51 protein-coding genes and 1 pseudogene are annotated in these 52,405 nt (G+C 73.1%); 38 read left to right on the top strand and 14 right to left on the bottom strand.

Features of this window, described 5'->3' with window-relative positions; translation table 11 throughout:
- Window positions 1–159: 159 nt before the first annotated feature.
- Window positions 160–684 carry a hypothetical protein gene (locus ACFVXK_RS12515; protein ID WP_389611482.1) on the bottom strand — a complete coding sequence of 175 codons (525 nt, stop codon included), beginning with the start codon at window positions 682–684 and terminating at the stop codon, window positions 160–162.
- 248 nt (window positions 685–932) lie between these two features.
- Between ACFVXK_RS12515 and fmt the strand changes: the two genes are divergently transcribed.
- Both fmt and ACFVXK_RS12505 read left to right on the top strand, forming a co-directional pair.
- Complete coding sequence (fmt, locus tag ACFVXK_RS12510; RefSeq protein ID WP_389611481.1) at window positions 933–1,877, top strand: methionyl-tRNA formyltransferase; 945 nt, start codon at window positions 933–935, stop codon at window positions 1,875–1,877.
- A 94-nt stretch (window positions 1,878–1,971) separates the two neighbouring features.
- Complete coding sequence (locus ACFVXK_RS12505) at window positions 1,972–3,438, top strand: RsmB/NOP family class I SAM-dependent RNA methyltransferase (RefSeq protein ID WP_389611480.1); 1,467 nt, start codon at window positions 1,972–1,974, stop codon at window positions 3,436–3,438.
- A gap of 6 nt (window positions 3,439–3,444) precedes the next feature.
- Here ACFVXK_RS12505 and ACFVXK_RS12500 read toward each other — a convergent pair whose 3' ends face one another.
- The gene (locus ACFVXK_RS12500; RefSeq protein ID WP_389611479.1) at window positions 3,445–4,542 is read right to left on the bottom strand and encodes an amidohydrolase family protein; all 1,098 of its coding nucleotides are present in this window, start codon (window positions 4,540–4,542) and stop codon (window positions 3,445–3,447) included.
- A gap of 182 nt (window positions 4,543–4,724) precedes the next feature.
- On the opposite strand from ACFVXK_RS12500, the gene rpe reads away from it, so the two are divergent.
- The 5 genes from rpe to ACFVXK_RS12475 all read left to right on the top strand — a co-directional run bounded on the left by rpe (window position 4,725) and on the right by ACFVXK_RS12475 (window position 7,714).
- Window positions 4,725–5,411, top strand: coding sequence for a ribulose-phosphate 3-epimerase (rpe, locus tag ACFVXK_RS12495; protein ID WP_389611478.1), 687 nt, complete (start codon window positions 4,725–4,727; stop codon window positions 5,409–5,411).
- 138 nt (window positions 5,412–5,549) lie between these two features.
- Window positions 5,550–6,563 carry a sugar-binding domain-containing protein gene (locus tag ACFVXK_RS12490; protein ID WP_344159804.1) on the top strand — a complete coding sequence of 338 codons (1,014 nt, stop codon included), beginning with the start codon at window positions 5,550–5,552 and terminating at the stop codon, window positions 6,561–6,563.
- 83 nt (window positions 6,564–6,646) lie between these two features.
- Complete coding sequence (locus ACFVXK_RS12485) at window positions 6,647–6,865, top strand: hypothetical protein (protein WP_389611477.1); 219 nt, start codon at window positions 6,647–6,649, stop codon at window positions 6,863–6,865.
- A 49-nt stretch (window positions 6,866–6,914) separates the two neighbouring features.
- Entirely contained in the window at window positions 6,915–7,355 is a 441-nt protein-coding gene (locus tag ACFVXK_RS12480) for a ribonuclease domain-containing protein (RefSeq protein ID WP_389611476.1), read from the top strand.
- Window positions 7,352–7,714: a barstar family protein gene (locus ACFVXK_RS12475; RefSeq protein ID WP_389611475.1), complete on the top strand. Its 363-nt coding sequence runs from the start codon at window positions 7,352–7,354 to the stop codon at window positions 7,712–7,714. The genes ACFVXK_RS12480 and ACFVXK_RS12475 overlap by 4 nt, the downstream gene beginning before the upstream one ends.
- 60 nt (window positions 7,715–7,774) lie before the next feature.
- Here ACFVXK_RS12475 and ACFVXK_RS12470 read toward each other — a convergent pair whose 3' ends face one another.
- The 5 genes from ACFVXK_RS12470 to ACFVXK_RS12450 form a co-directional block, all read right to left on the bottom strand.
- A complete protein-coding gene (locus ACFVXK_RS12470; RefSeq protein WP_389611474.1) occupies window positions 7,775–8,251 on the bottom strand; it encodes a group II truncated hemoglobin in 477 nt (158 codons plus the stop codon).
- Window positions 8,248–8,577: a putative quinol monooxygenase gene (locus ACFVXK_RS12465; RefSeq protein ID WP_385526576.1), complete on the bottom strand. Its 330-nt coding sequence runs from the start codon at window positions 8,575–8,577 to the stop codon at window positions 8,248–8,250. Before ACFVXK_RS12465 ends, ACFVXK_RS12470 begins: the two co-directional genes overlap by 4 nt.
- Before the next feature lie 76 nt (window positions 8,578–8,653).
- On the bottom strand, window positions 8,654–9,145 hold the full coding sequence (locus ACFVXK_RS12460) for a hypothetical protein (protein ID WP_389611473.1): 492 nt from the start codon (window positions 9,143–9,145) through the stop codon (window positions 8,654–8,656).
- Between the two features lie 61 nt (window positions 9,146–9,206).
- Entirely contained in the window at window positions 9,207–10,856 is a 1,650-nt protein-coding gene (locus tag ACFVXK_RS12455; RefSeq protein ID WP_389611483.1) for an FAD-dependent oxidoreductase, read from the bottom strand.
- An 86-nt stretch (window positions 10,857–10,942) separates the two neighbouring features.
- Entirely contained in the window at window positions 10,943–11,215 is a 273-nt protein-coding gene (locus ACFVXK_RS12450; protein ID WP_389611472.1) for a UBP-type zinc finger domain-containing protein, read from the bottom strand.
- A gap of 275 nt (window positions 11,216–11,490) precedes the next feature.
- Between ACFVXK_RS12450 and ACFVXK_RS12445 the strand changes: the two genes are divergently transcribed.
- The 28 genes from ACFVXK_RS12445 to ACFVXK_RS12310 all read left to right on the top strand — a co-directional run bounded on the left by ACFVXK_RS12445 (window position 11,491) and on the right by ACFVXK_RS12310 (window position 39,813).
- The gene (locus ACFVXK_RS12445) at window positions 11,491–12,315 is read left to right on the top strand and encodes a type 1 glutamine amidotransferase domain-containing protein (RefSeq protein ID WP_389611471.1); all 825 of its coding nucleotides are present in this window, start codon (window positions 11,491–11,493) and stop codon (window positions 12,313–12,315) included.
- Between the two features lie 19 nt (window positions 12,316–12,334).
- Window positions 12,335–13,981: a thiamine pyrophosphate-binding protein gene (locus ACFVXK_RS12440; RefSeq protein ID WP_389611469.1), complete on the top strand. Its 1,647-nt coding sequence runs from the start codon at window positions 12,335–12,337 to the stop codon at window positions 13,979–13,981.
- Between the two features lie 34 nt (window positions 13,982–14,015).
- The gene (locus ACFVXK_RS12435) at window positions 14,016–14,447 is read left to right on the top strand and encodes a nuclear transport factor 2 family protein (protein ID WP_389611468.1); all 432 of its coding nucleotides are present in this window, start codon (window positions 14,016–14,018) and stop codon (window positions 14,445–14,447) included.
- Window positions 14,448–14,460: 13 nt separating this feature from the next.
- Window positions 14,461–14,916: a nuclear transport factor 2 family protein gene (locus tag ACFVXK_RS12430; protein ID WP_389611467.1), complete on the top strand. Its 456-nt coding sequence runs from the start codon at window positions 14,461–14,463 to the stop codon at window positions 14,914–14,916.
- 16 nt (window positions 14,917–14,932) lie between these two features.
- On the top strand, window positions 14,933–15,304 hold the full coding sequence (locus ACFVXK_RS12425; RefSeq protein WP_389611466.1) for a nuclear transport factor 2 family protein: 372 nt from the start codon (window positions 14,933–14,935) through the stop codon (window positions 15,302–15,304).
- Between the two features lie 14 nt (window positions 15,305–15,318).
- Window positions 15,319–16,923 (top strand): GMC family oxidoreductase, encoded by a 1,605-nt coding sequence (locus ACFVXK_RS12420; RefSeq protein ID WP_389611465.1) that lies wholly within the window; start codon window positions 15,319–15,321, stop codon window positions 16,921–16,923.
- Window positions 16,916–17,527 carry a DJ-1/PfpI family protein gene (locus ACFVXK_RS12415; protein ID WP_389611464.1) on the top strand — a complete coding sequence of 204 codons (612 nt, stop codon included), beginning with the start codon at window positions 16,916–16,918 and terminating at the stop codon, window positions 17,525–17,527. The genes ACFVXK_RS12420 and ACFVXK_RS12415 overlap by 8 nt, the downstream gene beginning before the upstream one ends.
- Complete coding sequence (locus ACFVXK_RS12410; RefSeq protein ID WP_389611463.1) at window positions 17,527–17,973, top strand: VOC family protein; 447 nt, start codon at window positions 17,527–17,529, stop codon at window positions 17,971–17,973. Before ACFVXK_RS12415 ends, ACFVXK_RS12410 begins: the two co-directional genes overlap by 1 nt.
- 1 nt (window position 17,974) lies before the next feature.
- Window positions 17,975–19,798 carry an AGE family epimerase/isomerase gene (locus ACFVXK_RS12405; RefSeq protein WP_389611462.1) on the top strand — a complete coding sequence of 608 codons (1,824 nt, stop codon included), beginning with the start codon at window positions 17,975–17,977 and terminating at the stop codon, window positions 19,796–19,798.
- Between the two features lie 40 nt (window positions 19,799–19,838).
- Complete coding sequence (locus ACFVXK_RS12400) at window positions 19,839–20,183, top strand: STAS domain-containing protein (protein ID WP_344159520.1); 345 nt, start codon at window positions 19,839–19,841, stop codon at window positions 20,181–20,183.
- Entirely contained in the window at window positions 20,180–22,312 is a 2,133-nt protein-coding gene (gene glgX, locus ACFVXK_RS12395; protein WP_389611461.1) for a glycogen debranching protein GlgX, read from the top strand. The genes ACFVXK_RS12400 and glgX overlap by 4 nt, the downstream gene beginning before the upstream one ends.
- Window positions 22,313–22,328: 16 nt before the next feature.
- Complete coding sequence (locus ACFVXK_RS12390; protein WP_389611460.1) at window positions 22,329–22,640, top strand: STAS domain-containing protein; 312 nt, start codon at window positions 22,329–22,331, stop codon at window positions 22,638–22,640.
- Window positions 22,641–22,657: 17 nt separating this feature from the next.
- Window positions 22,658–23,122, top strand: coding sequence for an ATP-binding protein (locus tag ACFVXK_RS12385; RefSeq protein ID WP_389611459.1), 465 nt, complete (start codon window positions 22,658–22,660; stop codon window positions 23,120–23,122).
- On the top strand, window positions 23,104–24,363 hold the full coding sequence (locus ACFVXK_RS12380) for a PP2C family protein-serine/threonine phosphatase (RefSeq protein WP_389611458.1): 1,260 nt from the start codon (window positions 23,104–23,106) through the stop codon (window positions 24,361–24,363). Before ACFVXK_RS12385 ends, ACFVXK_RS12380 begins: the two co-directional genes overlap by 19 nt.
- A complete protein-coding gene (locus ACFVXK_RS12375; protein ID WP_389611457.1) occupies window positions 24,363–25,109 on the top strand; it encodes an AAA family ATPase in 747 nt (248 codons plus the stop codon). Before ACFVXK_RS12380 ends, ACFVXK_RS12375 begins: the two co-directional genes overlap by 1 nt.
- A gap of 69 nt (window positions 25,110–25,178) precedes the next feature.
- A complete protein-coding gene (locus ACFVXK_RS12370) occupies window positions 25,179–25,919 on the top strand; it encodes a type 1 glutamine amidotransferase domain-containing protein (RefSeq protein WP_389611456.1) in 741 nt (246 codons plus the stop codon).
- 26 nt (window positions 25,920–25,945) lie between these two features.
- Window positions 25,946–27,430: an aldehyde dehydrogenase family protein gene (locus ACFVXK_RS12365; RefSeq protein WP_389611455.1), complete on the top strand. Its 1,485-nt coding sequence runs from the start codon at window positions 25,946–25,948 to the stop codon at window positions 27,428–27,430.
- A 48-nt stretch (window positions 27,431–27,478) separates the two neighbouring features.
- Complete coding sequence (locus ACFVXK_RS12360; protein WP_389611454.1) at window positions 27,479–28,087, top strand: NADPH-dependent F420 reductase; 609 nt, start codon at window positions 27,479–27,481, stop codon at window positions 28,085–28,087.
- Window positions 28,078–28,614: a (2Fe-2S)-binding protein gene (locus ACFVXK_RS12355; protein WP_389611453.1), complete on the top strand. Its 537-nt coding sequence runs from the start codon at window positions 28,078–28,080 to the stop codon at window positions 28,612–28,614. The genes ACFVXK_RS12360 and ACFVXK_RS12355 overlap by 10 nt, the downstream gene beginning before the upstream one ends.
- A 5-nt stretch (window positions 28,615–28,619) precedes the next feature.
- Window positions 28,620–31,022: a xanthine dehydrogenase family protein molybdopterin-binding subunit gene (locus ACFVXK_RS12350; RefSeq protein WP_389611452.1), complete on the top strand. Its 2,403-nt coding sequence runs from the start codon at window positions 28,620–28,622 to the stop codon at window positions 31,020–31,022.
- Entirely contained in the window at window positions 31,019–31,846 is an 828-nt protein-coding gene (locus ACFVXK_RS12345; RefSeq protein WP_389611451.1) for an FAD binding domain-containing protein, read from the top strand. Before ACFVXK_RS12350 ends, ACFVXK_RS12345 begins: the two co-directional genes overlap by 4 nt.
- 42 nt (window positions 31,847–31,888) lie before the next feature.
- On the top strand, window positions 31,889–33,148 hold the full coding sequence (locus ACFVXK_RS12340; protein WP_389611450.1) for an MFS transporter: 1,260 nt from the start codon (window positions 31,889–31,891) through the stop codon (window positions 33,146–33,148).
- 5 nt (window positions 33,149–33,153) lie between these two features.
- Window positions 33,154–34,596, top strand: a complete 1,443-nt coding sequence (locus ACFVXK_RS12335) for an ATP-binding protein (RefSeq protein ID WP_389611449.1) — start codon at window positions 33,154–33,156, stop codon at window positions 34,594–34,596.
- Window positions 34,597–34,656: 60 nt separating this feature from the next.
- Window positions 34,657–34,998 (top strand): nuclear transport factor 2 family protein, encoded by a 342-nt coding sequence (locus ACFVXK_RS12330; protein WP_045946207.1) that lies wholly within the window; start codon window positions 34,657–34,659, stop codon window positions 34,996–34,998.
- A gap of 81 nt (window positions 34,999–35,079) precedes the next feature.
- Window positions 35,080–35,724 (top strand): TMEM175 family protein, encoded by a 645-nt coding sequence (locus ACFVXK_RS12325; RefSeq protein WP_389611448.1) that lies wholly within the window; start codon window positions 35,080–35,082, stop codon window positions 35,722–35,724.
- A gap of 73 nt (window positions 35,725–35,797) precedes the next feature.
- Window positions 35,798–37,090 carry an IS701 family transposase gene (locus ACFVXK_RS12320; RefSeq protein ID WP_389611447.1) on the top strand — a complete coding sequence of 431 codons (1,293 nt, stop codon included), beginning with the start codon at window positions 35,798–35,800 and terminating at the stop codon, window positions 37,088–37,090.
- Window positions 37,090–38,232 carry an XdhC family protein gene (locus tag ACFVXK_RS12315; RefSeq protein WP_389611446.1) on the top strand — a complete coding sequence of 381 codons (1,143 nt, stop codon included), beginning with the start codon at window positions 37,090–37,092 and terminating at the stop codon, window positions 38,230–38,232. The genes ACFVXK_RS12320 and ACFVXK_RS12315 overlap by 1 nt, the downstream gene beginning before the upstream one ends.
- 138 nt (window positions 38,233–38,370) lie before the next feature.
- The gene (locus tag ACFVXK_RS12310; RefSeq protein ID WP_389611445.1) at window positions 38,371–39,813 is read left to right on the top strand and encodes a GuaB1 family IMP dehydrogenase-related protein; all 1,443 of its coding nucleotides are present in this window, start codon (window positions 38,371–38,373) and stop codon (window positions 39,811–39,813) included.
- On the opposite strand, the gene ACFVXK_RS12305 is transcribed toward ACFVXK_RS12310, so the two are convergent.
- From ACFVXK_RS12305 to ACFVXK_RS12280, 6 genes are all read right to left on the bottom strand, one after another.
- Window positions 39,810–41,078, bottom strand: a complete 1,269-nt coding sequence (locus ACFVXK_RS12305) for a sensor histidine kinase (RefSeq protein ID WP_389611444.1) — start codon at window positions 41,076–41,078, stop codon at window positions 39,810–39,812. The genes ACFVXK_RS12310 and ACFVXK_RS12305 overlap by 4 nt on opposite strands.
- Window positions 41,075–42,811, bottom strand: coding sequence for a cation acetate symporter (locus tag ACFVXK_RS12300; RefSeq protein ID WP_389611443.1), 1,737 nt, complete (start codon window positions 42,809–42,811; stop codon window positions 41,075–41,077). The genes ACFVXK_RS12305 and ACFVXK_RS12300 overlap by 4 nt, the downstream gene beginning before the upstream one ends.
- Window positions 42,812–42,926: 115 nt before the next feature.
- Window positions 42,927–43,202, bottom strand: coding sequence for a hypothetical protein (locus ACFVXK_RS12295; protein ID WP_389611442.1), 276 nt, complete (start codon window positions 43,200–43,202; stop codon window positions 42,927–42,929).
- A 242-nt stretch (window positions 43,203–43,444) separates the two neighbouring features.
- Window positions 43,445–44,251 carry a LytR/AlgR family response regulator transcription factor gene (locus tag ACFVXK_RS12290; protein WP_389611441.1) on the bottom strand — a complete coding sequence of 269 codons (807 nt, stop codon included), beginning with the start codon at window positions 44,249–44,251 and terminating at the stop codon, window positions 43,445–43,447.
- Window positions 44,252–44,332: 81 nt separating this feature from the next.
- Window positions 44,333–45,268 (bottom strand): SCO0930 family lipoprotein, encoded by a 936-nt coding sequence (locus ACFVXK_RS12285; protein ID WP_389611440.1) that lies wholly within the window; start codon window positions 45,266–45,268, stop codon window positions 44,333–44,335.
- 126 nt (window positions 45,269–45,394) lie between these two features.
- Window positions 45,395–46,408 (bottom strand): GDSL-type esterase/lipase family protein, encoded by a 1,014-nt coding sequence (locus ACFVXK_RS12280; protein ID WP_389611439.1) that lies wholly within the window; start codon window positions 46,406–46,408, stop codon window positions 45,395–45,397.
- Window positions 46,409–46,728: 320 nt separating this feature from the next.
- Between ACFVXK_RS12280 and ACFVXK_RS12275 the strand changes: the two genes are divergently transcribed.
- The gene (locus tag ACFVXK_RS12275; RefSeq protein WP_389611438.1) at window positions 46,729–48,198 is read left to right on the top strand and encodes an amino acid permease; all 1,470 of its coding nucleotides are present in this window, start codon (window positions 46,729–46,731) and stop codon (window positions 48,196–48,198) included.
- Window positions 48,199–48,208: 10 nt separating this feature from the next.
- Window positions 48,209–48,664, top strand: a complete 456-nt coding sequence (locus tag ACFVXK_RS12270; protein WP_007262967.1) for an Lrp/AsnC family transcriptional regulator — start codon at window positions 48,209–48,211, stop codon at window positions 48,662–48,664.
- A gap of 69 nt (window positions 48,665–48,733) precedes the next feature.
- Here ACFVXK_RS12270 and ACFVXK_RS12265 read toward each other — a convergent pair whose 3' ends face one another.
- Window positions 48,734–49,408, bottom strand: a complete 675-nt coding sequence (locus ACFVXK_RS12265; protein WP_389611437.1) for a hypothetical protein — start codon at window positions 49,406–49,408, stop codon at window positions 48,734–48,736.
- Between the two features lie 376 nt (window positions 49,409–49,784).
- Here ACFVXK_RS12265 and ACFVXK_RS12260 point away from each other — a divergent pair.
- Window positions 49,785–52,405: pseudogene (locus ACFVXK_RS12260) on the top strand (hypothetical protein); the annotation flags it as partial.

Here is a 52,405-nt window from a genome sequence, read left to right as displayed (position 1 = left end):
ATGGATAGCCCCGCCGGCGTTTGAGGCGCGGGGGTCTGGGGCGGGGCCCCAGGGAACGGGCGAAGGGCGGGTGGGGGACAGCCCCGCAGGGCCCCGCCACCCGGAGGGGGCGGCGGGGCCGGTGCCGTCGGGGGTCGGCGTCCCGGCGGCGGGGGCCGGTCAGCCGTTGCGGGGCCCCGGGAAGGCCGACTGGCGGGGCCCCTGAGCGGCCGCGGCCTGGGCGTCCTCGCGGACCGGCTGCGGCGGCACCGAGCGGGCCGCCGGGATGGTGGGCAGGGGCCCCAGCGTCCGGGTCGCGCCGGCCTCGGCCACCGGCTCCGCCGCCTCCGCGGCCTGCGCCCGCCGCGCCCCGTACCGACGGTGCACGGCCTGCTTGGTGACGCCGAGCGCCGACCCGACCGCGTCCCAGGAGAAGCCCAGGGAACGGTCGAAGTCCACCGCCGCGGTGACGAGCGTCTCGACGCTGTCCCGCAGCTCCTGCGCGAGGCGGACGGTGGGCGCGGGGGCCCTGCCGTAGACGACGAAGCCCGTGGAGGGCCCGGAGCGGCGCGGGCGGTACACGTTGCCGAGCTGGGCGGTGAGCGTACGCAGTGCGTCCACCTGCCGGCGAACCCGCTCGATGTCCCGCACCAGGAGGTGCAGGCTGGCCCGTGCTTGGGCGTCGTGGGTGGCGTGGTCGGCCATGGAGAAGCCTCTCGAACCGGTGCTAAGAGCGGATCGGGCCGCAGACACCGTTCAGAATCGCGGCCCGTTTCGGTCAATCTCTCTTGACCAACGCGCCAACGTGCGCCCAGGTCACGCCCTGGGGGCGTGTCGGCATATGCGAGAGGCGCGCGTGTGTGCGTACGCCCCCGATCCCGCAGGTGGGCCCGGGGGACCACGCCCCCTAGACTGGACCGCTGCTGACGCCGAGATAGCGAGGTAGGACCCCAGTGAAGCTCGTCTTCGCAGGCACCCCCGAGGTCGCCGTGCCCGCCCTGGACGCCCTGATCGCCTCCGGGCGGCACGAGGTCGCGGCCGTCGTCACCCGGCCCGACGCACCGGCCGGCCGCGGCCGGCGGCTGGTCGCCAGCCCCGTGGCCGAGCGCGCCGAGGAAGCGGGCATCGAGGTCCTCAAGCCGGTCCGCCCGCGCGACCCGGAGTTCCAGGAGCGGCTGCGCGAGATCGCCCCGGACTGCTGCCCCGTCGTCGCCTACGGCGCCCTGATCCCCAAGAGCGCCCTCGACATCCCCGTCCACGGCTGGGTCAACCTGCACTTCTCACTGCTGCCCGCCTGGCGCGGCGCCGCCCCCGTCCAGCAGTCGATCATGGCCGGTGACCAGGTCACCGGGGCCTCCACCTTCCGCATCGAGGAAGGGCTCGACACCGGCCCGGTCTTCGGGGTGCTCACCGAGGACGTCCGCCCCACCGACACCAGCGGCGACCTGCTGACCCGGCTCGCCTTCGCCGGCGCCGGGCTGCTGACCGCGACCATGGACGGCATCGAGGACGGCACCCTGCGCGCCGTCGAGCAGCCCGCCGACGGGGTCTCCCTCGCGCCGAAGATCACCGTCGAGGACGCCCGCGTCGACTGGAACGCCCCCGCGCTGCGCGCCGACCGCGTCGTGCGCGGCTGCACCCCGGCGCCGGGCGCCTGGACCGTCTTCCGCGGCGAGCGCCTCAAGTTGATCTCCGTCGGGCTGGTCCCCGACCGCACCGACCTCGCCCCGGGCGTCCTCGCCCCGGCCAAGAACAACGTGTACGTCGGCACCGGCTCGCACGCCGTCGAGCTGCTCTGGGTGCAGCCGCAGGGCAAGAAGCCGATGAAGGGCGCCGACTGGGCCCGCGGGGTGCGCATCGCTCCCGGCGAGCGCCTGGGCGGGACCGACGTAGGCTGATTCCATCCGCGCCCCCGCCAGGCCGGGGGCGTCCGCAGTACCCGTGAACACCGCGGAACCCCGAAGCACCTCGTACCTCCGGAGCACCTTCCACGTGAGCGAAAAGTCCCCCCAGCCCCGCCGCAGCCCCGCCTCCGGCGGCCGGCCGGCCAAGCCCTACCGCCGGCCCCAGAAGGACCCCGTCCGGATGCTGGCCTTCGAGGCGCTGCGGGCGGTGGACGAGCGCGACGCGTACGCCAACCTCGTCCTGCCCCCGCTGCTCAAGAAGGCCCGCCAGAACGAGTCCTTCCAGGCCCGCGACGCGGCCCTGGCCACCGAGCTGGTCTACGGGACCCTGCGCCGCCAGGGCACGTACGACGCGATCATCTCCGCCTGCGTCGACCGGCCGCTGCGCGAGGTGGACCCGCCGGTCCTGGACGTCCTGTCGCTCGGCGCGCACCAGCTGCTGGGCACCCGCATCCCCACGCACGCCGCCGTCTCGGCGAGCGTGGAGCTGGCCCGGGTGGTGCTCGGCGACGGGCGGGCGAAGTTCGTGAACGCCGTCCTGCGCAAGATCGCCGCGCACGACCTGGACGGCTGGCTGGAGCGGGTCGCGCCGCCGTACGACGAGGACGCCGAGGAGCACCTCGCGGTCTACCACTCCCACCCCCGCTGGGTGGTCAGCGCCCTGTGGGACGCCCTGGGCGGCGGGCGGGCCGGGATCGAGGACCTGCTGGAGGCCGACAACGAGCGGCCCGAGGTCACCCTCGTGGCCCGGCCGGGCCGGTCCACGACCGAGGAACTGGTGGAGGCGCTCGGCGAGGAGTCGGCGCTGCCGGGCCGCTGGTCCCCGTACGCGGTGCGGATGGCCGAGGGCGGCGAGCCGGGCGCGCTGGAGGCGGTCCGCGAGGGCCGCGCCGGCGTGCAGGACGAGGGCAGCCAGCTGGTGGCCATGGCCCTGGCGGCGGCTCCGGTCGAGGGCGCCGACGCGCGCTGGCTGGACGGCTGCGCGGGCCCGGGCGGCAAGGCGTCGCTGCTGGGCGCGCTGGCCGCGCAGCGGGGCGCGTTCCTGCTGGCCTCCGAGAAGCAGCCGCACCGGGCGCGCCTGGTGGAGCGGGCGCTGGCCGGCAACCCGGGCCCGTACCAGGTCATCGCCGCCGACGGCACCCGCCCGCCGTGGCGCCCGGGCTCCTTCGACCGGGTCCTGATGGACGTGCCCTGCTCCGGTCTGGGCGCGCTCCGGCGCCGCCCCGAGGCCCGCTGGCGGCGCCGCCCGCAGGACCTGGAGGGCTTCGCGCCGCTCCAGCGCGCCCTGCTGCGCGAGGCCCTGTCCGCGGTGCGGGTCGGGGGCGTCGTGGGCTACGCCACCTGCTCCCCGCACCTGGCGGAGACCCGGGTCGTGGTGGAGGACGTCCTCAAGGGCCGCGGCGCCGGCAACCTCCCGGTGGCGGCCGAACTGATCGACGCCCGCCCGTACATGGAGGGCGTACCGGCCCTCGGCGACGGCCCGGACGTCCAACTGTGGCCGCACCTGCACGGCACGGACGCGATGTACCTGGCCCTCCTGCGCCGCACCGCGTAGCGGGGCTCAGCCGGCGGCGACGTGCTCCACGCCCGCGCACCAGACGCGTAGGACGCGGCGGGTGGCGCGGATGTCGGTGAGGGGGTCGCCGTCGATCAGGACGAGGTCGGCGCGGCGGCCGGGGCGGATCGCGCCGCGGTCGGTGAGGCCGAAGTGGCGGGCGGGCAGGACCGTGGCGGCGCGCACGGCGTCCAGGGGCGTCAGCCCGGCGTCCACGAGCAGTTCCAGCTCGTGGTGGAGGCTGCTGCCGTGGGGCGGGGTGAAGGGCACCCCCGGGGTGGCGTTGGCGTCCGTACCGGCGAGGACCGGTACCCCGGCCCGATGCAGGGCGGCGACGCTCGCCCGGGCCGGCGCGTACTCCACGCCCGGCAGCCCGGCCGCCGCGAGGCCCTCCATCATCGTCAGGGTCGGTACGGCGGCCCGCCCGGCGGCGCGCATCCGGGCCGCCGAGGCCGCGTCGAGGGGGCGGTCGCCGGGGACGTGGGTGAGCACGTCGGCGCCGGCCTCCTGGGCCATGGCGCAGGCCTCGAAGGCGGCGGCGTGCGCGACGACGAGCCGGCCGTGCGCGTGCGCGGCGGCGACCAGGGCGTCGAGCGTGGGCTGGTCCAGGGCGCCGGGGCCGGGCCGCTCGGCGACGACCTTGACGTAGTCCGCGCCCTCGGCCACCCGGGCCGCCACGAAGCGCTCCGCGTCCTCGGGGCCGGTGACGAAGCTGTCCGCCGGCATCCCGGGCATCCGGGAGTGCAGGCCGCCCGCCGCGATGGCGAGGGCGCCGGGGCTGCGGATGTCCGTGAGCCCGGGGACGGCGCGCAGGGAGTCGACCAGGGCCGGGGGCCAGGTGGCCATGTCGAGGGCGGTGGTGACGCCGTGGTCGCGCAGCTGCCGCAGGTTCTCGGGGCCGTGCAGGTGGACGTGGGAGTCGATCAGCCCGGGGAGGAGCACGGCGCCCCCGGCGTCGACCACCCGGGCCCCGCCGGGGTCGGTGGCGATCAGCCCGCCGTCGACGACGACGGTGGCGGGTTCGAGGAGCCGCCGGCCGTCGAAGACCCGGGCGTTGGTCAGGGCCGTCTTCACACAGTCCTCCAGGGGCGGTGGGGCGGTCATTGTCCCGCGGACCGCCCGCCGCGCACGGGGGACACCGGCGCGGGGCGGGCACGTGTCCCCGGTCCCGCCCGACCGCGAAGGACGGGCACGCGCCGACGCGGTGGTCACTTAAGCAGCGCTACGGAAACCGCGAGTTCCGGGGCCGTGGCCGGAAGTGCCCGAGGGCATGGCAGGCTTGGGGCATGGCCGTTCAGATCAATCCCAGCATCCTGTCCGCCGACTTCGCCCGTCTCGCCGAGGAGGCCAGGGCCGTCGAGGGGGCCGACTGGCTGCACGTCGACGTCATGGACAACCACTTCGTCCCGAACCTCACCCTCGGCGTGCCGGTCGTGGAGTCCCTGAGCCGTGCCACGGAGACCCCGCTCGACCTGCACCTGATGATCGAGGACCCCGACCGCTGGGCGCCGCAGTACGTGGAGGCGGGCGCCGGCTCGGTGACCTTCCACGCCGAGGCCGCGGCGGCCCCGGTGCGCCTGGCGCGCGAGATCCGCGCCCTGGGCGCCCGGGCGGCGATGGCGCTCAAGCCCGGCACCCCGATCGAGCAGTACGAGGACATCCTCCCCGAGCTCGACATGGTGCTGATCATGACCGTCGAGCCCGGCTTCGGCGGCCAGTCCTTCCTCGACATCATGCTGCCCAAGGTCCGCCGGACCCGTGAGCTGATCGCCAAGCACGGACTGGACCTGTGGCTCCAGGTCGACGGCGGGGTGTCCGCCACCACCATCGAGCGGGTCGCGGAGGCCGGCGCCGACGTGTTCGTGGCCGGAAGCGCGGTCTACGGGGCGGTGGATCCGGCCGCCGCGGTGCGGACTCTGCGTGACCAGGCGGGTGCGGCGATCGCCGCGGCGCCCTGGGCTTGTGACCACTGAGCGGATCGTTGGTGAACGGCTCGGTGAACGGATGTCGTCCAGGCTGATCAATGGCCGCTGGATCTGACAGGATGAACGGCGAGTCGAGAGTGTGAACACGACAGTGTGAACAGCAGTGAGGAGAGCGCGGTGTCTGCAATGTCGGCGGGACGGTCAGCCCTGCGGATGGGACCCGCGGAGCTGGTGCAGGCGGCGGCCATGGCGCGCCGCTTCTACCTGGAGGGCAAGTCCAAGATCCAGATCGCCGAGGAATTCGGCGTGAGCCGCTTCAAGGTGGCCCGGGTCCTGGAGACCGCCCTCGAACGCGACCTCGTCCGCATCGAGATCCGGGTACCGGCGGAACTGGACGCGGAGCGCTCCGACGCGCTCCGCGCCCGGTACGGGCTGCGGCACGCCGTCGTGGTCGAGTCCCCGGCTGACGCGAGCGAGGACGCGCCCGATCCGGAGAACCTCGGGGCGGTCGCGGCCGACCTGCTGGGCGAACTGGTCAACGAGGGCGACGTCCTCGGTCTGGCCTGGGGGCGGTCCACGATCCACATGGCCGCCTCGCTGCACCGGCTGCCTCCGTGCACGGTCGTCCAGCTGACCGGCGTGTACGACGCGGGGACGGCCGAGCGCGGCTCCGTGGAGGCCGTGCGGCGCGCCGCCCAGGTCTCCGGCGGGGACGCGCACCCCATCTACGCCCCGATGCTGCTGCCCGACCCGGCGACGGCGGCGGCGCTGCGCAACCAGACGGGCATCGCGCGGGCCTTCGAGTACTTCGACAAGGTCACCGTGGCGGCCGTGTCCATCGGCTCCTGGGAGCCGGGGATCTCGACCGTGCACGACATGCTCACGGACGAGGAGCGGGCGCACTACGCCTCCCTGGGCGTGGCGGCCGAGATGTCGGCCCACCTGTTCGACGCGGAGGGCCGCCGGGTCGGCCGCGACCTCGGCGAGCGGTGCATCACGGTCGAGGCCGACCGGCTGCGCCGGATCCCGGAGGTCGTGGCGATCGCGGGCGGTCTGCGCAAGGCCGCCGCGATCGGCGCGGTGCTCCGCTCCGGGCTCGTGACCAGCCTGGTGACGGACACGGCGGTGGCGGACTACCTGCTGACCGAGTCCGCCCCGGGGCTGCGGCCGGCGCTGGAGCGGGCGGACCCGGACGACTGACCGTCCCGGCCCCGCGAATGGTGCTGCAATCGAGACCGTCGGAGGCGGCCCCCGGGAGGCCCCGTGGGCGCATACTGACGTCAATGACCAAATCAGCAGTACCTCGCCGCCATTTGCCGTCCAGCCCGTTCAGGGCGCCCGTGGAACCGCCGGTGAGGCGGTTCGGCGTGGGTGACCGCGTCAGTCACGACCAGCACGGCCTCGGCCGGGTCATCGGAGTCGAGGAAGAGGCCGTCCTCGTCGACTTCGGGTCCGTGCAGAAGCGCGTCCTGAGCCCCTACGGCAAGATGTCCCTCCTCTGACCCCGCCGGGCGATTCGCCACCGAATCGGATGTTTGGCACGATCAGGGCATGATCCTCAGGAGCGTGCCCCGGTCGTTGTCGCGCGTGCTCGGGGCCCTGTTCCTGTGCGCCGCGCTGACCGCCGCCCTGGGGGGCTGCGGCGGCGGGGCCGCCCCGGCGCGGCCGTCGTCCGCCGCGGGCACCGCCGCCCCCGCCCCCGCCTGGGCCAAGGGGATGGCCACCGTACGGGCCGACGCGCTGCCCCCGCAGGCCCGCGAGGTGCTCGCGCTGATCGACAAGGGCGGCCCGTACCCGTACCGGCAGGACGGGACCGTCTTCGGGAACTTCGAGAAGGTCCTGCCGAAGCAGAAGCGCGGCTACTACCACGAGTACACGGTCAGGACCCCGGGGTCGCGTGACCGCGGCGCCCGCCGGATCATCACCGGCGGGGGCGGGGAGTTCTACTACACGGACGACCACTACGAGACCTTCAAGGCGGTCCTCCGATGACCCTCGCCCCGCAGCCGCTCGCCCCCGCCCTGGCCGCCGCCGAGGAGGCCGGCTGGACGACCCTGCGGCTGGACCTGGACGGGGTGCGCGGCAAGGCGGCCCTGATGCGGCGCTGCGCGTCGGCGCTGCGGGTGCCGGAGTGGTTCGGCGGCAACTGGGACGCGCTGGCCGACGCCCTGGTCGACCTGTCCTGGCTGCCGGATGCCCCCGGGCGGCTGCTGGCGGTGACCTCCTGGCGCGGGTACGCCGCCGAGCGGACCGAGGACTGGGAGACGCTCGGGGAGGTCCTGGAGGAGGCCGTGGACTTCTGGCGGGGGCAGGAGGGGGCGCCGCCGCTCACGGTGGTCCTGGCGCGCTGACCGGGGGCCGCGGGACGTGCGGCAGGCCCCGCGCCCGTCCGGGCCGCGGGGCCTGCTCGTTCACTCGTCCTTCGCCTTCGGGATCCACGGCGGGGTCTGGCCCCAGGACCAGACCGGGATCTTGGCCGCGTCCACCGGAGGCGGGTTGGGGCCGGAGTAGATCAGGGCCATCCGGGTGCCCCACTCGATGTAGTAGACGAACACCGCCCGGAACTCGGGGTCCGTCGGGAGGCCGACCTCGTCGGCGGTGTCCAGCAGCAGGTCCACCCAGCGGCGGCGCTGCCGCTCGGTGATGCCGCGTCCCAGGTGCTTGGTGGCCATGTGCATGTGGCCGCCGTGGTGTGCCGAGTAGTCGGCCGGGCCGCCGAAGACCTCCGACAGCCAGACCGCGACGTGCTGCGGGTGCTCCGCGTCCATGCCCGCGAAGACCGGGGCCAGGACCTCGTCCTGCAGGGCGTGGCCGTAGAACACGTCGGTGAGGCGGCGCATGGCCTCCGCGCCGCCCATCCACTCGTAGATCGTGGGCGTGGTGCTCATGACTGTCCGGCGGCCTTCCCCGGGCCGACCACGTCGGTGACGGCGTAGTGCTGCATCTCCTCGATGTTCGTCACGTACGGGCGGATCGCCTGGAAGAACGCCGGGAAGTGCTCGCCCTTGCGGAAGCCGTTGAGGTGGGCGTCGACCGAGGTCCAGCGGATCCGCAGGATGTACCGCTCGGTGTCCTCGGTGTTGTGCGCCAGCTCGTAGTCGATGCACTCGGGCGAGGCGGCCAGGGCCTCGGCCGCGCGGGCGTACGACTCCTCGAAGGCCTGCTGGTCCTGCGAGGCGATCCGGTAGCGGATGTACTCGACGGTGGTGGTCATGGTGTGCGTGCCTCTCCCTGGGATCAGGTCGTCCCGGATACTTTCCGGGATCATCAGTGCCCGGTGGGGATTTCCGTCACTCCGGCTGAGACTTCTGGATGTCGGGGCCCTGCGCGCGCACCTGGCGGACCTTGTCGAGGGACTCGCGCAGCTCCCGCAGCCACTCGTCGGTGTTCTCCCCGACCAGGCGCACGCACCAGGCCAGGGCGTCCGCCCGGCTGCGCGCCACCCCGCCGGCGACCAGGGTGTCGAGGACCTGGCGCTCGGACTGGCGCAGCCGGGTCATGACGGGGACCGCGAGGTGGGTGAAGAGGACGGTCTCCTCACCCGACTTCACCCCCCAGGCGACCTTGCGGCGGTAGAGCTCCTCGGCCTCGCGGGCCACCTCCATGCGCTGCTCGCGGGTGCGCTCGCGGAACTCCTTGACCGACTCGGAGGCCGGGACGGCCCCGACGACGGTGATCTCCTCCCGGTCGACGGTGACCGAGACGAGGGACTCGTAGACGTCCACCGGCAGGCGCTCGGCGAACCACGCGCGGAGCTTCTCGCTCCGTTCGGCTGTAATCATGTAATCAACGTTGCATCCGGTCTCCCCGTGATCGCAAGGGCCGGGGCGTTCGCTCTCGGCGTCAGCCCATCGAGCGGTAGCGGTGGATCAGCGAGACCGCCATCGCCCCCTCGCCCACGCCGGAGGCGACCCGCTTGACCGAGTGGGCCCGCACGTCGCCCGCCGCGAACACCCCGGGGACGCTGGTCTCCAGCGGATAGGGGGCGCGCTCCAGGCTCCACTCCGCCGGCAGCTCCCCGCCGTTGGCGATCAGGTCGGAGCCGGTGAGGACGAAGCCGTACTCGTCGCGCTCCACCACCCCCGACAGCCAGTCGGTGTGCGGGCGGGCCCCGATGAACGTGAACATGAACCGGGCCGGGACCTCCCGGTCCTCGCCGGTGTCCGCGTCGTGCAGGGTGATCCGCTCCAGGTGCTCCCCGCCGTCCAGGGCGGTGACGGTCGTGCGGACCTTCACCTCGATGTTCGGGGTGCGCTCGATCTCGTCGATCAGGTAGCGGGACATGCTCGCGTCCAGGGAGGCCGCGCGGACCAGGATGGTCACCCGGGCCGCGTACTTGGCGAAGTGCACCGCCGCCTGCCCGGCCGAGTTGGCCCCGCCCACGATGAACACGTGCTGGGAGATGCAGGCCGAGCTCTCCGTGGTCGCCGCCCCGTAGTACAGGCCCGCGCCCTCGAAGCGGTCCGCGCCGGGGGCCTCCAGGCGGTTGTAGGAGACCCCGGTCGCCAGCAGCACCGTCTCCGCGCTGATCTCCGTCCCGTCCGCCAGGGTCAGGATCTTCGCCGGGTCGTCCCGGGTGAGGGAGACCACCTCCACCGGGTGCAGGATCTCCGCGCCGAAGCGGGAGGCCTGGATGGTGGCCCGGCGGGTCAGGTCCCCGCCGGAGAGGCCCGAGGGGAAGCCGAGGTAGTTCTCGATCAGGCTGGAGGTGCCGGCCTGGCCGCCCGGGGCGCGGGAGTCCAGCATCAGCGTGGACAGCCCCTCGGAGGCCGCGTACACCCCGGCTGCCAGGCCCGCCGGGCCGGCGCCGACGATCACGCACTCGTAGTGCGGGCGGGAGGCGGTGGTGGACAGGCCGAGGCGCCGGGCGAGTTCCGTGTCGGTCGGGGCGGAGAGCACCGAGCCGTCCGGGAAGCGCACCAGCGGCAGCGCCGCCCCCGCCTGCGCGTCGGCGATCACCGTCAGCGCCTCGGGGTCCCGCTCCACGTTCAGGAAGCGGAACGGCTGCCCGTTGCGGGTGAAGAAGTCCCGCACGGCGTGGGTGCCGGGGGAGACCAGGTGGCCCGCGACGATGATCCCGTCGTAGGCCGGCCGGTAGGTGGCCAGCCAGTCCGAGAGCAGGTCGTCCAGGACCGGGAACAGCCGCTCGTGCGGCGGGTCCCAGGGCTTGAGCAGGTAGTAGTCCAGCCGGACCCGGTTGATGGCGGTGATGGCCGCGTCCGTCTCCGCGTACGCCGTCAGCAGCACCCGCCGGGCGTCCGGGAACCGGCTGACCGCCTCCAGCAGGAACTCCACCCCGGTGACGTCGGGCATCCGCTGGTCGACGAGGAACAGCGCGGGGTCGTGGCCGCGCTCGTCGAGGGAGTCGAGGATCTTCAGGGCGTCGGCGGCGGAGGAGGCGCCGAGCACCCGGTAGCGGTCGCCGTACGCGCTGCGCAGGTCCCGGCGGACCGCCCGCAGCACCTGCGGGTCGTCGTCCACCGCCAGGATCACGGGCTTGCGGCTCTCGGCCCGCTCGGGGGCGGCCGCAGCGCTCGTGGCCGGGGTTGCGGGGGAGGCGGGGCTCCCCTGGGCGGCGCTCACGCCGGCTCCAGCATCAGCTGGTCGGCGTAGCACCAGGCCCAGTCCTCACCGGGCTCGTGCGAGGCCGCGATCGGGTGGGCCGTCGCCCGGTAGTGCCGGGTGGCGTGCTTGTTCTTCGAGGAGTCGCAGCATCCGACGTGCCCGCAGCTCAGGCACATGCGCAGGTGCACCCAGACGTCCCCCAGACGCAGGCACTCCTCGCAGCCGTCCGCCGATGGCTTCACCGGACGTATCTGGTCGACGTGTGTGCACAACAGGTCCTTCGTCATCGTCCCCGTCCCTCTCCTCACGCACTCCTGACCCGGCGCGCCCGACCGTCACGGCGCGTCCAGACCATAAAACGGGGATCTTGAAATGGTTCAGCGATCCGGCCGAGGTCAGGAAGTCCGGCGCGTACTTCCTGACCTCGCCGGACTACTAGGTGAGGTGCCGCCACGACCTTGCCCGCTACCTCACGAAGTCGCATTCCGGCCCTTTGACGGGGGCTCCGGGCGCACGCAGTGTGGTGGACGCAAACGACAACAGGCCGCGCCTGGAGGAATCCGTGAGCAGAAAGATTCTGGTCATTGTCTCCGAACACGGTTACTGGTCCGAGGAACTGATCGGTCCCGTTTCGAAGTTCGACGAGCAGGGCTACGAGATCACATTCGCCACGCCGACCGGAAAGCGTGCGCACGCGCTTCCGCCGAGCCTCGACCCGAACTTCGTCGACCCTCCGCTCGGCCGCTCGGTCACCTCGGAGGAGAACGCCCGGCTGGGCCGGGAGTTCGAGCAGTCGAGCCGCCTCGACTCGCCCCTCGACATCGAGGCGTGGGTGCCGGAGCGCCCGTACACGAGCGACGGCGAGTACCTGCGCAAGCTGGAGCAGTACCACCGGGACCTGGAGAAGCTCGAGGCCGACATCGCCGGCTACGACGCGATCCTGATCGTAGGCGGCAGTGGTCCCATCGTCGACCTCGCCAACAACGAGCGGGTCCACGCCCTGATCCTGGCCTTCAAGAACGCCGGCAAGGTCGTGGCCGCCGAGTGCTACGGCGTCGCCTGCCTGGCCTTCGCCCGCGACTGGGGCGACCGCAAGAGCATCATCTGGGGCAAGCACGTCACCGGCCACTGCAAGGAGTACGACTACAAGGACGGCACCGGATTCCTCGGCACCGACTTCAACATGGGCCCGCCGCCGTACCCGCTGGAGTACATCCTGCGCGACGCGACCGGCCCGCGCGGCGCCTATCACGGGAATTTCGGCCACCCGCTGTCGGTGATAGTCGACTACCCCTTCGTCACCGGCCGCTCCACCCCCGACTCGTACCTCACGGGGCAGAAGATCGTGGAAGTCCTGGAGAACGGTCTCACCCGTTACGGGTGGTAGGGGAATGAGGGGGAGTCCGATGAATTCCGAAGCCACTCCCGGACGGGAAAGGCTGATCGAGCAGTTCAAGGCCGACGGCCTGACGGTGATGTTCGGAAATCCGGGAACGGTGGAACAGGGATTCCTCGACGCGGTCGACGCGGCGGCGGACTTCCAGTACGTCCTGGCCCTCCAGGAGACCGTGGCCGCCGGCATCGCCGACGGCTACGCCCGGGCCACCGGGGGCGCGGCCCTGCTCCAGCTGCACTCCGGGGTGGGGCTGGGCAACGGCATCGGCATGCTCTACCAGTCGCTGCGCGGCCACACCCCGCTGGTCGTGGTCGCCGGCGACGCCGGGGTGCGCTACGACGCCATGGACGCCCAGATGGCTTCCGACCTGGTGGCCATGGCCAAACCCGTCACCAAGTACGCGACCCGGGTCACCGACCCCCGGTCCGTGCTGCGCACGATCCGGCGGGCCGTGAAGATCGCCCTCACCCCGCCGCGCGGCCCGGTGTTCGTGGCCCTGCCCATGGACGTGCTGGACGAGCTCAACTCCGAGCCCGTCCTGCCCGCCACTGTGCCGCTCACCGACGTGGCGCCCTCCCCGGCCTCGGTGGGCCGGGCGGCCGAGCTGCTCGCCTCCGCCGAACGCCCGGTGGTCCTCGTCGGGGACGGGGTCGCGCTCTCCGGGGCGCAGGCCGAACTCGTCGCCGTCGCCGAGCTGCTGGGCGCCGACGTGTACGAGGTCGACTCCTCCGAGGTGAACATCGCGGCCTCGCACCCGCTGCGCCGCGGCCAGACCGGCCACATGTTCGGCCCGCACAGCAAGGAGCTGGTCGGGGAGGCCGACGGGGTGCTGATCGTCGGCACGTACGTCTTCCCCGAGGTGTTCCCCGAACTGGAGAACCCCTTCCGGCCCGGCGCCAAGGTCGTCCACATCGACCTGAACGCCTACGAGATCGCCAAGAACCACCCCGTCGACCTCGGGCTGGCCGCCGACCCGCGCCAGGCGCTGCGCGCGCTGGCCGGCGTACTGGAACAGCGGCTGACCCCGCAGCGGCGGGCGGCGGCGGCCGCACGGCTGGACGCACGCACCCGGGAACGGGCCCGGGCCGCCCGGCAGGCCGCGCCGGACGACGACACGCCGATGGCCGTCTTCCTGCGGACCCTGGCCGAACGCACCCGCGGGGACCTGATCGTCTTCGACGAGGCGCTCACCACCTCCCCGCTGGTCACCCGGTACCTGCCGCCCGAACGCCCGGGCGACTACCACCTCACCCGGGGCGGCTCGCTGGGCGTGGGCTTCCCCGGAGCGGTCGGCGCCAAGCTGGCCCGCCCGGACCGGCTCGTCGTCGGCTTCGCGGGCGACGGCGGGTCCATGTACACCTACCAGGCGCTGTGGACGGCGGTCCGGCACGGGATCGACGCCAAGTTCGTGGTCTGCAACAACCGCAAGTACCGGCTGCTCGACGACAACATCGCCCAGTACTGGCGCGAACGGGACATCGCCGAACACCCCTTCCCGGGCTCCTTCGACCTCTCCCGCCCCGAGATCGACTTCGCGGGGCTGGCCCGGGCGCTGGGCGCCGACGGGACCCGGGTGGAGAAGCCGGACGAGGCGGCGGCCGCCGTGGACCGGATGCTGGCCCACCCCGGCCCGTTCCTCGTCGACGTCCAGATCTGAACCGACCGGACCACACCGAACAGGAGGAGACCGCATGCCCGCCGAGCGGCTGACCGAGGACGCGATCCGCACCTTCGCCGAGAACTGGTACGTGGCCCTGGACCGCCACCTCCCGCTGGAGCAGGTCCTCGCCCTCGTCACCGAGGACCTGGAGTTCAAGGTCCCCGAGGACACCTTCCTCGGCCACCAGGGCTTCGGCCGCTGGTACGAGGCCGTCACGAACCGCTTCTTCGACGAGGTGCACACGGTCACCAAGGTGGAGCCGGTCGTCGAGGGGGACCGGGCGATCGTCCGCGTCCTCGTCAACTGGCAGGCCAAGATCTGGGACGCGCCGGCCGCCCGCAGCCAGTGGCTCGGCTTCGACGCCGACCAGACCTGGACCGTCGTGGCGGGCGAGGACGGCCCGCTGATCAAGCAGTACACCGTCAACGAACTGGCGCCGATGCCCGGTTCGGGCTCGCTCTGAGAGGGCCGGGCCGATGACCGAAGTGACCCGCGAGCGGGTCGAGGCCGCCTACCGCGCCCTCGGCTCCGGAGACCGCGCCCGCATCCTGGAGTACTACTCCGAGGACCTGCGCTGGCTGGTGCCCGGCAACCACCCGCTGGCCGGCTGGTACGAGAGCCTGGACGCCTTCCTGGAGCTGATGGGCCAGACCCACAAGCTCACCGGCGGCACCTTCCGCATGGAGCTGGAGGCGGTCCTGACCGGGCCGGACTGCAGCGCCGACGTCTGCCGCAACACCGCCCTGCGGGACGGCGCGGACCCGGCGAGCGGCTCCCCGTACGAGCGGATGGACTACCCGGTCTTCCACTTCATGAAGTGGCGCGACGGGCGGGTCGTCGAGGGCCGCGACGGCCTCTTCGGGGACACGGCCAGTGCCTTCAGCCAGTTCTGGGCGCCCTTCGCGCCCGACGGCACCCGCAGGGACCGATAGGGGGGATGAGAGACCGATGGACGCGCGAGACGTACTGACCAAGTACTACGAGTACGCCAACGCCGGCGACTGGGACCGCTGGTGCGACCTGTTCACCGAGGACCAGGTCATGGACGAGCAGCTCGCCGGACACATCGAGGGCCTGGAGACCCTGCGCTCGATGATGAAGGGCATGGGGGCCATGTACCGGGTCTTCCGCAACGAGCCCGTGCACTTCCTGGTCGACGGGGAGAAGGCCGCGGCCGTCTCCCACATCACGGCGGTCAGCCCCTCCGGGCAGGCCATCGAGGCCGAGGTGATGAACTTCTTCCGGATCGTGGACGGCCGGATCGCCTACATGGCGAACTTCCACGACACCGTTCCCTTCCAGGTGCTGAGCCAGGACTGAGGGGAACCGGACCCGTGGCCACAGAGCAGTACGACTACGTGATCGTCGGCTCCGGCACCGCCGGCAGCGTCCTCGCGAACCGCCTCTCCGCCGACCCGGACGTCTCCGTCCTGGTCCTGGAGGCCGGCGGCAACCGCATCCCGCCCGAGGTGGACGACCCGTCCTCCTGGTACAAGCTGCTCGGCGGGCCCGTCGACTGGGGCTACACCAGCGTCCCGCAGCCGGGCCTGGGCGGCCGGCGGACCTACGAGCCGCGCGGCAAGGCCCCCGGCGGCAGCAGCAACCTCTACATCATGATGCACATCCGGGGCCACGCCTCGGACTTCGACAACTGGGCCTACCAGGGCGCGGCCGGCTGGGCGTACGAGGACGTGCTCCCGTACTTCGCGCTCCTGGAGGACCAGGAGGACGCCACCGCCCCCACCACCGGCACCGGCGGCCCCCAGCGGGTCACCAACGCCGGCCGGCACGGCCCCAACCCGGTCTCCCGCGCCTTCATCGACGCCGCCGTCGAGCTCGGCCACCAGGAGATCGCCGACTTCAACACCGACGGCCCCCGGCGCGGCCTCTTCGGCACCGGCTGGCACCACGTCGACGTGGCCGACGGCCGCCGCCAGGGCACCCTGGCCGCCTACCTGGAGCCGGCCCTGGCCCGCCCCAACCTGACCCTGCGCACCAACGCGCAGACCACCCGGCTGCTCCTGGACGGGGACACCTGCACGGGCGTCGAGTACGTCCAGCTGCGGCCCCCGGCCGAGATCCCCGGCCGGACGGTACGGGACGGCCACAGTGCGGCGGCGGCCCCGGGGGCGCACACCGTACGGGCCCGCCGCGAGGTGATCGTGGCCGCCGGGGCGATCGAGTCCCCGAAGCTGCTGCTGCTCTCCGGCATCGGCCACCCCGAGCAGCTGCGCGAGCACGGCATCGAGGTCACCGAGGCCCTGCCCGGGGTCGGCGAGAACTTCCACAACCACGTCCTGACCGGGCTGATGGCCGAGGTCACCCAGGAACTCCCGGCGCCGGCGCAGAACCTGTCGGAGAGCGCGCTGTTCCTGTCCTCCCGGCCCGGACTGCCCGCCCCGGACCTGCAGATCGCCTTCGTCCACGTCCCCTTCGACGTGATCGTCGGACAGAACCACCCGAACACGGTGTCCATCCTCCCCGGCGTCGTCCGCCCGGTCTCGCGCGGCTCGATCAGGCTGGCGAGCGCCGACCCGCTCGCCCACCCGCTGATCGACCCGAACTACCTGGGCGACCGCTGGGACCTGGAGCGGATGGTGCAGGGCGTCAAGACCGCCCGGGAGATCTTCGCCACCTCCGCCTTCTCGCCCTGGTACAAGCAGGAGCTCCAGCCCGGGCCCGGCACCGTCTCCGACGAGGAGCTGCGGACCTTCGTCCGGCAGAAGGCGGAGAGCTACCACCACCAGGCCGGCTCCTGCCGCATGGGCGCCGACGACCTCGCCGTCGTCGACCCCGAGCTGCGGGTGCACGGCGTACGGAACCTGCGCGTCGTCGACGCCAGCGTCATGCCCGCCGTCCCGTCGGGCAACTGCCACACCGCCATCGCGATGATCGCCGAGCGCGCGGCGGACTTCCTGAGGGGGGTGTCCCGTGCCTGACGCCGTACTGCGCGAGGGCGCGCTGAGCGGGACCCGGATCGCGGTCCTGGTCGAGAGCGACTTCTACGAGCCCGAGATCTTCTACTACCAGCGCCGGTTCGCCGAGGAGGGGGCCGAGGTCGACTTCCTGACCCGGCTGTGGGGCAACGACTCCATCACCTTCTCCGGGCACGAGTACCGGGCGCCGTTCACCGCCGACAAGTCCCTGGAGGGGCTGGGCGACGAGGAACTGCGCCGCTACGCCGCCGTCATCGTGCCCTCCGGCATGGTGGCCGACCGGCTGCGCTACACCGAGGACGTGGACGTGCTGGCGCCCGCGACCGAGTTCCTGCGCCGGGCCTTCGAGGAGCCGACCGTCCTCAAGGGGATCATCTGCCACGGCATGTGGCTGGCCTCGTCCATCCCGGACAAGGTCCGCGGTCGCAAGGTGGTCTGCCACAACAACCTCGTCGGCGACGTCCGCAACATGGGCGCCGAGTACGTCGACGAGGACGTGGTGGTCGACGGCGACCTGGTCACCGGGCGCACCGGCGCCCACCACCACCTCTTCGCCCGCCGGATCATCGAGCTGCTCGCGGCGCGCCGGGGCCGGGGGAGCGCCTGATGGCCGGCGCCGGGCAGCGCGCGATGACCTGGTCGCACGTGGGGCTCAACTGCGCCGACCAGAAGAGCACCGAGGAGTTCTACACCCGGTACTTCGGCTTCACCCGGGCCCGGGTGGTCGACCTCGGGGAGGCCCGGATCGTGTTCCTGCGCAAGGGGGACGCGTACCTGGAACTCTTCGAGTCGCCGGTGGGCCCGGCCCGCCCGGCGCACGACGACGGACCGCCGGCCCCCGGCCGGATCCGTCACCTGGCCTTCCAGACGGACGACGTCGACGCGTTCCTCGCCGAACTGGGCGAGGCGGCCGACGTGACCCTGGGGCCGCTGGACTTCGACGACTTCATCTGCGGCTGGCGGACCGTGTGGGTCCGCGATCCCGACGGGGTGATCGTCGAGGTCAGTCAGGGATTCGAGGACGACCGCTCACACGACAAGGACGGTGCATGACATGGCGGGCACGCCCGGTTTCTCCTTCTCCGACACGATCGCGGGCTACGTCGTCCGCTTCGACTCCGCGTCGCGGACCCTGCGCCTGCGGACCGCCGACGACCGGGAGTTCGACGTCTCGCTCGCCTCGGGTCCCAGCGCCGAACTGGTGCGCAACCTGGACGAGCCCTACGTGGACGCCTCCGGGCACGTCGACGAGATGCTCTCGGCCGGCCGGTTCCTCTTCGCCTACGGGGTCCACTACCCCGAACAGGGCGGCCGCTTCGACGCCAAGCGGCTGGTGTTCCTGGGCCGCAGCGCCGAGGACTTCCGCTTCGAGGAGGCGGGCTGGTGGGTCAAGCAGATCGAGTCCCTCGCCGACTTCTACAAGCGGGCCCAGTTCGGTGACGGGCCGGTGGACTTCGACCGGTACCGCACCGAGATCCGGCTCGGCGGCGACAAGACCGCCAGCCACGTCCAGGAGACCGACACCATCTCCCGCCTGGTCTACGGCATGGCCTCGGCCTACCTGCTGACCGGCAAGGACGAGTACCTGGAGGTCGCCGAACGCGGCACCGAGTACCTGCGCAAGCACATGCGGGTCGTCGACAGCGAGGAAGACGTCGTCTACTGGTACCACGGCATCAGCGTCGACGGGGACAGCGAACGCAAGCTGTTCACCTCCGAGTTCTCCGACGACTACGACGCGATCCCGATGTACGAGCAGATCTACGCCCTGGCCGGCCCGATCCAGACCTACCGGGTCACCGGCGACGTCCGGATCAAGAACGACGCCGACGCCACCATCCGGCTGTTCGACAAGTTCTTCCTCGACCCGGAGCAGGGCGGGTACTTCTCGCACATCGACCCGATCCTCTTCAGCCCCGACCACGAGTCCCTCGGCGAGAACGCCGAACGCAAGAACTGGAACTCGGTCGGCGACCACGCGCCCGCGTACCTGATCAACCTGTACCTGGCGACCGGCGACCAGAAGTACGCCGACTTCCTCGAGTACACCTTCGACACCATCGCGGACAAGTTCCCGGACTACAAGAACAGCCCGTTCGTCCAGGAACGCTTCTTCCGCGACTGGTCCCACGACACCGCGCACAGCTGGCAGCAGAACCGCGCGGTCGTCGGGCACAACCTGAAGATCGCCTGGAACCTGATGCGGATGAACTCGCTGAAGGCCAAGCCCGCCTACGAGGAGCTCGCCCGCAAGATCGGCGAGATCATGCCGGCGGTCGGCAGCGACCTCCAGCGCGGCGGCTGGTACGACGTCGTGGAGCGGGTGAAGGACGGGGACCAGGAGTCGTACCGCTTCGCGTGGCACGACCGCAAGGCCTGGTGGCAGCAGGAGCAGGCGATCCTCGCCTACCTCATCCTGAACGGCACCGTCGGCGGCGAGGCGAACCTGCGCGAGGCACGCCAGGCGCAGGCCTTCTACAACACCTTCTTCCTCGACCACGACGAGGGAGCCGTGTACTTCAACGTGCTCGCCAGCGGCACGCCGTACCTGCTCGGCACCGAGCGGCTCAAGGGCAGCCACTCGATGTCCATGTACCACTCGGCGGAGCTGTGCTATCTCGCCGCCGTCTACAACAACCTGCTCATCAACGGCCGGGAGATGGACTTCCACTTCCAGCCCGACCCGGCCGACCTGCCGGGCCGGACCCTGCGCGTCTCGCCCGACCTGCTGCCCGCGGGCTCGGTGCGGATCGCGTCCGTGGAGATCGACGAGAAGCCGTACGAGGAATTCGACGCGGACGAGCTGACCGTCCACCTCCCCGACGTCCAGGGGCGGGTCAAGGTCAAGGTCCGGCTCCGGCCGGTGGCCCAGAAGTAATGCCCAACGGGGGGCGCCCCAACCAGAGGGGAAGCACGACATGAGCCTGAACCTGAAGGAACGCCGGAACAAGACGGGCACCGTGCTCGTCGCCACCGGCGAGATCAACAGCGAGACCTCCGGCACCCTGCTGGAGACCCTGCTGCCGCTGGTGCGCGAGGGCCGGCCGCTGCGCATCGACCTGACCGCCGTCACCTACGTCTCCAGCGCCGGCCTGCGCACCCTGCTGGTCGTCTACCGCGAGGCCCAGCACGCCGGCGTCGCCGTCACCCTGTACGGGGTGAGCGAGGAAGTGCGGTTCGTCATGTCGGCCACCGGCTTCCTCGACTTCTTCGAGACCGGCGAGGCCGCGGCCGCCGCCGGCCGGGCCAAGGCCGCGCGATGAGCGAGGCCCGCTCCGAACGAGTGCTGCGCGTGGACGCGTACCCGACCCACGAAGTGGGCGGGTACCGCGTCCGCGCGGGCAAGCCGTTCCCCTTCGGGGCCAACGTGGTCCCCGGCGGGGTCAGCTTCTCCGTCTTCTCCGACCAGGCCACCTCCATGACCCTGGTCATCTACAAGCGCGGAGAGCCCGAGCCGATGGCCGAGCTGGAATTCCCCGAGGAGTTCCGCACCGGCAGCGTCTTCTCCATGACGGTCTTCGGCCTCGACCACGAGAACATCGAGTACGGGTACCGGGCCGACGGCCCCTACGACCCGGCCACCGGCCACCGCTTCGACGCCCGCCAGGTCCTCTCCGACCCCTACGCCCGGCTGATCGCCGGCCGCGACGTGTGGGGCGTGGAGCCGGACCGCAGCCGCGGCTACCAGTACCGCTCGCGGGTGTGCCTGCAGGACTTCGACTGGGGCGACGACACCCCGCTGGGGATCCCCGCCGAGGACCTCGTCGTGTACGAGGCCCACGTGCGCGGCTTCACCCGGCACCCCTCCTCACAGGTCACCGCCCCCGGCACCTTCGCGGGGCTGCGGGAGAAGATCCCGTACCTCAAGGAGCTGGGCGTCAACTGCATCGAGCTGCTCCCCGTCTTCGAGTTCGACGAGAGCGACAACCCGCGCAGCAACCCGGAGACCGGCGAGAAGCTCTACGACTACTGGGGCTACAACACCGTCTCCTTCTTCGCGCCCAAGGCCGGCTACGCGGCCACCGGACGCTACGGGATGCAGGGCGACGAGTTCCGCACCCTCATCAAGGACCTGCACGCGGCCGGCATCGAGGTCATCCTCGACGTCGTCTTCAACCACACCGCCGAGGGCAACGAGCAGGGCCCCACCATCTCCTTCAAGGGGCTCGACAACGCCACGTACTACATGCTCACGCCCGAGGGGTACTACTTCAACTTCAGCGGCACCGGCAACACGGTCAACTGCAACCACCCCGTCGTGCGCAACTACGTGCTCGACTGCCTGCGCCACTGGGTCGCCGACTACCACGTCGACGGCTTCCGCTTCGACCTCGCGGCCATCCTCGGCCGGGACCTGGACGGCACCCCGCTGCCCAACCCGCCGCTGCTGGAGATGCTCGCCTTCGACCCCGTCCTGCGGCACACCAAGCTCATCGCCGAGGCCTGGGACGCGGGCGGCCTCTACGAGGTCGGCAACTTCCCGGCCTACGGCCGCTGGGCCGAGTGGAACGGCAAGTACCGCGACACCGTCCGGCGCTGGCTCAAGGGCGACCCCGGGGTCACCGGCGAGCTGGCCACCCGGATCGCGGGCTCGCCCGACCTCTACTCCAGCCGCGGCACCACCGCCTCCGTCAACTTCCTGACGGCCCACGACGGCTTCACCCTGGCCGACCTGGTCTCGTACAACGACAAGCACAACGAGGCCAACGGCGAGGGCAACAACGACGGGGCCAACGACAACAACAGCTGGAACTGCGGGGCCGAGGGCCCCACGGACGACCCCGAGGTCAACGCCCTGCGGCTGCGGCAGATGAAGAACGCCCTGGCCATCCTGCTCACCAGCCAGGGCATCCCGATGCTGCTCTCGGGCGACGAGGTCGCCCGCACCCAGCAGGGCAACAACAACACCTACTGCCAGGACAACGAACTGTCCTGGTTCGACTGGGACCAGGTCGACGACAACGCCGAACTGCTCCGCTTCACCCGCGAGATGATCGCCTTCCGGGGCCGCCACCGCGAGCTGCGCTCCACCACCCACCCCACCGGCCGGCTCCGCGACAGCCTCGGGCTGCCGGACATCAGCTGGCACGGGGAGCGGGCCTGGCAGCCCGACTGGTCGCCGGAGAGCCGCCTGATCGCGGTGGCCCGCTGCGGCACCGCCGACGAGGACGTGGTGTACGTCGCCATGAACTCGCACTGGGAGGCGCACGACCTGGAACTGCCCGCCCTGCCCCACGGCCGCAGCTGGCACCTGTTCGCCGACACCGGCGCCGAGGCCCCGCACGACATCCGCACGCCGGGCACGGAGCAGGAGCTCGACAACGCCGGCAAGTACCTGATCGGGCCGCGCTCGGTCGTGATCCTGGTCGGCCGCGCCAACGACCCCGAGTGACCGAAGGAGACCTGACATGCCGCTTTCCGTGTCCTTGAGCATCGAGGGCGACACCACCGTGATCGAACTGACGGGCGAGCTGGACGCCAAGACCGCGCCGGACTTCCACCAGACCATCGAGAAGGCCGCCGGCCACGGCACCAGCACCGTCGAGATACGGATGGCCGGCGTCGGCTACATGGCCAGCGCCGGGCTGCGCTCCCTGGTCTTCGCCCAGCAGAAGGTGGCGGACCACGTCACCATCAGGGTGGTCGGCGCCATCGAGCCCGTCTCGCGGACCATCCGCACGGCCGGACTCGACCGCAGCATCCAGCTCTCCGATGACTGAGCACGCGGCCCGGGCCGGTGAGTGACGTGGTCGAACTGGCGAGGAAGCCCGCCGTACTGGAGGTGCCCGCGACGCTGGGGGCACTGGGCGAGATCGCCGCGTTCGTCCTGCGGCTCGCCGCCCGGGCCCGCCTCGGCACCGGGGCGACGTACCGGATCCGGCTGGCCGTGGACGAACTGGCCACCAACATCGTGATGCACGGGTACCGGGGCGGCGAGGGACGGATCACCGTCCTGGGCCGCTCCGGTCCCGACGGGGTGCGGATCGTCATCGAGGACACCGCCCCCGCGTTCGACCCCGTCGCAGGCCGCCTGCCCCCCGCCCCCCGGGTCCCCCCGGAGCGGCGCAGGGTCGGCGGCCTCGGCATCCACCTGGCCCTGACCAGTGTGGATGCGTACACCTATGCCCACAGGGACGGCCGCAACATCAGCACGCTGACCGTCAAGGCCGAGGGGACGGACGCATGCCCTCCACGACCGTGATCATCCTCGACGTGCACCCGCTGCCCCCCGCCGAACTGCTCGAAGCGCTCCGGCTGATGGACGCGGAACTCGTCACCCCCACCCTTCCGCACCTGTTGCGCGGCCGCCTGGACGCGCTTCCCACCGGGGACGTGCTCCTGGTCCCCGCCGATACCGAAGCCGAGATCGTGCGCACGGTCGTGCGCCGGCTGCGCCGCTGGGCCGGGGCCCCGGTCGTGGTCGCCTGGACCGCGGGGGACTTCGCCGCCCTGGAGCGGCACGTCCGCCTCGGCCACGACTACCTCGTCCCGCCCTTCCTGCCCGCCCTGGTCGCGGCCCGGCTGCGCAGCTGCACCGAACGCGCCGGACTCGGCCGCACCGTGCAGGAGGCCGACGCCCGCGCCGAACTCATGGGCTACGAGAAGGAACTGGAGATCGGCCGGGAGATCCAGGCCGGCTTCCTGCCCGAATCGCTGCCCGTCCCCGCCGGCTGGGAGATCGACGTCCGCTTCCGGCCGGCCCGGCAGGTCGCCGGGGACTTCTACGACGTCTTCGAGATCTCCCGGGGCCGCAGACTGGCCCTCGTGGTCGCCGACGTCTGCGACAAGGGAGTGGGCGCCGCCCTCTTCATGGCGCTCATCCGCTCCCTGCTGCGCCACACCGCCGAGAACAGCGGCCTGCAGCACCTGATGGCCGCGGGCCGCACCGGCGGCAGCCGGCGCACCCCGGTGGTCGGCGCCACCCCGCTGCTCAACGCGGTCACCGCCACCAACGGCTACCTCACCCGCAACCACCTCAGGCAGGGCTACTTCGCCACCCTCTTCTTCGGGGTCCTGGACCCCCACACCGGCAGCCTCGTCTACATCAACGGCGGCCACAACCCGCCGCTGCTGCTCTCCGGCGACGGCTCCGGAACCCGGGCCCTGGAGGTCACGGGACCCGCGGTCGGGGTCCTGCCCGACTGCGTCTACACCCTCGGCTACGCCCAGCTCGACCCGGGCGACACGCTTTTCGCGTTCACCGACGGAGTGCCCGAGGCACGCTGCCCCGAAGGCTACTTCCTCGGTGACGACAGGATGCTCGAACTGCTCGCCGGCCCCCCGGCGAGCGGCCGGGACGTGGTCGACCTGATGGACCGGGCGGTGCGCGAGCACACCGGCACCGCCGAACAGCACGACGACGTCACCATGCTGGCCCTGCACCGGCCACGTGCGGCGCGGGGGCCGCATGCGGACGGCACGGGATACCGGGTGGTGGCGTGATGACCCGGACCATCGTGGTGCACTCGCACCGCGGCGGCACCGGCAAGTCCTCGGTCCTGGCCAACCTGGCGCTGCTGCTGGCAGCCGCCGGACGGCGGGTCGGGGTGGTGGACACGGACCTCCAGTCACCCACCCTGGACCTGCTGTTCGGGGTCGCTCCAGGCGCCGGATCGCTGGCCGACTACCTGCTCGGCCGCTGCGAGATCGAGGCCGCCGCCCGGCGGACCTCGGTGCCCGGCCTGTACGTCGTACCGGCCCGGACCGGGACGGCGGCCCTGCGGGAGCTGATGGCCACCGGGTACGACGTGGGGCTGCTCCCGGAGGGCTTCGAGCGGCTGGCGCGCAGCCACGCGCTGGACGTCCTGCTGCTCGACACGCACGCCGGGCTCAACAACGAGTCGGTGACCGCCATGGGCAGCGCCGACGTCGTCCTGATCATGACGAGGGCCGACCGGATCGACCTCTCCGGGGTCGAGGAGACCATCGCCCTCGCCGGGCGGCTGGCCTGCCGGCGCGCCCTGGTCCTGAGCATGGCGCCCGAGGGCGTCGACCACGAAGCCGTCCGCCGGCGCGCCGAGGAGGTATACGGCACCCCCCTGGCCGGAATCCTCCCGTACGTGCCGGAAATGGCGGCCCTCTACGGCGAACGCATATTCGCCGAAGCGTTCCCCGACCACCCCCTGGTCGGTGAATTCCGCACGATCCTCACGGCGTTGGACGCACGTGACGAAGTATCGCGGGCCTGACGTCGCCCCCTTACGCGCCTCCTGAGGGGCGTGTTGAATCGGCAGCGAATCCAGAACAAGGAGAGAATCATGAGGATTCTCGTCGTCTTGACGGCAAAGGCCACCCTCCACCTCCTGGACGGGGAGCAGCATCCCTCGGGCTTCTGGGCCGAGGAATTCGTGGTCCCCTACACCCTCTTCCAGGCCGCCGGCCACACCGTCGACGTGGCGACGATCGGGGGCGCCACCCCCACGGTCGACCAGACCAGCATCGACCCCCGGTTCCTGCAGTACGTCCGCCCGGCGGGCTCGCCCGACGAGGACGCCGCCAACGCGGCCGAGTACGTGCGCGTCATCGAGAGCGCCCCCCAGCTCCGCAGTCCCCTCGCCATCGAGTCCCTCGGCGAGAAGGACGTGGCCGGGTACGACGCCCTCTACATCAGCGGCGGCCACGGGGCCATCGGCGACCTGCCGAAGTCCGACGAACTGGCGCAGGTGCTGCGCTGGGCCATCGCCCAGGACAAGCCGATCGCCACCGTCTGCCACGGCCACACCTCCCTCCTCGCCCTGCGCGACGGGGAGGGCCGCTGGCCCTTCGAGGGCTACCGGATGACGGCGTTCTCCCACGAGGAGGAACTGGTCACCAACATGGCCGGCCGGCTCCCGCTGATCCTGGAGGCCGAGCTGACCAGACTCGGCGCCCGCTACGAGAAGGCCGACGCCATCTGGGACTCGCACGTCGTCGTCGACCGCAAGCTCACCACCGGCCAGAACCCCTACTCCTCCAAGGCCCTTGCCGAGACGTTCCTGCGGCAGCTCGACGAGGCCTAGCCCCCGCGACACCGGAAGGTGCAGCCATGACCAAGCGCGAGCTCAGCGGCCACCCGCTGGCCCACCCCGGGAAGCTGTTCATCGGCGGCCAGTGGGTCCCGGCCCGGGACGGCCGTACGGAACCGGACATCAGCCCGATCGACGGACAGGAGATCGTACCGGTGGCCCAGGCCGCCGCGACCGACGCGGACGCCGCCGTCGCGGCCGCCCGCACGGCGTACGAGGAGGGCCCGTGGAGCCGGCTGTCCGCCCAGGAGCGCGCGCTGCGGCTCAACCGCGTCGGTGAGCTGATCGAACGGGACCTGGAGGAGATCGCCCTGCTGGAGACGGTGGACATGGGCAAGCCGTTCGCCTTCTCCAGCACCGTCGACGCACCCATGGCCGCCCAGCTGATGCACTACTACGCGGGCGCGGTCACCAGGGTCGACGGCTCCTCCAGGGCTCCCGCCGGCGGTCAGCTCGCCTACACCCTGCGCGAGCCGCTGGGCGTGGTCTGCGCCATCACCCCGTTCAACTTCCCGCTGCTGCTGTCGATGACCAAGATCGCCCCGGCCCTCGCGGCCGGGAACACGGTCGTCCACAAGCCCTCCCCGGCCACCCCGCTCACCGCCCTGAAGATCGCCGAGCTGTTCCAGGAGGCGGAGATCCCCGACGGGGTGCTGAACGTGGTCACCGGACCCGGCGTGGAGCTGGGAGAGACCCTCACCGGCCACCCCGGCATCGACAAGATCGCCTTCACCGGCTCCACCGCCGTCGGACAGTCGATCATCCGCAAGTCGGCCGGCACCCTGAAGAAGGTCACGATGGAACTCGGCGGCAAGTCCGCCAACATCGTCTTCGCCGACGCCGACCTCGACGCCGCCGAGGAGCTCGCCTTCTTCGGCATCTACTACAACAAGGGCGAGATCTGCACGGCCGGTTCCCGGCTGCTGCTCCAGCGCCCCATCCACGACGAGCTGGTCGAACGCCTGGTCCGCCGGGCCGCCGCCCTCAAGCCCGGCGACCCGCGCGACCCGGAGACCCTCTTCGGGCCGCTGGCCCACCGCGCCCAGTTCGACAAGGTCAGCTCCTACATCGAGGTGGGCGAGAAGGAAGGCGCGCTGCTGCGCACCGGCGGCACCGGCTGGACCCCCGAGGGGGCCTCCAGCCAGGGCCTGTACTTCCTGCCCACCGTCTTCACCGGCGTCGACAACGGGATGCGGATCGCCCAGGAGGAGATCTTCGGCCCCGTCCTGTCGGTCATCCCCTTCGACACCGAGGAGGACGCCGTGCGCATCGCCAATGACAGCGCGTACGGCCTCGCCGCCGGTGTCCACACCAAGGACCTGCGCCGGGCCCACCGGGTCGCCTCCCAGATCAAGGCCGGCACCGTCTGGGTCAACTGCTACAACCAGTACGACCCCTCCGTCCCCTACGGCGGCTACAAGGCCTCCGGCTACGGCCGCGAGTGCGGCCCGGAGTCCCTGGAGAGCTACACCCAGACCAAGTCGGTCTGGATCGGCATGGACTGAACGGACCCGACGTCCGGCGCCGCCGGACCGAGCGATCGAGGAGCATCGATGCGGACAGGCGTCATCGGCACCGGGCGGATCGGCTCGACCCTCGCGAGGATCCTCGTGGCCGCGGGCCACGAGGTGGTCCTCGCCAACGCCACCGGGCCGGAGTCACTCGCCCCCCTGCTGGCCGAACTGGGCCCCGCCGCCGGCGCGGCACGCCCGGTCGAGGCCGCCGGGCGGGCCGACCTCCTGGTGCTGATGGTGCCGTACCCGAGCGTGCGCGGGCTGCTGCCCCCGCACGTCGTGCAGGACAAGGTGCTGGTGGACGCCACCAACGCGTTCAGCGGCCCCGGCGCCCCCGCCGACCTGGGCGGGCGCACCTCCAGCGAACTGGTCGCCGAGTGGTATCCCGGCGCCCGGGTCGTGAAGTCCCTGAACACCATGCATTTCGAAACCCTGGCCGTCGCCGGGAAAACCGCAGGGGAACGCCTCGCGCATTACACGGCGGGCGACGACCCGAAGGCGAAGGAAATCGTCGCGGGAATCATCACCGATCTCGGATTCGCCGCCGTCGACACCGGACCGCTGCACTCCGGAGGAATCCTCCAGCAGCCCGGCGGCCCCCTCTTCAACCGGTCGCTCACGGAAGCGCAGGCGCTCGCATGGATCTGACACCCGCCCCCACCCTGACCCTCCACGTGAACGGAAGACCCGAGGAGTTCGCGGCGCGGCCGAGCGAACTCCTCGTGGAACGGCTCCGCGACGGACTCGGGCTGACCGGCACCAAGGTCGGCTGCGACACCGGCCAGTGCGGCACCTGCGTGGTCCGCCTGGACGGCAGGTCGGTCAAGAGCTGCCTGGTCCTGACCGCCTCCGCCGCCGGCTCCGAGGTCACCACCATCGAGGGGGTGTCCGACCGGGGCGGCGAGCTGACCGGCCTCCAGGAGGCCCTGCGCCAGGAGCACGGCACCCAGTGCGGGTTCTGCACCCCCGGCATGGTGATGGCCCTCGGCGAACTCGTCGAGAACACCGGCCCGGGGCAGGCACCCACCGAGCCCGAGATCCGCGAGTGGCTCACCGGCAACCTGTGCCGCTGCACCGGATACCACAGCGTGGTCCGCGGCGTGCAGCGCGCCTGCGCCGCGCCCGCGCCGTCCGACGGTGCCGGGTCCGCTGTGCCCGCGGCCGAGGGGCGGTGAGGGGGATGACCACCGTGACGGGGGAGAGCACCACCGCGGGAGGCGTCCTCGGACAGCCGCTCGACAGCCGCGAGGACCCGCAACTGCTGCGCGGCGAAGCCGTCTACGTGGCGGACATCGACCTGCCCGGCACCGCGCACATGGCCATCCTCGGCAGCCCGGTCGCCCATGCGAGGATCCTGTCCGTCGACACCTCGGCGGCCGAGCGGATGCCCGGGGTGCTGAAGGTGGCCACCGCGGCCGACTTCACCGACGTCATGCCGCTGCCCTGCATCTGGATACCCGGCGGGGTGGAGAGCCACTTCCCGCCCCACCCCTACGGACTGCCCGGCGCCCGACCCGTCCTCACCGGTGACGCCGTCCGCCACGTCGGCGACCCGGTCGCCGTGGTCGTCGCCGAGACCCCGCGCCAGGCCGCCGCCGCCCTCGCCGCGATCGGCGTGGCGTACGAGCCGCTGCCCGTGGTCACCCGGGCCGACGAGGCCCTCGCCGAGGGCGCGCCGCAGCTGCACGAGGCCGTCCCCGGCAACCTCAACGCCTACTGGACCTGCGGCGACGAGGACCGCACCGACGCGGCCATCGCCCGCGCCGAGGTCACCGTCGAGCTGGACCTCGTCAACCAGCGCACCATCAACAGCCCCATCGAACCGCGCGGGGCCGTCGGCGACTACAACGCCGCCACCGGCGAGTACACCCTCTACGCCTCCACCCAGGGCCCGCACAACCACCGCTTCCTGCTCTCCGCGCTGGTCCTCGGCATCCCGTTCAACAAGCTCCGCGTGATCGCCCCGACCGTCGGCGGGAGCTTCGGCACCAAGGGCTACCTCTACCCCGACATGGCGCTGGTCCTGCTGCTCTCCAAGGCGCTCGGCCGGCCCGTCAAATGGGTCGACACCCGCACCGGGCTGATGAACTCCACCGTCCAGGGCCGAGACCACCGCCAGCACGTCACCCTGGCCGGCACCCGTGACGGCCGGATCTCCGCCGTGCGCTGCACCAGCTACGCCAACCTCGGCGCCTACCCCTCCACCATCGGCCCCGGCGTCGCCACCGCCCTGATGGGCCGGTCCATCACCGGCATGTACGAGATCCCCGCCGCCTTCTGCGAGGTGTACGCGGCCTTCACCAACACGGTCTCCCTGGGCGCCCAGCGCGGCAGCGGACGCGCCGAGGCCGCCTTCCTGATGGAGCGCCTCGTCGACCGGTACGCCGCCGAGATCGGCATGGACCCCGCGGAGGTCCGCCGCCGCAACCTGGTCCCCCAGGAGAAGTTCCCGTACGACAACGGGCTCGGCTGGACCTACGACTCCGGGAACTACGCGCCCAACTTCGAACGCGCCCTGGAGCTGGCCGGCTACGCCGACGTGCCCGCCCGCAAGGCGGCGGCCCGCGCCCGCGGCAAGCGCCTGGGCGTCGGCATCGCCACCTACGTGGCCATCTGCGGGGTCGGCCCCTCCACCCGGATGTCCAAGGAGGGCATGCTCGGCGGCACCTGGGAGAGCGCCAACATCCGCGTCCACCCCACCGGCGAGGTCACCGTCACCGTCGGCTCCGCCTCCACCGGCCAGAGCCACGGCACCGTCTTCGCGATGGTCGCCGCCGACGAACTCGGCATCGACCCGGCGCAGGTCCAGGTGTACGAGGGGGACACGCTCAAGGCCCCGTACGGCCAGGGCACCTACGGCTCCCGCTCCTACAGCATGGCCGCCCCCGCCGTCGCCCTCACCGCCCGCAAGATCAAGGCCAAGCTGATCAAGGCGGGCGCGGTCTTCCTGAACGTCCCCGAGGACAAGGTGGTCTACGAGAACGGCGGCGTCCACGAGGCCGGCAACCCGGAGAACGCCAAGACCTTCTCCGAGCTCGCCATGGCCATGTGGTACGGCTGGGGCCTGCCCCCCGAGATCGAACCGGCCCTCGACGAGACCACCCACTTCGACCCGCCGGACTTCAACTACCCCTTCGGCACGCACGTCGCTGTGGTGGAGGTCGACGAACTCACCGGCGAGACCGAGGTGGTCGGCTACACCGCCGTCGACGACGCCGGGAACGTCGGCAACCCGAAGATCGTCCACGGCCAGATCGAGGGCAGCATCGTGCACGGCCTGGGCCAGGCCCTGATGGAGGCCGCCGAGTACGACGAGAACGGCATCCTGCTCAGCTCCGACCTGACCCGCTACGCCCTGCCGCGCGCCGCCGACGTGCCCTTCTTCACCCTCGACCGGACCGTCACCCCCTCGCCGCACAACCCGCTCGGCGCCAAGGGCGCCGGGGAGATCGCCACCGTGCCGCCCGCCGCCGCCGTCGTCAACGCCGTGGTCGACGCCCTCGCCGACCTCGGCGTCCGGCACATCGACATGCCGCTGACCCCCGAGAAGGTCTGGCGCGTCCTGGAAGGAGGAGACCGGTGATCCTCGCCGACTTCGACTACGTCCGGCCCGCCTCCCTCGAAGAGGCCCTCGCCCTCCTCGCCGGCAGCGACGGGGCCCGGGTACTGGCCGGCGGCCAGAGCCTGCTGCCCGGACTGCGCACGGGAGCCGACCGGGCCCGCCTGCTGGTCGACGTGCGCCGGCTCGCGGCCCTGCGCGGGGTCACGGCGACCGGCGGAGAGCTGCGGATCGGGGCGCTGACCACCCTCGCCGAGCTCGCCGCGGACCCGCGGGTGCTGGCCGGGGCCCCCGAGCTGGCCGCCGCGGCCCGTGCCAACGGCGACCCCCAGGTCCGCAACCTCGGCACCGTCGGCGGCAACCTGGCCGCGGCCGAGCGCCCCACCGACCTGCCCGTCGCCGCCATCACCGCCGGCGCCCGGGCCGAACTGGCCGGGCCCGGCGGGACCCGTACCGTCCCGGCCGAGGAACTGGCCGCCTCCGGGGTGCCCGCCGGGGAGGTGCTGACCGCCCTGCTGGTGCCCGCCGCCGGAAGGGCGGCCGCCTTCGAGAAGACCGCCGACCGGGCCACCCGCTACCCGCTGTGCGCCGCCGCCGTGCGGATCACCCCCGACGGGCCGCGGATCGCGGTCACCGGAGCCACCCCCCGCGCCCTGCGCCTGCACGGGGTCGAGGACCGGCTGCGCGGGGGCCCGTTCACCACCGGGGCGGTGCTCGCGGCCTTCCGCGCCGAGCCCAGGGAGCTGTTCGTCCCCGGGCGCGGCACCTCGGCCGAGTACCTCGGCCATCTCGCGGGCGTGCTCACCGCCCGCGCGCTGGCCCGGGCGGCGGCCCACAGCAGCGCCTGAGACGGCCCGCCGGGGCAGGGCGGGGGAGTGGAGTTGACGAGCGTGCCCGAACCGACCGAGACGACGACCACGGGAGACGTCCTGCACCCAGCCGGCCGCGCGGCGGCCGGGCCGAGACCGTCCGGCTTCTGGGTGGTGGGCGCGGTCCTCGTCCTGCTGATGCTCTCCTCCTCCGTCCCCTCCGCCCTCTACGTGCTCTACCAGCAGCGCTGGGGGCTGTCCCCGGGCGTCGTCACGGTGGTCTTCGCCGTGTACGCCGTCACCGTCCTCGCCGGACTGCTGCTGTTCGGCTCGCTCTCCGACACCCTGGGCCGCAGGCCCGTCCTCGGCGCCGGGCTGGTCCTCGCGATCGTCTCCATGGGCCTGTTCGCCGGGGCCGGGGGGCTCGGCCTGCTGCTCGCCGCCCGCGCCGTCCAGGGGCTGGCGGTGGGCCTGGCCACCGGGGCGATGGGCGCGGCCCTGCTGGAACTCAGCCCGCGCTCACGGCCCGCCCTCGGGGCGCAGGTCAACAGCGCGGGACCGACCGTCGGCATCGGCCTGGGCGGCCTCGGGGCGGGACTGCTCGTCCAGTACGCGCCCGCCCCGACCGTCCTGAGCTACCTGCTGCTGGTCGTCGCCTTCGCGGTGACCCTGGTCGGGGTGGTCCGGATGGGCGAGAGCGCGCCCGGGGCCGGGGGACGCATGCGGGTGGCACCGCGCCGGATCCGGGTACCGCCCGCCGTACGGCGCAGGTTCGCCGTGCTGGTGCTGACGATCGTGGCCGTCTGGACCGTCGGCGGCTTCTACCTCTCCCTCGGGCCGCACCTGGCCCTGTCCCTGCTCCACACCACCAACTACCTGGCCGGCGGGGCCACGGTGGCCCTGCTCGCCGGCTGCGCCACCGCCGCCCAGCTGCTGCTGGGCCGCACCGCACCGCTGCGCACCGCCGTCATCGGGCTGCTCGGACTGCTGGCCGGGCTCGCCCTGGTGCTGCTGGCCCTCGGCCTCGGCTCGGCACCCGTGTTCCTCGTGGCCACCGCCGTCCTCGGCAGCGGCTGGGGAGCGGCCTTCCTCGGCTCCTTCCGCGCGCTCAGCACCCTCGCCGAACCCGAACACCGCGGCGAACTGACCGCCGCCGTCTATGTCTTCGCCTACCTCGCCATGAGCGTCCCGGCGGTCCTCGCCGGACTCCTGACCGACATCCACGGCCTGCAGCGCACCTCCGTCGGCTTCATGGCCGCCGTCGCCGCGGTGTGCGCGCTGGCCCTGTTCACGACCCTGCGGCTGGCGGCGCGCACCAGGGCCGAGGGGAGCACCCTGTGACCACTGTGAGCACCAAAGAGCTGCGGACCACCCTGCAGGGGCTGGAGATCTTCGCCGCGCTCACCGAGGACCAGCTCGACTGGCTGGTCTCGGTCTCCCACCTGCGCGTCCTGACCGACGGGGAGGTCCTCTTCCACGACGGGGACGAGGCCACCTGCTTCCACGTGCTGGTCTCCGGCGGGCTGGTCGTCACCAAGGTCGTCGACGGCCGGGAGGAGGTCCTGACCCGGCACTCCACCGAGGAGGAGAGCGCCGCCGCGGACGAGCACGACGGCAAGCCCACCGCCGCCCACCGGTTCACCGGCGAGCTCCCCCTGCTCACCGACGGCTCCTACGTGGCCACCGCCTCCGCCAGCGGCCCGGCGACCACCGTCGTGGCGTATCCCAAGCCGGTCTTCTTCGAGATGCTGACCCGCTGCAACGGGGTGGCCGCCGTCCTGATCCCCGTACTGGCCTGGCGGATCAAGTCCTCCGAGGTCCAGGCCCGCAAACGGGCCACCGTCGAGGCCCTGGGCACCCTCGCCGCCGGCCTCGCGCACGAGCTCAACAACCCGGCCGCCGCCGTGGCCCGCGCGGCGCAGGAGCTGGTGCCCGCCCTGGAACGGCTCACCGCCACCGCGTACGGGTGGGGTGCGGCCGCGACCGACGCGGAACGCGGCGCCCTGGAGCACCTGGCCGCGGAGCTGGACCGGCTCCCGCCGCCCGAGACCAGCGACCCCCTGGCCCAGGCCGACGCCGAGGAGGAGATCACCGACTGGGCGGAGGAGGCCGGGGCGGACCGGCCGGGGCTGCTCGGCTCCGGGGCCTCCGACCTCGGGCTGGAGCTGGGCTGGCTGCTGGAGCGGCTGGAGGGGATCGGCGAGGCCGCCCTGCCCGCCGCCCTGGACCACCTCGCGGCGCTGCTGGAGGCCCGTTCGCTGGCCGCCGAGCTGCGCGCGGCCGGCCCCCGGATCTCCCAGCTGGTCGCGGCCACCCGGGACTACGCCAACCTCGACCGGGCCCCCGAGCAGCGGTTCGCGGTGACCGACGGCCTGGAGAACACCCTGGTCGTCCTCCGCTCCAAGCTCACCGGCATCACCATCGTCCGCGCCTACGACCCCGACCTGCCGGACCTGACCGGGTACCCGGGGGAGCTCAACCAGGTGTGGACCAACCTGGTCGACAACGCGGCCGAGGCCATGGAGGGCGCCGGCACGCTCACCCTGCGCTGCTACGCCGAGGGCGTCTGCATGGTCGTGGAGGTCACCGACACCGGCCGGGGCATCCCCGAGGACGTCCTGCCGCGCATCTTCGAGCCCTTCTACACGACCAAGGACGTGGGCAAGGGCACCGGTCTGGGGCTGCACCTCAGCTACCGGATCGTGACCCAGCGCCACCACGGGTCGATCTCGGCCCGCTCCCGTCCGGGCGAGACCCGGATGCTCGTACGCCTGCCCCTGGCGGGCTGAGCCGCCGTCCCGACGTCATCCCGCACGCCGTCACCCACTCCCACCGAAAGGAAGTCGAACATGGCCAAGTACGACATCTCCGCGCTGCACCCGGTCTTCGTCCGCCAGATGGACGCCCTGGCCGCGCTGGACATCGAGGCGGTGATGAAGAACTACACCGAGGACGCCGTCCTGGTCCGCTTCGAGGGGGCCTCGGTGGGGATCGAGGCCGTTCGCGAGACGTTCACCGGCTATCTCACCCTGAAGCCCACGCTGGTCGAACTCCAGGAGTACATCGAGACCGACGACACCATCTTCTACCGGGCGATCATGAACCTGAACGGCGCGCCGGAGCACGCGTTCGGGACACTCGTCGTCCGCGATGGCCGGATCTGGCGCCAGACGGCCGGCTTCGGCAGCTGACCGCCCTTTCATGGGTAGCGTGGGCGGGGAGGGCGCGGGCGGCCCTCCCCGCCCACGTGAGGAAATGGTGAAGGGGAGGTCATGGAGCAGGAAACGAACCGGGTGGAGGCGTTCAGCGACGGCGTATTCGCCATCGTGATCACCATTCTGGTGCTGGAATTAAAGGTTCCGGAAGAGCAGGGGTCGGCCCTGTGGCACGGACTCTGGGAACAATGGCCGCACTATGCCGCGTATCTGGTGAGTTTCCTCATCATCGGCGTGATGTGGGTGAACCACCACACGATCTTCAGTCACCTCAAGCGGGTCGACCGACCCCTGTTGTTCCTGAATCTCCTGGTGCTGATGGTGGTTTCGGTGATTCCCTACACCACCAACATCCTCGCCGAGCACCTCATGGACGGGGATTCGGCCAATGTGGCCGCGATCCTCTACAGTGCGTGGACCGTCGTGTACGCCCTCGCCTTCCTGGCCTTCTGGTGGTACGTGACCAAGGTCGGCCACCTCTTCCACGAAGCGGTGGACAAGGACGGGGCCCGGGCCACCCGGGTCCGATTCGGACTGGGCGCGGTCGCCTACCCCTTGACCGTGATTCTGTCCTTCTTCTCCGCACCTCTCACTCTCGTCGCACACTTCCTGATCGCGCTCTACTACGCGGCGAACCAGATCCCCATCCCGCTCGTGGTAGAAGAGGAGCGGCTCGATTCTGGCAGCGACCTCAGGAAGTAGCCGCAGGGCCCTACGGCCGTTCTCGGCCGTCAAGTAGGGTCAAGGTCTGATCTGGTCGCGGGGGAGGCTCCAGATGGTTCGCGCAGTGCTGCCGGAAGATTCCACGACGGAAATCTCCGAATTGATCGACGAATTGATCTCGCTATTCTTCGAGTCATTACCGCGGCGGGACCAGCGAAACTGGGCCCGCGTTTATCTCGACGGTCTGGTGCGGACCAACGGGAAGAAAACGATCCGCAACATCGCCGGAACGGGGGCCAGTTCCGTCGAACAGAGCCTCCAGCAGTTCATCAGCAAGTCACCGTGGGACTGGACCCCGGTACGCCGGTCCCTCGCCCAGCACCTCGAACGCACCGCGCAGCGCCCGCTGGCCTGGGTCGTCCAGCCCATGGTCATCGAGAAGGCCGGCGACCGCTCCGTGGGGGTCGGCCGGCAGTTCGTGCCCCAGCTCGGCCGCACCGCCAACTGCCAGCAGGCCGGCGGGATCTGGCTCGCCTCCAGCGAGGCCAGCTTTCCCGTCGAATGGACCCTCACCCTGCCCGGCCCCTGGACCAGCGAACTGCTGCGCCGCCGCCGGGCCGGCATCCCGGACACCGCACGTTCCCAGACACCCGCGCTGGACGCCGTCCACGCCGTCCAGCGCATGGCCGCCACCTGGCAGCTCCAGCGCCGCCCGGTCGTCATGGAGGTCTCCAACTCCGATCTCCCGCCCGTCCTGGACGCCTTCACGCTCCAGGACATCCCCTTCGTCCTGAAGGTCGACGGCTCCCTGCCCGTCTCCTTCGGCGGCGCGGGCCGCCACAAGCCCGGCCCGTACACCGCACCCGCCCGCGAACTGATCGACTCGCTGCGCTCCCAGCGCCGCGTCGTCGAATGGACCCGGCACGGCCGGGCCGAGGGATCGGTCACCCTGCTCACCTCGGCCCACATCCTCGCCACCCCCGCCGAGGACCGGCCCGTGCCCGCCCCGCCCGCCCCGCTGCTCCTGATGGGCGCGTGGACCGAGGCCTCCCTGCTGCCCTCCGAGTTCTGGATCACCAACATCGGGGACCGGCCGCTCGCCCAGCTGTTCCTGCTCGCCAAACTCACCGACCGGGTCGCCCTGGACTTCACCGAGACCTGCGAACCGGTCGGCATCCGCGATTTCGAGGGCCGCTCCTTCCGCGGCTGGCACCACCACGCCACCCTCGCCAGCGTCGCCCACGCGGCCCGGCTCCTGGGCACCGGCGGTCGGCACCCCGACCCCGTGTCCCTCGCCTCGCCCGCCCGCTACCCGGGCGGACGCCCTCCCGGCCGGCCCCCCGCCGTCCTCCCGCCCCGGCCCCTGATCCCGGGCCAGTCCGCGCGCCGCGCGTACATCCGCTGATGCTCGACATCGCCGGGCCGCTGCGCGGCTGGTGCGCCGAACACCGCGAGTTCGCCCTGGCCACCGTGGTCGCCGTCAGCGGCAGCGCACCCCGGGGCCCCGGCGCCAGCCTGGCCGTGGACGCCGGCGGCACCGCGCTCGGCTCCCTCTCCGGGGGCTGCGTGGAGTCCGCCGTCCACGAGCTCTGCCTGGAGGCCATCACCTCGGGCCGCGGCGGCGTCCACCGCTTCGGCTACAGCGACGACGACGCCTTCGCGGTGGGCCTGACCTGCGGCGGGGTCCTGGACGTGCTGGTCACCCCGGTGCGCGGCCACGACCCCGTACGGCCCGTCCTCGGCTCGGTGCTCGACGCCGCCGCCGGCGGGGGCCGGGCCGCGCTGGCCCGGGTGGTCTCCGGACCGCCCGGCCAGCTCGGCCGGGCCCTCGCCGTGCACGCCGACGGCTCCTGGGAGGGCGGCCTCGGCGGCGGGGCCGCCCTGGACCGGGCCGCCGCCGAACGGGCCCGGGCCTGGCTGCTCGCCGGCCGGACCGGCACCGCCGAGCTGGGCGCCGCCGGAGGGCTGTGCGGCGAGCCCCTCACCCTGCTGGTGGAGTCCGCCGCGCAGCCGCCCCGGCTGATCGTCTACGGGGCGATCGACTTCGCCTCCGCCCTGGCCCGGATGGGCGCCTTCCTCGGCCACCGGGTCACCGTCTGCGACGCCCGGCCCGTCTTCGCCACCCCCGAGCGCTTCCCCGGCGCCGACGAGGTGGTCGTGGACTGGCCGCACCGGCACCTGGCCGCCGAACGCGACGCCGGGCGCCTGGACTCCCGTACGGCCGTGTGCGTCCTGACCCACGACGCCAAGTTCGACGTACCCGTCCTGGCGCTGGCCCTGCGGCTGCCCCTCGGCTACGTCGGGGCCATGGGATCGCGCCGCACCCACGCCGAGCGCACCGGACGGCTGCGGGCCGAGGGGGTGACCGAGGCCGAGCTGGCCCGCCTCAGATCGCCCATCGGCCTGGACCTGGGCGGCCGCACCCCCGAGGAGACCGCCGTCGCCATCGCCGCCGAGCTCACCGCCGTCCGCCACGGGGCCACGGCGGCCCCGCTGACCGGGGGCCTGAGCCCGCTCCACCGGCCGTTCGGGACCTTCGCCTCGTAGGAAAGGACCACACGGCCCGGAATGTCCTGGACGATCGGCCCGGGCGGCATGAACGCCAGGCCGTGGGAGAATGAAGTACGTGCGTTTCCTCGGCTGGAATCTGTCGAGGCACCTCCGATCGACTGGGATGTTCAGCACGTGCGTTTCCTCAATGACCTGAAGCCGCCGTACGACCTGACGTACGACGATGTGTTCATGGTGCCGAGCCGCTCCGCGGTCGGCTCCCGCCAGGGCGTGGACCTCTCCTCGCCCGACGGCACCGGCACCACCATTCCGCTCGTGGTCGCCAACATGACCGCGATCGCCGGCCGGCGCATGGCCGAGACCGTCGCCCGCCGCGGTGGAATCGTCGTCATCCCGCAGGACATCCCGATCGAGGTCGTCACCGACGTCATCTCCTGGGTCAAGACCCGCCACCTCGTGCTCGACACCCCGATCACGCTGGCGCCCACCCAGACCGTCGCCGACGCGCTGTCCCTGCTGCCCAAGCGCGCCCACGGCGCGGGCGTCGTCGTGGACGCCGAGGGCCGCCCCGTCGGCGTGGTCACCGACCACGACCTCACCGGCGTGGACCGCTTCACCCAGCTCTCCGAGGTCATGTCGAAGGAGCTGCTGCTCATCGACGCCGACATCGACCCCCGCGAGGCCTTCAACCAGCTCGACGCCGGCCACCGCAAGCTGGCCCCGGCCGTCGACAAGGACGGCAAGCTGGTCGGCATCCTGACCCGCAAGGGCGCCCTGCGCGCCACCCTGTACACCCCCGCCACCGACGCCAACGGCAAGCTGCGCATCTCCGCGGCCATCGGCATCAACGGCGACTACGTGGGCCGGGCCAAGCAGCTGCTCGACGCGGGCGTGGACACGCTCGTCATCGACACGGCCCACGGCCACCAGGACTCGATGATCAGCGCGATCAAGGCCGTCCGCGCGCTGGACCCGAAGGTCCCGATCGTCGCCGGCAACATCGTCGCCGCCGAGGGCGTCAAGGACCTCATCGACGCCGGCGCCGACATCATCAAGGTCGGCGTGGGCCCCGGCGCCATGTGCACCACCCGCATGATGACCGGCGTGGGCCGCCCGCAGTTCTCCGCGGTGCTGGAGTGCGCCGCCGAGGCGAAGAAGTACGGCAAGCACGTCTGGGCCGACGGCGGCGTCCGCCACCCGCGCGACGTGGCCATGGCCCTCGCGGCCGGCGCCTCCAACGTCATGATCGGCTCCTGGTTCGCCGGCACGTACGAGTCCCCGGGCGACCTCCAGCAGGCCGCCGACGGCCGCCTGTACAAGGAGTCCTTCGGCATGGCCTCCGCCCGCGCCGTGCGCAACCGCACCTCGGAGGAGTCCGCCTACGACCGCGCCCGCAAGGCGCTGTTCGAGGAGGGCATCTCCACCTCCCGCATGTTCCTCGACCCGTCCCGTCCGGGCGTCGAGGACCTGATCGACTCGATCATCGCCGGTGTCCGCTCCTCCTGCACCTACGCGGGCGCCGGCTCCCTGGCCGAGTTCGAGGAGAAGGCCGTCGTCGGCATCCAGTCCGCCGCCGGCTACGCCGAGGGCAAGCCGCTGCACGCCAGCTGGAGCTAGTCCTCCCGGGCTTCCCGCGACGCCCCGCCCCCCGCCGGACCGGCCGGGGGGCGGGGCGCCGTCGTGTGCACGCCCGCCCGGTACTTGGGGATCCGGACCGTGACCTTCATGCCCGCGCCCACGCCCGTCTCGACGACCAGCCCGTAGTCGTCCCCGTACACCTGCCGCATCCGCTCGTCCACGTTCGGCAGCCCGATCCCCGACGAGGAGCCGGCCCGGTCCCCGGCCAGGATCCGGCGCAGTCGGGCCGGATCCATGCCCACGCCGTCGTCCTCGATGGTCAGCACCGCCTCCGCGCCCGCGTCCCGGGCCGCGATCGTGATCCGGCACTCCCCGGCGGAGTCCTCCACCCCGTGCTTGACGGCGTTCTCCACCAGCGGCTGCAGGCACAGGAACGGCAGCGCCACCGGCAGCACCTCCGGGGCCACCTGCAACGTCACCTTCAGCCGGTCCCCGAACCGGGCCCCGGCCAGCGCCAGATAGCGCTCGATGGAACGCAGCTCCTCCGCCAGGGTGGTGAACTCCCCGTGCCGGCGGAAGGAGTAGCGGGTGAAGTCCGCGAACTCCAGCAGCAGCTCCCGCGCCCGCTCCGGATCGGTCCGCACGAACGAGGCGATCGCCGCGAGGGAGTTGAAGATGAAGTGCGGGGAGATCTGCGCCCGCAGCGCCTTGATCTCCGCCTCCATCAGCCGGGTCCGCGCCCGGTCCAGCTCCGACAGCTCCAGCTGCACGGAGACCCAGCGGGCCACCTCCGTCGCCGCCCGCACCAGCACCGCCGACTCCCGCGAGCCGTACGCGACGAGCGCGCCCAGCACCCCGTCCTCACCCGTCAGCGGGGCGAACACCGCCCACTTCAACGGGCACTGCGGCCGCTGGCACTCCGTGCGCACGCTCTGGCTGCGCCCCGACTCCAGCATCACCGCCACCCGGGCCATCGCCCGCCGCTGGTGGTGGTCGGCCCCCGGCCCGTCCCAGGCCAGCACCGCCTCCCGGTCGGTGAGGCACAGCGCCTCCGTGCCCAGCAGCGAACGCAGCCGCCGGGCCGCCTTGCGGGCGGCGTCCTGCGTCAGCCCGGCGCGCAGCGGGGGAGCGGCCAGCGAGGCGGTGTGCAGGGTGTGGAACGTCGCCCGCTCCACCGGAGTCCCCAGCCCCGGCCCCGCCGCCCGCTCCCCGCGCCCGGCCTGCCACCGGCCGCCCGCCCAGCCCAGCCCCACCAGCAGCACCGCCCCGGCAGCGGCGAGCACCGCCTGCGCGGCCCCGCTCACCGGGCACCCCCGCCGGACGGCCGGGTCCCGGCCACGTCCTCCGGCAGGTGCAGCCGGGCCAGCGCCGCCGCCGTTCCCGCCGGGACCCGGGACCGGGTGGCCAGTGACACCGACACCATCGTCAGGAAGCCCAGCGGCACGGACCACACCGCCGGCCAGGCCAGCAGCGCGTGCGCCCACCCCTGCGGCACCAGCCCGCTGCGGGTGGCCACCACCGCGCCCAGCGCCGCCCCGCCGCCGGTCAGCAGCCCCGCCACCGCGCCCGGCGGGGTCAGCCCCCGCCACCAGATCCCGAGCACCAGCAGCGGGCAGAAGGACGACGCCGACACCGCGAAGGCCAGCCCGACCGCGTCGGCGACCGGCACCTGGGTGGTCACGAACCCGCCCGCCAGCGGCACCGCCATCGCCACCACGGCCGCGCACCGGAAGCTGCCCACCCCGTGCCGCGGGAGCACGTCCTGGTGCAGCACCCCGGCCACCGCCATGGTCAGCCCCGACGCCGTCGAGAGGAACGCCGCGAAGGCGCCCCCGGCCAGCAGCGCCCCCAGCAGGTCCCCGAGCAGCCCGCCCAGCATCCGCTCCGGCAGCACCAGCACCGCCGCGTCCGCGTCCCCGGTCAGCGCCAGCTCGGGCGCGTAGATCCGGCCCAGGGCCCCGTACACCTGCGGCAGCAGGTAGAACACCCCGAGCAGGCCGAGCACGACCAAGGTGGTGCGGCGGGCGGCCCGCCCGTCGGGGCTGGTGTAGAAGCGGACGGCGACGTGCGGCAGGCCCATGGTGCCGAGGAACGTGGCCAGGATCAGCCCGTACGTGGCGTACAGCCGGTGCTCGCGCTCGCCCCCGGACAGCGGCTTCGACCAGCCCGGGGTGTCCCGGACGGTGCCGGCGGGGGAGTCGGGGACGGCCGAGCCGGCGGCGAACTCCAGCCGGGTGCGGGCCTGGACGGAGTGCCGCCCGGGCTCCAGCGTCAGCGTGGCCTCCCGGTAGGCGCGCCCGTCCACCCGGCCCGTCACCTCCAGGGCCAGCGGCTCGCGCACCGACAGCCGTACGTCCTCCCCCACGGTGACGGCGGTGTGCTCCCGGAAGACGGCCGGGGCGTCGAAGGAGGCGCGGGGCGCGCCGTCGCCGGCCCAGGCGGCGAGCAGGAAGAAGGCGGGCACCAGCAGGGCGGTCAGCTTGAGCCAGTACTGGAAGGCCTGCACGAAGGTGATGCTGCGCATCCCGCCCGCCGCGACCGCCGCCGTGACCACGCAGGCGACGACCAGCCCGCCCGCCCACGGCGGGGCCCCGGTCAGCACCTCCAGGGTCAGCCCGGCCCCCTGCAGCTGCGGTAGCAGGTACAGCCAGCCGACGCCGAGCACGAACAGCACCGCGATGCGCCGCACCGCCCGGGACCCGAGCCGGCCCTCGGCGAAGTCGGGCAGGGTGTACGCCCCGGAGCGGCGCAGCGGGGCCGCGACGAACACCAGCAGGAGGAGGTAGCCGGCGGTGTACCCGACGGGGTACCAGAGCATCTCCGGGCCCTGGAGCAGGACCAGCCCGGCGACCCCGAGGAAGGAGGCGGCGGAGAGGTACTCCCCGCCGATGGCGGCCGCGTTCAGCCGGGGGCCCACGGTGCGGGAGGCGACGTAGAAGTCGGAGGTGGTGCGGGATATCCGCAGCCCGAGCGCGCCGACGAGCACCGTGGCCAGGACGACGGCGGTGACCGCGGTCAGCGCGTACGTCCGGTTCACGGGGGTCCTTCGGCGGGCGGGGGGAGGGGACTTGGGAGTCTACGCAGCCGCTCCGCCCCCGGGACAGCCCGGATCCGGCCCCTGACCTGGCCGGTCGGGGCTGGTGGGGGGTGGGTCAGAGTGCCGGGTCGCGGTGTTCCGCGCAGTCGCGGAGGGCGATCTCCAGTTCCACGTACGACTCCTCGGCCCGGCGGAAGGCCAGCGTCAGGGCGGCCTCCGCGCTCGCCGGCAGCTGCCCGCAGGTGCCCTCGCGGGCCTCGTACAGGACGTCCGCCCAGCGGGCGGCCGCGCTGCGCAGCCGGGCCAGCAGTGCCTCGGCCTCCGCGGGGCCGGCGGCCCGGGTGCGGGGCAGTCCGGTCAGCGCGTCCAGCAGCGCCTCGATCTCGGACATCTCGCTCCTCCCGGGGCCGGAAGATCCACGATACGGCGGGCCGGGTGGCGGCGGGTCCGAACGGTCCGCCGCTGCGGCCGACGGGCCCGGAGGATCGCCGTACGCCCTTCCGCGAGCGACGAACGGTGCCTTGGTACGCCGGACGGTCGTCCGGGCGCGGGGGCGTGAGCCGGTGGCACGGCCGGGCGCACGGGGGCGGGCCGTCCGGACCCGCCGCGCGGCCCCGGTGGCGCGCCGAGGGGTCAGCCCGTCGCCTGGCGCATCAGGAGGTCGCGGAGCTGGCGGGCGTGGCGGCGGCTCACCTGGAGTTCGGCCGAGCCGATGCGGACGCTGGTGGTGCCCGCGTCCACGCGGAGTTCGTCGATCCGGCCCAGGGCGACCAGATGGCGCCGGTGGATGCGGACGAACCCGCGGGCCGCCCAGCGTTCCTCCAGCGTGGACAGGGGGATGCGGACCAGGTGGCTGCCCTCGTCGGTGTGCAGCCGGGCGTAGTCGCCGTGGGCCTCCACGTACGCGATGTCCGCGATGGCCACGAACCGGGTGACCCCGCCCAGTTCGACGGCGATCTGCTCGGGCGCCCGCTCGGCGGCGCCCGCCTCGGGAGCGGGCCTGCGCCGCTGCTCCGGGACGGCCGCCGGGGCCGTGGTCCCGTCCGGGCCGCCGAGCAGGGCCCGGACCCGCCGGACGGCCTCGGCCAGCCGCTCCGGGCGCACCGGCTTGAGCACGTAGTCCACCGCCTTGAGGTCGAAGGCCTGGACGGCGAAGCCCTCGTGCGCGGTGACGAACACGATCAGCGGCGGCCGTGCGAACCCGGCCAGCAGCCGGGCGACGTCCAGTCCGGTCAGCCCGGCCATCTGGATGTCCAGGAAGACCACGTCGATGGCGTCGGGCCCGTCGGGCCCGCTCTCCACCGCCCGGGTGATCCGGCGCAGCGCCTCGGTGGCGTCCGAGGCCCCCTCCGCGCTGAGCACCCGGTCGTCGGAGCGCAGCAGGTAGAGGAGTTCCTCCAGCAGGGGCAGCTCGTCGTCGACGGCCAGTACGCGCAGCATGGGCCGAGTCTAGGCACGGCCCCCGCCCGGGGGGGAGGAGGGCGGGGGCCGTGCGGTCGGTGCGTGGGGGGAACTGCGGGGCTACTGGGCGCCGATGAGCTTGCCGTCGGGGGCGACGGCGTACCAGGTGCCGCCCACGCCCTGGCCGTTGGTCTCGCCGGGCGCCTTGTCACCGGTGAAGGTGTAGACGGGCCAGCAGTTGACGGTCTGCTGCTTCTTGCCGTCGGGGCGGTCGAGGACCAGGTAGTTCTTCTCGACGATCCCCTGGCCCCGCTCCGCCGGGGCGACGGCCGGCCACTTGGCGAGGCAGTCCCCGGTGCACTTGGAGACCATCGGCCAGGCGGTGTCGGGCTTGAAGCGGTAGACGGTCATGCCCTTGCCGTCGACGACGTGGTCGCCGAGCTTGGGGTCCTTGGCGACCGTCAGCGCGCCGGAGGCCTGGCCCGTCGTCCCGGCCGGGGCGGGGGCCGCCGCCTTGGCGGCCTTCTTGCCGTCGGGCGCGAGGGCGAACCAGGTCCCGCCGACGCCCTGCCCGCCCACCTCGCCGGGCTTGGTGTCCTTGGCGAAGCGGTACGCGGGCCAGCCGGCCACCGTCAGCTGCTTGGTCCCGTCCTTGCGGACCACCTCGCCCAGCAGGGAGGGGTCCATGCCCGCCGCCGCGCTCGCGCCGGCCGCCGGGACGACGGGCCAGGCCTTGGCGCAGTCCCCGTCGCAGTTCGAGACCGGGGGCTTCGCGGTGTCCTTGTCGAAGCGGTACAGGGTGAATCCGGCGCCGTCGGTGAGCACCGGCCCGAGCTCGCCGGCGGTGGAGACGGCGAGCGCGCCCGCGGGCTTGGCCCCGGCGTCCCCGGCGGGCTTGTCGCCGGCGTAGGGGTCGGCGGCGGGAGCGGCGGCGGCGGCCCCGGCCGGCTTGGCCGCATCGGCCTTGGCCGCCTTGTCGTCCCCGTTGCAGGCGGTCGCCGCCAGCACGACGACGACCGCGACCGCGGCCAGGGTGGTTCCGCGCTTGATGCCCATGGTGATCTCTCCCGTGTGTGTTTCCGCCGGGTCCGGGGGCTTGTCCGCCGCCGGACCCGTCAACTCGTGCGGAACACGGCCCCGGGGGAGCGCGGCGTTCACCGGGGGCGGTATGGCGTGTTTCACTCAGCCGCCGTCGAACCCGGCCCGTCTCAGGGCCGTGACCACAGCGAGGCCGAGGATCCGGTGTCCGGTGTCGTCGGGGTGCAGCCCGTCCGCGAGGTGCTCGGGCCCCAGCAGGTCCCGGCCGGGCAGCAGGGCCAGGCGTCCGTCCCCGGCGGCGATCCGCTCGCGGGCGGCCCGCTCCATGGCGTCGCGCAGGGCGCCCAGGGTGGCGCCGAGCCGGTTCGGGGTGCGTTCGGCGTCCGGGCGCAGCACGGGGGAGAGCAGCAGCAGCGGGGTCCGGGGGTGGCCCTGGCGGACCAGGTCGAGGAAGACGCGGGTGGTCTCGTACAGCAGGGCGGGGGTGTAGGGGACGCGGGTCCAGCAGTTGGTGCCGAAGGCGAGGGTGAGGGCGTCTGCGGGGAGGGCCGCGAGCTGCTCGGCGGTGGCCAGCTCCCCGCGCGCGGCGCCCGCGTACCCGAGGTTCACGGTGTCCCAGCCGAGCGCCCGCCCGGCGACGGCGGGCCAGCCGTGGGCGGGGCGGGTGGACCACCAGCCCTCGGTGATCGAGTCCCCGTGCACCACCCACCGCGGGGCGGGCGGGGCGGGGGCGAGGTCCCCGCCGACCCCGCGCACCCCCAGGACCCGCGGGGACTGCGCCTCGGGCGGGTGGACCGTGAAGGGTCCGGGCCCGCCGGGCAGGGGAAGGCGTACGACGGCCTCGGCGGCGGGGTCGGTGAAGACCTCGCGGACCATCCCGTGGCGGTCCCACAGCGAGAAGCCGTGCGCGAGGTCGCGCAGGGCGTCGGTGGGGCCGGGGACGGCGGCCCGGTAGTGGATCTCCACCGCCCGCGCCCCCCGGGCGAGGAACTCCAGGCGGACTCCGATCGGCAGGGTGGCCCGCTCGCCGGTGTCCCAGGGCAGCCGCTCGGTGTCCGCCGGGTCGGCCCGGACCGGCCGGTCCCGGTCCAGCCAGGCGATCCCGCGCAGGTAGGGGCCCGGATCGAGCCAGGCAGTGGCCTTGCTGTCGGCGTCCATGGCGGCACGCTGCGGCAATTCTGACGGGCTGTCAAGAACGGCGGCGGAGAGAGGTCGCGCACTGATCGATCATCCACGTGCAACAAAGGACCATCCAGGACAGATCCGCGCAACGATCGTGCGCCAATGTGCAAGGATGGTGCATTACGGGCGGTATCACTCAGCTCGTAGGCTCACCCCCTGTACGTGGAGTGGCGCGGACCGCCTGCTCGGCGGTCCCCTCATGCCCAGACGGGCTCCCATCCGTCTGCCAACTGCTCCGGACCGCTGCGGTCGACGCCCGAACCGTCCCCATCCCGCAGTGTCAAAGGAGTCCCCTCGTGCTCGATCAGGGCCAGGCACCCCCGCTCTCCCAGGAGACGCGCAAGCCCGTGAACCCGCTGCTGCGCCGCAAGCCGGTCGAGCGGCTCGTCTCCGAGGGCGGACAGGGCGAGGGCGGCTCGCTGCGCCGCTCGCTCACCATGTGGCAGCTGACGATGATCAGCATCGGTGCCACCCTGGGCACCGGCATCTTCGTCGTCCTCGGCACCGCCGCCCCCAAGGCCGGCCCCGCCGTGACGATCTCCTTCGTCCTCGCGGGCCTGACCGCCCTGTTCTCGGCCCTCTCCTACGCCGAGCTGGCCGGCTCCGTCCCGGTCTCCGGCTCCTCGTACTCCTACGCGTACGCCACCATGGGCGAGCTCATCGCCTGGATCTGCGGCTGGTGCCTGGTCCTGGAGTACGCCGTCTCCGTCGCGGCCGTGGCCGTCGGCTGGGGCCAGTACCTCAACGAGCTCCTCGACGGGACCATAGGCGTCACCATCCCCGGCTCGCTCTCCGCGCCGCTGGGCGACGGCGGGGTCATCAACCTGCCCGCACTGGTCGTCGTCCTGCTCTCCATGGTCTTCCTGATGCGCGGCGCCAAGGAGAGCGCCACGGTCAACTCGATCATGGTCGCGGTGAAGATCGTCACCCTGCTCCTCTTCATCGGCATCGGCGTCATGGGCATCAAGTCCGGCAACTACACCCCGCTCGCGCCGCTCGGCGTCAGCGGCATCAGCGCCGCCGCCTCCACCCTCTTCTTCTCCTACATCGGCTTCGACGCCGCCTCCACCGCCGGTGAGGAAGCCAAGAACCCGAAGAAGGACCTGCCGCGCGCGATCATGCTCTCGCTGGGCATCGTCACCGTCCTCTACGTGCTCGTCGCCTTCGTCGCCGTCGGCGCCATGCCGTGGAAGGACTTCGAGAACACCGAGGCCGCGCTGGCCCAGATCATGACCGACGTCACCGGCACCAGCGTCTGGGGCGTCGTCCTCGCCGCCGGCGCCGTGATCGCGATCTTCTCCGTCGTCTTCGCCGTCCTCTACGGCCAGACCCGCATCCTCTTCGCGATGTCCCGCGACGGCCTCGTACCCAAGGTGTTCGCCAAGGTCGACGAGAAGACCGGCGCCCCCCGCGCCAACGTGGTCATCGTCTCCCTCTTCTGCGGCGTCCTCGCCGCCTTCATCCCGCTCGGCAAGCTCGCGGACGCCACCAGCATCGGCACCCTCTTCGCCTTCGGCCTGGTCAACATCGCCGTGATCATCCTGCGCGTGAAGCGCCCGGACATGCCGCGCACATTCAAGGTGGCCCTCTTCCCGGTCACGCCGATCCTCGGCTTCCTCGCCTGCGGCTACATGATGTTCAGCCTCGATACCCCCACCTGGCTGGTCTTCGGTGGCTGGATGGTCGTCGGCCTCGTGGTCTACTTCACCTACGGCATCCGCCGCTCCCGCCTGGCCACGGAAGAAGTGGCCACAGCAGAAAAGTGATCCATCCGCAGTGCGACTGAACGATCTCGACGAACGCATCGTGCACGCCCTCGCCGAGGACGCCCGCCGCTCCTACGCGGACATCGGCTCCGAGGTCGGCCTCTCCGCCCCCGCCGTCAAGCGGCGCGTGGACCGGCTCCGCGCCGAAGGCGCCATCACGGGCTTCACCGTCCGCGTGGACCCGGCGGCCATGGGCTGGGAGACCGAGGGCTTCATCGAGATCTACTGCCGCCACAACACCTCGCCGGACGACATCCGGCGGGGGCTGGAGCGGTACCCCGAGGTGGTGTCCGCGTCGACCGTCACCGGCGACGCGGACGCCCTCGTCCAGGTCTTCGCCTCCGACATGCGCCACTTCGAGCGGGTCCTGGAACGCATCGCGGGCGAGCCCTTCGTGGAGCGGACCAAGTCCGTCCTCGTCCTCTCCCCCCTGCTGCGCCGCTTCACCTCCGGCGCACCCGCGTAGCACGCGCACCGACGCCCCCGCCGGACCTCCGGCGGGGGCGCCGTCGTATCCACAGGGAGACGGCGGCTGTCACAGGCGCGTGCCACGATCGGGCGCATGAAGATCCAGATCCAGGTGCCGGCCGCTCCGCGGAACTCGACCGTCCACACCGACTGGGCCCGCGCCCACGACCCCGCCGCCGAGCCCGCGGCCGTCGAGCTGTCCGAAGAGGTCGGGCGCACCATCCACCGGGCCTACGAGAAGCCCGGCCGGTTCGTGGACGGACTGGAGCGGCGGGTCCGCGGCCTGGACCCCGCCCACCTGCCCTGGTTCTGGGACACCGTCGGCCACCGGCTCATCGACTGGCACCGGCGCTCCGCCGCCCGCGCCTACACCCTGGCGCGCAAGGCCGAACGCGACCACACCCTGCCCGTCGACCCCGACTGGCACCGCGCCAACCTGCTCCTCTTCGCCCGCGCCGGAGCCCTGCCCGGCGCCGCCCTGAGCGGCCACCAGGCCTGGCTGGCCACCGTCCTGGAGCCCGCCGCCGCGCACGAGGAGTACGTACGGGTCCTGCTGGCCTGGACCGCCTCCCCCGGCGAGCCCCCCGCCGACCTGGCCCGCCGGGTCCGGCTCTCCGCCCGCGCCGCCGGACACGGCGCCGCCGAGGAGGCCCGCGTCCTGGCCCTCGTCCTCGCCGGATCGCGGCACAAGGAGGTCCCCGACCGGCTGCTGGACGCCGCCACCCCGCTGCTCACCGCCCACCCCCCGGCCGACGACACCGCCCTCGCGCTCCTCGACCTCTTCCCCGAGAGCCGCGGCGACGCCTCCGCCTGGCTGCGCCTCCTCCTCGGCTGCGGCGCCGCCGACGCCGCCGCGGCCGGCCGGATCGTCCCCGAGGACGGCCTGCCCGGCTGGTTCGCCCGGTACACCCGCCGCTTCGGCCGCGGCCGCTCCGGCGGCGGGATCGTCCGCCAGCCCATGCCCGCCGAGCTGTTCGACCTGCTCACCCGCTGGGCGCCGCGGCTGCGCGCCGCCGCTGCGCCTGCACGAGGACCGCTACCGCTACCCGCGCCTGGACGCCGACCTGCTCGACGCCTGCCTCGCCGAGGGCATCGCCGTCGAAGACCCCGGCACCGCCGTGGAACTGGTCTTCTGGGAGGGCCGCTCGCGCCGCGACCTCAAGGCCCTCGCCGCCGACCCCGTCTTCGGCCCCCGCCTGGAGGGCACCGTCCACGCCCGCCCGCGCCGGAGCGGCACCGCCATCACCCGCCTCCCCGGCAACGCCGGCATCGCCGCCGAGGTCCACGGCCGGATCGAGACCCTGCTCGCCGCCCTGCGCGGCGGCGGTCTCGCCGCCGCCGACGAGGCCGTCGACGAGCTCGCCGGCCTCCTCGACCGGCCGACCACCCTCGCCCTCGACGGCATCGAGGAGGCCCTCGACGCCCTCGACCTCACCGGCCCCCTCGCCCGCGCCCTGCGCGCCGGACTCCCCGAGGAATGGGCCTGGCCCGCCCTGGAGGCGGCCGTGGAGAGCCTCGGCGGACCCGGCGCCGTCACCGGGGTCACCTGCACCTGGCCCGTCCTGACCGTCTACGGCCCCGACCGGGCCGTCGCCGTCGACCACGCCGGGACCCGGGGCACCTGCGCCTTCCGCCTCCCGGACGGGGCGTCCGGCCACACCGTCCACTGGGTCGGCGGCTCCTTCCTGATCGGATTCGCCACCACCCCCAAGGCCGGCTTCGGCACCCACGCCTTCTGGGCCGACCACCCCGAGGACGTCTTCGAACCGGAAGGGAAGCTCGGCCTGCGCCGCTACGGCGGCATGATCCAGGGCGGCCTCGGCTACCAGTTCGCCACCCCCGACGGCGGCCGCCTGGAGGAAGGCCTCGTCCTGCGCCCCGGCGACCGGCAGGGCATCGGCTCCCACGACGTCCAGATGAGCGACGGCGAGCGCTTCTGGACCACCGGCGTCCACGACGGCTGGCGCACCTGGACCCGCGTCGACCCCGCCACCGCCACCGTCCTCCCCGGCCACGACGTCCCCGCCTTCCACACCGCCGCCCCGCTGCCGCCCGGCACCGAGCACTTCGGCGACCTCCAGACCCTCGCCGCCCTCCCCGACGGCGCCCCCGCCTCCCCGCTCGGCCAGGACGGCCGGCTCGTCGGCTTCCGCGTCCTGAACCACACCCCCTACCCCGGCCCCTCGCCCAGGGAGTTCCTCCTGGAGGGCGTCGACGGCCGCCGCGCCGGCTACCGCACCAGCCGCTGGGGGCGCCGTCCCTGGGGCGTGATCCGCATGCCCCAGGGCGGCGAGGAGGCGGTCCTCGCCGGGCAGGAGACCATCCGCGTCCACGCCGCCGAGGACAACTCCCTGCTCTGGCAGGTCCAGGGCTTCCCCGGCTCCGACCGGCGCCGCACCCCCGGCTTCGGCGACGGCGCGGGCCCCGTCCCGCCGCCCGCCTTCTGGCACTTCCTCACCGAGCGCTGCACAGCCTCCTCGAAGGCCCTGCGCGCCGCCGGCGCCACCGCCGTCCGGGCCCTCCTCGACGCGGCCCTGGCCGGAGAGCCCGTACCGGCCCTGCCGGGCCACTCCCTCGACCCCCGCGTGGCCGACGGTGTGGGCCGGGCCGCGGCCCTCGCCGCCGACGTGCTGCGCCGCCGCCGCGCGCTGTCCCGCCGGGTCGCCGTCATCCGCTCCGGACCGGTGGTCTCGCTGCGCACCGAAACCCCCGACACCGAGCTCGTCCCGGCCCTGTACGGACTCGTGCCCGCCCGTCGCCGGTACCACGACGAGCCGTCCCTCCCCCCGCAGCCCGCCGTCCAGACCGCCGTCGCCGCCGACGGCCGCCACCTGCGCGGCGAGATCGACGAGGAGACCCGCGTCCTGGCCCGGCCCGCCGCCCCCGAGACCTGGGAACCGCTGGTCGGCGGCATCGACGCGGTCGCCTGGCGGGCCCTCACCGCCGCCACCCCCGACGCGGAGCGCGCGGCGCTCGCCGCCCTGCTGGAGACCTGGAGCGGCCAGCCGTTCGCCGAGCCGGGCTCCGCCTGGCGCACCGGCCGGGCGTCCACGCAGGCCCTGGCGGCCCTCCGCGCCACCGGGACCGCCCTCGCCTCGGGCACCCCGCGCGGCGGCGCCGCCTGGTTCCTCCAGCGGGCCGCCGACCCCGCGCCCGAAGGCGCCGAGGGCTGCGAGGTCCGCACCATCGAGGCCGACGACGCGGCGCGCCTGCCCCGGCTGCTGGCCCTGCTCGCCGCACGCGGCCCGCTGCCCGTGCCCCCCGCGGTGCGGGAGGCCTTCGCCCGGCTGACCGGGGTCCGCAGCCCCGTCGCCGCCCTCGTCCTCGGCGGCTTCCCCGGCCGCGACCACCACGACCACCACCTCAAGCTGCTGGCCTCCGCCCCGTTCAAGGCGAACCGGACCACGGCCCGGCAGTACGACGACCTCTGCCGGAGCCTCGGCGACGCCGGGCGGCGCGCCGTCCTGGCCGCCGCGGTGCCCGAGGACCCGGCCGCGCTGTGGGAGCCGGGGGGCGTGGCGGCCGCCGCCGAGCGCATGGCCGCCGTCTGGAACGGGCTCCTCGGCGCCGGGGAGCACACCGACGAGGAGCTGGCCGCCGCCCTGGAGGCCGAGCTGGGCCTGCCCGACACCTGGGCCCGCGCCCTGCCCGCCGGACGCGCCCCCGCCGACGCGCCCTTCGGGGAGGCGGGCCTCGTCCTCGCCGGCGACCGCCTCGGCGGGATCGCCCTCCACCACAC

It is taken from the genome of Streptomyces sp. NPDC058157 (assembly GCF_042884105.1).
Taxonomy (GTDB): Bacteria; Actinomycetota; Actinomycetes; order Streptomycetales; family Streptomycetaceae; genus Streptomyces.
Note: the sequence above shows the minus strand (reverse complement) of the source record. Positions and strands in the feature narration are given on the sequence as shown.

What these genes read in the sequence shown, in the direction of transcription:
- ACFVXK_RS12515 (WP_389611482.1), bottom strand. Translation starts at nt 684, where the DNA reads ATGGCCGACCACGCCACCCACGACGCCCAAGCACGGGCCAGCCTGCAC.
- ACFVXK_RS12500 (WP_389611479.1), bottom strand. Translation starts at nt 4,542, where the DNA reads ATGACCGCCCCACCGCCCCTGGAGGACTGTGTGAAGACGGCCCTGACC.
- rpe (WP_389611478.1), top strand. Translation starts at nt 4,725, where the DNA reads ATGGCCGTTCAGATCAATCCCAGCATCCTGTCCGCCGACTTCGCCCGT.
- ACFVXK_RS12490 (WP_344159804.1), top strand. Translation starts at nt 5,550, where the DNA reads ATGTCGGCGGGACGGTCAGCCCTGCGGATGGGACCCGCGGAGCTGGTG.
- ACFVXK_RS12485 (WP_389611477.1), top strand. Translation starts at nt 6,647, where the DNA reads ATGACCAAATCAGCAGTACCTCGCCGCCATTTGCCGTCCAGCCCGTTC.
- ACFVXK_RS12480 (WP_389611476.1), top strand. Translation starts at nt 6,915, where the DNA reads ATGATCCTCAGGAGCGTGCCCCGGTCGTTGTCGCGCGTGCTCGGGGCC.
- ACFVXK_RS12475 (WP_389611475.1), top strand. Translation starts at nt 7,352, where the DNA reads ATGACCCTCGCCCCGCAGCCGCTCGCCCCCGCCCTGGCCGCCGCCGAG.
- ACFVXK_RS12470 (WP_389611474.1), bottom strand. Translation starts at nt 8,251, where the DNA reads ATGAGCACCACGCCCACGATCTACGAGTGGATGGGCGGCGCGGAGGCC.
- ACFVXK_RS12465 (WP_385526576.1), bottom strand. Translation starts at nt 8,577, where the DNA reads ATGACCACCACCGTCGAGTACATCCGCTACCGGATCGCCTCGCAGGAC.
- ACFVXK_RS12460 (WP_389611473.1), bottom strand. Translation starts at nt 9,145, where the DNA reads ATGATTACAGCCGAACGGAGCGAGAAGCTCCGCGCGTGGTTCGCCGAG.
- ACFVXK_RS12450 (WP_389611472.1), bottom strand. Translation starts at nt 11,215, where the DNA reads ATGACGAAGGACCTGTTGTGCACACACGTCGACCAGATACGTCCGGTG.
- ACFVXK_RS12440 (WP_389611469.1), top strand. Translation starts at nt 12,335, where the DNA reads ATGAATTCCGAAGCCACTCCCGGACGGGAAAGGCTGATCGAGCAGTTC.
- ACFVXK_RS12435 (WP_389611468.1), top strand. Translation starts at nt 14,016, where the DNA reads ATGCCCGCCGAGCGGCTGACCGAGGACGCGATCCGCACCTTCGCCGAG.
- ACFVXK_RS12430 (WP_389611467.1), top strand. Translation starts at nt 14,461, where the DNA reads ATGACCGAAGTGACCCGCGAGCGGGTCGAGGCCGCCTACCGCGCCCTC.
- ACFVXK_RS12425 (WP_389611466.1), top strand. Translation starts at nt 14,933, where the DNA reads ATGGACGCGCGAGACGTACTGACCAAGTACTACGAGTACGCCAACGCC.
- ACFVXK_RS12410 (WP_389611463.1), top strand. Translation starts at nt 17,527, where the DNA reads ATGGCCGGCGCCGGGCAGCGCGCGATGACCTGGTCGCACGTGGGGCTC.
- ACFVXK_RS12405 (WP_389611462.1), top strand. Translation starts at nt 17,975, where the DNA reads ATGGCGGGCACGCCCGGTTTCTCCTTCTCCGACACGATCGCGGGCTAC.
- ACFVXK_RS12400 (WP_344159520.1), top strand. Translation starts at nt 19,839, where the DNA reads ATGAGCCTGAACCTGAAGGAACGCCGGAACAAGACGGGCACCGTGCTC.
- glgX (WP_389611461.1), top strand. Translation starts at nt 20,180, where the DNA reads ATGAGCGAGGCCCGCTCCGAACGAGTGCTGCGCGTGGACGCGTACCCG.
- ACFVXK_RS12390 (WP_389611460.1), top strand. Translation starts at nt 22,329, where the DNA reads ATGCCGCTTTCCGTGTCCTTGAGCATCGAGGGCGACACCACCGTGATC.
- ACFVXK_RS12380 (WP_389611458.1), top strand. Translation starts at nt 23,104, where the DNA reads ATGCCCTCCACGACCGTGATCATCCTCGACGTGCACCCGCTGCCCCCC.
- ACFVXK_RS12375 (WP_389611457.1), top strand. Translation starts at nt 24,363, where the DNA reads ATGACCCGGACCATCGTGGTGCACTCGCACCGCGGCGGCACCGGCAAG.
- ACFVXK_RS12370 (WP_389611456.1), top strand. Translation starts at nt 25,179, where the DNA reads ATGAGGATTCTCGTCGTCTTGACGGCAAAGGCCACCCTCCACCTCCTG.
- ACFVXK_RS12365 (WP_389611455.1), top strand. Translation starts at nt 25,946, where the DNA reads ATGACCAAGCGCGAGCTCAGCGGCCACCCGCTGGCCCACCCCGGGAAG.
- ACFVXK_RS12360 (WP_389611454.1), top strand. Translation starts at nt 27,479, where the DNA reads ATGCGGACAGGCGTCATCGGCACCGGGCGGATCGGCTCGACCCTCGCG.
- ACFVXK_RS12355 (WP_389611453.1), top strand. Translation starts at nt 28,078, where the DNA reads ATGGATCTGACACCCGCCCCCACCCTGACCCTCCACGTGAACGGAAGA.
- ACFVXK_RS12350 (WP_389611452.1), top strand. Translation starts at nt 28,620, where the DNA reads ATGACCACCGTGACGGGGGAGAGCACCACCGCGGGAGGCGTCCTCGGA.
- ACFVXK_RS12330 (WP_045946207.1), top strand. Translation starts at nt 34,657, where the DNA reads ATGGCCAAGTACGACATCTCCGCGCTGCACCCGGTCTTCGTCCGCCAG.
- ACFVXK_RS12325 (WP_389611448.1), top strand. Translation starts at nt 35,080, where the DNA reads ATGGAGCAGGAAACGAACCGGGTGGAGGCGTTCAGCGACGGCGTATTC.
- ACFVXK_RS12320 (WP_389611447.1), top strand. Translation starts at nt 35,798, where the DNA reads ATGGTTCGCGCAGTGCTGCCGGAAGATTCCACGACGGAAATCTCCGAA.
- ACFVXK_RS12315 (WP_389611446.1), top strand. Translation starts at nt 37,090, where the DNA reads ATGCTCGACATCGCCGGGCCGCTGCGCGGCTGGTGCGCCGAACACCGC.
- ACFVXK_RS12295 (WP_389611442.1), bottom strand. Translation starts at nt 43,202, where the DNA reads ATGTCCGAGATCGAGGCGCTGCTGGACGCGCTGACCGGACTGCCCCGC.
- ACFVXK_RS12290 (WP_389611441.1), bottom strand. Translation starts at nt 44,251, where the DNA reads ATGCTGCGCGTACTGGCCGTCGACGACGAGCTGCCCCTGCTGGAGGAA.
- ACFVXK_RS12285 (WP_389611440.1), bottom strand. Translation starts at nt 45,268, where the DNA reads ATGGGCATCAAGCGCGGAACCACCCTGGCCGCGGTCGCGGTCGTCGTC.
- ACFVXK_RS12280 (WP_389611439.1), bottom strand. Translation starts at nt 46,408, where the DNA reads ATGGACGCCGACAGCAAGGCCACTGCCTGGCTCGATCCGGGCCCCTAC.